Origin of the sequence: Kitasatospora sp. NPDC088346 (genome assembly GCF_044740765.1) — a bacterium.
Taxonomy (GTDB): Bacteria; Actinomycetota; Actinomycetes; order Streptomycetales; family Streptomycetaceae; genus Kitasatospora.
The window spans coordinates 1-50,134 of sequence record NZ_JBIURH010000051.1 but is presented as its reverse complement, the minus strand read 5'-3'; the positions used below and the strand labels follow the sequence as shown (position 1 = coordinate 50,134).

The window sequence follows — 50,134 nt, the reverse complement described above, 5'->3', positions numbered from 1 at the left end:
CGAGACCGTGCTCCTGCCGAGATCGGTCTGTTCCTCGGTCTTCGCGTCCCACGGTGGATCATCCGCCGGCGCCGTCATCTGCAGGAGCAGCACTTCAACTGTCGTTCGGGTCATGGGCGTTGAGGCAGTCATTATGCGGCCTACTCCGCCACGCCGTAGGTCAAGGATGGACTACGGCATGCGATTGGCACCGCGATGACGATCAACGACCGGCAAACCACCCGGACCACCAGTGCCCGGCCTGGACGGCCTCGGCTCCGGCGCGGCGAGGCTGGCGAGGAGGTGCTCATGGGGCAGGTGGCGGCTCAGCAGGAACGATCTCCCTACATATCAGGGCGCAGCCAGACTGCCCACTGAAAGTCGGCATGGCCATGTCGATCGTGGGGGAGTGATTACCCGCCAGTAATGCAGTCGCGAATCAGTTCCCTTCTGTAGCGCCGTTTTCACGATCATGCTTGGAGGGCCAGGGCTATGCCCTCCCGGCAGCCACACCTCGCCCCGTTCCGGTCCGCCCCCGGGGGCGGTTCTCTGTGGAGGTATGCCCGATGGGCCAGAGCACTGAGCAGTACGGCGACCGGCTGTTCACCCACGACAATGCGGAGGAGAGGGCCCGGCTCGACAGCCTGGCCCTGGCCGTCTCCGGCTTCACCTATCAGGCCCTCGCCTCGCTGGACGTCCCGACGGGCCGGCGACTGCTCGACGTGGGCGGCGGCACCGGCGTGGTCGCCGAACACCTGGCCGCCATGCACCCGGGGGCGGAGACCGTGTGCGTGGACCGCTCCACCGCGCTCATGCGCGACGGAGCCGGCTATACACCGCTGGAGGCCGATGTCTGCGACCTGGCCGTGTGGGACCGGCTCGGCACGTTCGGCCTGGTTCACTCCCGCAACCTGCTGATGCACCTGCGCCAGCGTGACGTCCTGTTCGATCGGATGGTGGACGCCGTCGCCCCTGGCGGCTGGCTGGTGGTCGCCGACCTGGTCGACGCTCCCGACCTGATGCGCTCGCTCGCCTACCGTGCGGTGTTCGCCCAGTTCCGCCGCTACATGGAAGGAGAGCTCGGCACCTCCATGACCTACGGCACCGGGCACGCGCAGCGCCTGCACGATGCCGGGCTGACCAGTATCGGGGTGTCCTACAACGCGCTGGTCGTGGGGCCCGGCGAGCACGGGGCGGGGTTCATGGCGCGCTCGCTGCGGCACCTGTGGCCGGACATGGTGGCCAAGGGCTACGCCCGGGCCGGCGGCGCGGACGAGGTGATCGCCTACCTGGAGGCCGGCCGCGACTGGGACACCGCGATGGGGTTCGTGACGGCATGGGGTCGCAAGGTGTAGCGGCGGCGCGACTGAGGCCACGCGCACCGACGGCCAGGCAATTCGGCCGCGCGCTACGCCGGCAGATCCCGGGTGCACCCGTTCGGCCTCATCCCGGCAGGTACGGCGATGAGACCGAGCCACCGCCCGAGCCACCACCGCCCCCTTCGACGGAAGGGGCGAGGCAACAGCAGCAACTGACCAGGGGGCCAGCAGTGGACGTGCAAGAGGACGTCACACAGCCCGACGAATACCGGCCCGCGACGGCCGAAGCAGATGATCACCCGGCCCAGCAGTCCGGCCGCAGCATCATGGTCCAGCGGCGCGTGGAGTGGTCCGACACCGATGCCTCCGGCCACTGGCACCACGGCGCGACGCTCCGGTGGCTGGAGGCAGCGGAATGCCTGCTGCTGGAACGGCTCGGCGTCCGGCACGCGATCTACCACCGCCTCGTACGAGTCCACCAGGAATTCGACTACCACCATGTGCTCCAGCACATGGACGTCGTCGACACCCACCTGCAAGTCGAGCGCGTCAGCACGACGTCGATCACCTACCGGCTCCGCGTCACGAACCAGGACCGGTGCTGCGTATCCGGACGGATGGTCTGCGTACTCCTGGACCCCGACACACAAAAGCCGACCCCATGGCCGGACGAGCTACGTCACCACCTGGAGGCCCCGGCCGCACTGCCACCCGAAACTCTCAGCAGCAACTGGCCTCAGACCGGAGAACCGTCGAACAAGCGATCAACAAACTGAACAACTCCCCGCCGTCGCGGACACGCCCTGCGAGGCGAGCTTGAACAGGTCGGCGAGGGGCGGCCCGGCGTGCGGGCCGCCCCCATGGGCGTTGGCGCTACTGGCCGGTGAGGGAGTGTCATGAATTCATGACACTCCCCGAGGACCACCTTCAGCACCGCTGATCGGGCCACGCCTTCGCGCGACGGGGCCCACGCTGATGCTCCTATGGGCTGTCAAGTGTCAGTGTTGGGATGGGTGCTTGGGCGGCTTCTACGACGCTGCGATCGGTTGTGGCAGATCAGAGCGTCGGCGAGGGCGGCGGTGACGCGGACGGCTTGATCCGGGAGGTGCTGGGCGATCCAGTTCGCCGCCAGTTGGTAGAAGTCGGTGAGGTCGCGTTCCGCGCCGGCGAGCAGGTGGCGGAGCTCGGCCACGGACAACTCGATCACGGGGCTGTCGCTCTGCTCGTGGTCGACGGTCAGCCGGATGGTGTCGCCGACGAGCTCGGCAAGAGCAACGGGGTTGTGGCCGAACATGGCAGCGCCACTGCCGTCGGCGGCACGGCGGTGTGGCCGGCGGGCCGCTGCTTGACTCCTTCGGGTGAATCCGGGCGGTCGGCCGCATGCAGAACCGATCCGCCTGGAGAACACCCTCCACAGGCGCCCAGGCCCCAGCCGGCCCGGTCCGGGTACACCACCGCCCCGCCGTCCGAGGAACCATCGAAGGGACCCCCATGCGCACCATGCGTGTCCGCACGACGCTCGCCGCCACCACCGTGGCTCTGACCGCGGTGCTCGCCGGTACGCCGGCCCAGGCCGCCCCGGGCACCGGAACGGCCCTCGCACAGCACCGGGACAAGATCGCGTGCCCCCGCGGGTTCGTGTGCATCTACCCCGACATCGACTTCGTCGGCCAGCCCTACGTCAAGCGGGCCGTCGACGGGAGCGTGCGACACCTGCCGGACTACATCCGGGGAGCGGGAAGCTCGGTGATCAACAACAGCGGCCGCACCGCGCGGGTCTACCAGAAGGACAACTACTTCGGCCGGCATGTGTGCGTGGGACGCGACGGCGGCTCCATCAACGACCTGCGCTCCTACCAGCTCAACGACGTCACACACTCATTGAAGATCAACGACACCCTCTGCGGCGCCTAGCCAGCCCACACGGGCCCGTACGACACCGTCGTCCCGTCCCGGCCGGCCGGGACGGGACGGGATGACGGACCACGCTCGCGGCGGGGCCAGTGACGGACCACGACAACTGAAGCTGCCGCAGCGGCGCCGGCGAGGGCGGTGTTGACGGGATCGGCGGCTGGCCCGGCGACACCGCGGAGCGCGACGCCTGCGATCTGCCGGGCCTGGAGGGCCGCCTCGCAAACGCGGTCGGCGACGCCCTGGCCGTGCTGCTCAGCGACCTGCAGGTGCTCTGCTGGGTCGTCACCGTCACACCTCGGAAGCCGGGCGTGCCGGGCGTGCCGGGCGTGCCGGGACGGAGGGCGGTCGAGTCGGGTCAGACGCCGGCCTGCTCGGCGGCAGCCAGCGCGTCCAGGAGCACGGTCTGCTGGACGCTGAGCTTCCCGTCGGCGCGGGCCCCCGCCTGCTTGCGCAGCCACGCACCCGGCCGGAAGGTCGGGTCCGCCTCGCCGCCGGTGCGGTTGGCCGGGCCGTCCAGGGTTCCGCCAGCGGCAAGGTAGGCGAGCAGACGCCGGTACGACCTGTTCCAGTCCGGCTCGATCCGCCACATCGCGTCCAGAGCGGTCAGCTTCGCGTCCTGGGCAGCCGTCAGCTTGGTGTTCTTGCGCTGCCGGCCCATCCAGCCGCCGACGCCGTGGCCGTGGCCGTGGCCGTGGCCGTCGAGCTTCTCGGCGGCCGGGATCGCCAGGTGCCCGTGGAGTGCGGCCCAGGCTCGGGCGTGAGCGAAGCCGCGCTCCCAGGAATGGGCGTGCTTGTCCCAGATCATGTCCAGCTGGTCGAGCTCGTTCACGCGGGCCGCGGCGAGCAGGCCGGCGCCCTTGAGGTAGCGCTGCCGGTCCAGCCAGCTCACCAGGTCGCCGTCGACAGCCTTGTCGGAGGCGTCGAGGTGGCCGTGCCGAGCACGGAACGCGGCCGCCAGCCGGTGCATGCGCTGCCACTCGGTGGCGCGCGGGTTGAACGCCCGCAGCTTCACCGTCTGGAGGATCTGCGCGGCGTGCTTGCGGGCGTTGATCCGCAGCCACTCCACCGGCGACTCCGACGCCGGCTGCCCGACGTCACCAGCCTCACCGGAGTCCTCGCCGGCCTCCGATACCGCAGTGGTGTCCTTCTCCCCCGCCCGCTTGGTGCGCAGCTCGGTGATGCGGCCCACCACCCGCGCGTCGTGGGCGGCGAGGGCCCGCAGGACGCGCCAGATGGTGCGGAAGGAGGACGCCTCGATCTCGTCGTCGGCCTCGGCCTTCACCGCGTCCGCGGCCTCGCGCACCTCGGCCGGGTCGGTGGTGGCGCTGTCGTCGCCGACCGCGGGGGTGGGCAGGTAGACGGGGATGATGACCCAGGAGACCTTGCCCTGCCGGTAGGACTGGCGCAGCGCCCAGCCGACGGCCTGGACGACGTCGATGACGCTCGACTTCGGGTCCGCGAAGACGATCGCGTCCACGGCGGCGACGTCGATGCCCTCGTTCAGCAGGCGGCTGTTGCAGATGATGCAGCACTCCTCGCCCTCCTCGCCGGGCCGCTCGCCGGTGGACGCGGTGAAGGTGGCGAACGCCGCGCGGTCCTTCAGCTTGTCGCTGCCGGCGACCGCGAGCGCGGTCACGCGCTCGGGCCGGTCCGCGGCGGGAAGCAGCTCGGCGGTGGCGGCCATGGTCGTGGCGAACTCGCGGGCGGCGGCGACGCGGGAGTGGAAGGTGATGACCCTGCGGAGCTCCAGGTCGGCGACGGCGCGCAGCACCGCGATCTGCAAAGCGAGGCGCAGCAGTTCCTCGTTGGTGTGCTCCCAGGCTGACAGAGCAACGGGAGTGCCCGCGCCGGTGTACGAGAGCTGGATCGGCCTTGGGGACGTCGGCGAACGGCACCAACGTTCCGCCGACCTCCGCGCTCGCCCAAGCTCAGTGCCGGGCCTGCGACGGCGGTCACACGAACAGCCCTGGCGCAGGGTCATCCACCGAACATTCGCCCCGCCCCGGCCGGAGACGACACCAGCGGAAGAGGTGCGCCGGCGGGCCCAGGAACTGTCCGCCTGCGGCTCCGACACCCGATCCGGCCGCGTACATGGTGACGCCACCGACAGGCCGACACCTCCCGAAACGAGGACAGTCGAAACGTCACTCGGGGCACGCCTCGGACCCAGCCGGCAGCGTCACCACGTTCATCATCACTGTCAGAGCAGCTTGATGGCCGTGATCCACGCCTTGTTGGCGGCGACGACCCCTGCGGTGCTGCCACTCCACTGCCGGGCGGGGGCCCCGTTGTCGGTACGCCAGTCGGCGATCTCCAGCAGTGACGCCGAGTTGAGGTTGGACAGCCCGAGCTCCTTGCGAGACCCGATCTGACCCACGTACAGCCAGCCCTGGTTCCAGCCCTCGGTGCACTCCCACTGGCGGGCGGGCGCGCCGTCGTCCCTGCGCCAGTCGGCGATCTCCAGGCACTAGCAGGCCCGCTGGAGCCACTGGTCGGGGTCAGGGTGCGCGGCCCGGGCCTGCGCGGCGATCTGGTCGCACCACCAGGCGACGGTGGCCCGGGCGTCGCCTGGCTCGGGGACCGGCATGACGAAGTCGGGATGCAGCTCCACCTCGGCCGAGTCGGCGGCCTCGGTGGTGTCGGTGGTGTCGGTGCCGTTGGTGGGGGTCGGTGGGGGTGATCGTGTCGGGCGCCGGGGGATCGTAGACGGCCCCGCCGACAATCGGCTGAGCGGCTCGCGGAGACTCTCCAAAGGTGGAGACGGTGGGTGGGGCCCTCGGGCAGGATGAGCGCATGGATCAGGGGGTGGCGGCCGTCGTGGCCGCAGCAGTGGCGGGCATCGTGGCCGTGACCGGCAGCTTCGTCGGCGTGTGGGTCGGGCGTCGGCAGGTGCAGGACCAGGCGAAGGTCGAACACGGGCAGTGGCTCCGTGGGCAGCGTCAGGAGGCGTTCGTCGACTTCCTCGCCGTCTGGGACGCGACGGTAGGCCAGCTGGCGGGGCGGATGCTGAACCTGTACGAGATCGAGCAGCTCGACAACGAGGACGGGTGGGACGCGGCCGGGGAGCTGAACGCCGAGGAGCTGCACCACGAGCGGCTTCCGGTCGCTCGGGCCGGCGAGCGTGTGGTCATGCTCGGTCCTGAGTCGGTGGCCGTCGCGGCGGCCGGGATGCTGGACGCCATCGACGCTCTCGCCGCAGGTGTGGGGGCCCAGTTCCGCGACCCCAGCGGACGCCCCGGACACGGGACGACCGACGGGTATCACCTGGCGAGCAACTCCGTTGCGGCCCGCCGGAAGGAGTTCGTAGAGCTGGCTGCCACCTTGCTCCAGACCGCCCCGGACGCGAAGTCGCGCTAGTTCTTCTCCCCGGCCGGTGGACGGAGCGGGCGGCGTGGCGTTCGGCTGGCGCCGCGGCGCCGGCCCCAATGGCCCGGACGAGCCGATGGGCTCCTACACCACCCCGACTTCACGAGTCGGCCCACACCGTGTGGGCGGCCCGGCGCTCGGCCTCCTCCAGCCGGCGCGACTCGGGGATGGATCACGGGCCGGGCCTGCCCGGGTTGAGGCGCAGCTCACCCGGGAGGCTTCATGAGTAGATCATCGACATATGATGATAATGGGCCTATGCTCGATGCATGACAGACCGTCAAGTGCAGGAGCCGACCCGGCTCGTACTCACCGCGCTGGCCGATGCCCCGCGGCACGGCTACGCGATCATCCAGGAGGTGCTGGCCATCTCCGAGGGCCGCACCCGGCTGCGGACCGGCACCCTCTACACCGCGCTCGACCGACTGCTCCAGCAGGGGCTGGTCCGGATCGACGGCGAGGAGGTGGTCGGCGGCCGCCTGCGCCGCACTTTCGCCCTCACCGAGCAGGGCAAGGACCTACTGACCGAGGAGACCAGGCGGCTGCGGCTCGCCGTCCTGGAGGCCGAACGGCGCCTGGGCGCCGCTCGGCTGCGCCCGAGCGGAGCGAACGCGTGAACGAGCAGCACATCCTGGAGCAGCGCACCCCGCAGGCCGGCCGGCTGCTGATCGGCCTCTACCCGGCCCGCTACCGCGACCTGCACAGCGAGGACATCGCCGCCACCTTCGCCGAGGCCACCGAAGGCCTGAACGGCCGCGCGCTGCTGCGCGAACACCTCGACCTCGCCTCCCACGCCCTGCGCCTACGGCTGCGGATAGCCTCCACCGACCCGGCCGGCCGGATGCTGGCGGGGACGGCCCCGGTCGCGCTCGCCCTCGCGGCGGGGGAGTGCCTCTCGGGGCTGCTCCCGTCCCTGACCGCGCTCGCCACCACCTCCCCGCAAGCCCGTCCTCGCCTGTTCGCCGTCGAGGTCGTCCTGGTCGCGCTGGTCTTCATCCCCTGGATCGTGGCGCTACTCCTCACGGCCACGGGTCGCTGGCGCCGGGCCCGCCCGGTGGCCGTGCTCGCGGCCCTGATCGACCTCGGCGTGGCACTGGTGGTCCTCGGCGCGTACGACCGGGCCCCGGGCGCACTGCTCCGGGCCTGCGCGCTGGCCGCCCTGGTGCTGCTCGCCCCGCCCGACCTGGTGGACACCGGCCGTCGGGGGCGCTGGGAGGCGGTCGCGGTCGCCCTCGCCACCGGGGTGCCGCTCGCGGTGCTGATGGATTCCCGGGTGACCCTGCTCGGATGGAGCTGGTACGAGGTGCCCGCGATGGTCGGCTTCTGGGCGCTGCTGGTCGTCTCGCTGCTGCTGCTGGTGCACCTCTCGGCCCGGCGGCCCGACCGGCTCCGCGCCTTGGGCATCGCGCTCGGGCCGGCGCCCTGGCTGCTGGAGTACGGAATTGGCGCGACACACTGGGTGGTGGCGTACTTCGTGGTCCTGATCGGCGGCGCGGTCGCCGTCGGCGGGGTGGTGCACCTGGTCCGCCGGATGCTGGGAGCCGAACCGGCCTGAGCCGCAGGCCCCCGAACGGTGGCGGCCGCCCGCCGGCCATCGGGGCCGGGCCACCGTCACCCAAGGACGGCAGCACCGTGGCGCGTCCGCGCCGGTCCACCCGAATCCGAACGCCCGGTGGCGCTCGGCGCGGACGCGCCACCGTGCTGTCCACCGAGCACCGCTGCGGCGGATCAGACAGGTTCGACGGCCAGGGCCGCCAGGCCGTGCAGAAGCCGGCCCTGCACCCGGGCCTCATCCAGTACGTCGCGGAACACCACCTTCCTGCGCGCCGCGCTCTCATCCGGATCGATGACCGGCAGTGTCGCCGGGGCCGCATCACGACGACCACCCCGCCGCGGCCCTCGGCCGCCGACAGCCACCCGGGCGACAGAGCCGCCGGCACGGCCGGCTCCCACGGCCGGCGACCCCCGACCAGAGTCAACCGCACCAAAGCACCGCCGCGGACGTGGACGGCAGCCGTCGTGGCCGGCGGCTCCCCCGCGGCCACCACGAACCCGCTGTCCACCGCGTCCCCCGCCAACTGCTCGTACAGCGGCGGGCCGACCTCCAGCAGCGCCTCCGCGAACGGCCGCCCGAAGGTGGCCTCACGCACCACGAACACCCACCGCACCGGCGCCGGCACCCCACGCCCACCCTTCGGATCGCTCACACCGGGCCCAACGACCGCCACGCCGACCGCGTACCGGCCACCCTGCCGCGGCGACCCGGCGCAGCGATGTCCGGCCGGGCGTGCGCCTGACCTGGGTCCGGTACGACTTCTCCCCCGCACGGGCGACCCCGCCGCCTGACGGGTTATCAAGATCACCCTTCGGCAGGTAGGAAGGTCCACGACAAGTCGCTGACGAACCAGGAGCGCCACCGTGCGGACCACCGCCATCGCCCGGGCAACCATCACCACCGCCGCAGCCCTGCTGCTCACCACCGCGGCCGCCGTACCCGCGAACGCCGCCGCCCTGCCCGCCGCCGGCACCGGCGCGCACCGGGAGGCCGGACAGAGCGTCACCCTGTCCCTGAACGAGGCGATCGACCGGCTCACCGTCGCCGACGAGGACCGCACCGGCTACGTCCGCACGGCCTTCAAGCACTGGGTCGACGCCGACAAGGACGGCTGCGACGCCCGCAAGGAGGTCATCAAGGCCGAGGCCCTCGAAGCACCGGCGCAGGGGCCGCGGTGCGCGCTGACCGGCGGGGTGTGGCTGTCGCTGTACGACGACGTGGTGGTCACCGACGCCGGCCGCCTGGACGTCGACCACCTCGTGCCCCTCGCCGAGGCCTGGGACTCCGGCGCCTCCGCCTGGACCGCCGCCGAGCGCCAGACCTACGCCAACGACCTGAATGAGCCTCGCGCGCTGATCGCCGTCACCGCCGCCTCCAACCGCTCCAAGGCCGACAAGGACCCCGCCCAGTGGCTCCCGCCGGCGGCCGCCTACCGCTGCACCTACCTGAACGACTGGGTCGCCATCAAGACCCGCTGGAACCTCACCATCGACACCACCGAGCACCAGTCGCTCACCGACATCGCAGCCGGCTGCCCCGACGAGGACATCACCGTGACCCTCGCCCGCTGACCTTCTTGGTTCCGATGGGGAGCGTGAGCGAGAAGTAGGGCGCAGGCCCGGTGGCTCCGCATCAGGGGAATGGACAGGGCGGCCGCCTGGGGCGGCCGCCCTTCGTGTGAGACCGGTCCGAGGACCGTCGTCTCGGGCCGACAGCGTCTGCACCGCTGGCCGGCCGGTGGCCCAGTTCGAGGTTCGTTGAAGGGGAACGGGCATTTCCACCTTGCCGCGCCCTGGCCGACGCGAGTGGGTTCCAGCCGTCGGACAGTGTGCATCATCGGCTTGCCCAGTGCGGATACGGGGCTCTGACCTTTGATTTTTCCCGCGACTGGGTGGGAAGACGCGGCGTGTGGGTTCGGACGGATTCGCAACAACTTGAAGCACACTGTCCCCGCGCGCAAAGTCCGGACGCACGTACCCCTCACCTACCAACACGGTGCGCACATGGTCGCTCACCTGCAGTGTCTCTTGGCTGCATGTCGGCAGTTGTCTCACCGGGCCCGACCCTTGAGGAGGTCGTGGTCATCAGCGGCGACGAGATGCTCAACACTTAAGCAGTGGAGATGAGTTCGGCGCGGCTGCACCCGCCCGGCTCGACGTTGACCGACCCTCTGTTGAAGGGGAACCATGCACAACCCGACGTCCACCGTCCCCACCAGCACCTTGCTGGACATGCGCACCGGACTACCGCTCGACGTGATCGTCATGCCGCGAAGTACGGCCTACCCGTCAGGGATCGGTCGTCTGCTCGCCACGCTGCCGACGCAGCGCCACCGCCGATAGGCGGGCGGCACGGTGGGAAGGCCGAGGAAGGACATTCCGGAAGGCTCCCCGGTCGGGGACCTGGCCGGCTTCCTGCGGAAGCTGAAGCAACGAGCCGGTCTGACGCATCGACAGATGTCCGAGCACGGGGCCGCGCAGGGACGCTCGCATTCGACCTGGGCGCGCGCCGACTCCGGCAACGGGTGTCCGCGCCTGGACACGGTCGAGGCGTACGTGCGGGTGTGCGGCGGTTGCGAGTCGGAGCTGCGCGAGGCCCGGCGGTTGTGGCGGGAGGCCAACAGGGGAAGCCAGAGCGGGCAGTGGTATGCGCCCGAGGAGCTCCGCGAGCGATCCCACCTGGGGCGGGTGATGCGGTTCCTGCGCTGCCAGATCGGGGATCCCTCGCTCCGGGAGATGCACGACTGGGCGCTGCAACGCGGGACGCCCCCGCTTCAGCGCAGCACCCTCGGTGATGCGCTGAAGGGCACCCACACTCCGACGAAGGCGGTCTTCATGGCGTTCATCCGCCTGACGGCGACGGTGCCGGGATGTCTCGCGGGAGACTATCCGCTGACTGCGTGGGCCAGCGGCGCGGACCGGGCGCTTGCCGGCGAGCGCCGGTCGGCGCGCAGAGCCGCCCTGCGGCCGCAGCGCGCCCGTCTGGCAGGTGATCGTGCGGTTCCCGTACGGGCGCGACGTCCTCCGGCGCGGCCCGTCAGGTTGCCGTGGACGCCGCCCGGGGCGGTGACGGCCTTCAAGGAGTACGTGTACTCGCTCTACCAGGACGCCGGCTACCCGCCGATGCAGGGGATCATCCGGCAACTGAAGATGGACGACAGCCTGGACGCGCTGCCGGGCCGCGCCGCCGTGACACGCTGCCTGGGGTCACCACAGCTGCCATCGAGCCAGAGCGAGGCCGAGACGATCGCCTCCGCGCTCGCCCGCCTGGCCGGGGCGGACACCGAAGCTGCCGCGCAGCGCGCCGGCGCGCTGTGGTCCGTCGCGAGTGCCACCCCGGTGCTGGGCCGTCCGATCCGCGAGATCGCTGACCCGTTCGCATTCGGCGTGCGCCCGCCGATCGTCCTGAACTCCACGGTCGTCCTGCCCGCCCTGGCCCCGTACGTGGACCGGGACCACGACACGATGCTGCGCAAAGTGGTCCGGCGAGCAGTAACCGGCCATACCTCCGCCGCCATCGTGCACGGAAGCCGGGCGAGCGGACGAGCCCGGTCATGCTGGGAGGCTCTGAATCTCGTTCCCGATGGTTGGCAGCTGTGGCAACCCTCCCGTGCCGGCGACATCGACGAGGTCCTCCACGCACTGGCCACAGCCGGACCGAGAACCGTGCTGTGGCTGAACCGAATCGGAAACCTTCTCGGCGGCGACCCCGCCGTCTCACAGCGACTGTGCTTCGAGATCAACGACCTCCTGCACAACCCGGACCGGGCCCCGGTCCTACTCCTCGCCACCCTCAGCCCACTCGCCGGGCTACTGGACCCCATCGGCGCCGACCCCCACCCCCTCGACCCGGCACGCGCCCTGATCGACACCTTCGGCATCCACGCCCCCTCCCACTTCACGGGCCACGAACGCGAAGGCCTCCACCGCCACGCCGACGCCGACCGGCGGCTCCAACTCGCCGTCGACTTCGCCGGCGAACGCGTCACCGAGTACCTCACCTCCAACCCCAGCGCCCACCCCGCCGTACGCACCCGCAGCTTCGACCACGCCATCCAAACCGGAGACACCTCCGCCCTCAACATCGGTGCCCTCTTCCTCGAAACCCAGGGCCGCATCGAAGAAGCAACCACCTGGTACCAGCAGGCGGCCGAGCAGGGCGACCACCTCTCAATGGAACTGGCCTCACACCTGCTCGGAAAATCCGGCATGTCCACCAAGGCCATCCCCTGGCTCCGCCGGAAAGCCGACCAAGGAGACGTCAACGCCGCCGTACAAGTGGCCCGTCAACTACGCCTCTCCGGCGACGAGGCCGGCGCCGCGCACTGGTACCAGCGAGCCGTGGAACTCGGCCCCGGCGACACAGACCCCCGCTCAGCCAACCTCCACCACGCCGCCGTCCACCACGCCGCCCAGCTCCTGCACCGCACCGGGCAGACCGACGAAGCCCTGGAATGGCTCGACCGCCGGGCGGAAGACGGCGACACCGAAGCACGCTGCGCCATGGCCGAACTCCTGTGGGAAACCGGCTGCACCGGCAAGGCCCTGGAATCCTTCAGCCGCGCCGCCGCCGAAGGCCACCCCAGCGCGCTCAGCATGGCCGGCGACCTCCTACGCCACGCCGACCGCCTCGACGAAGCCATCACCTACTACCACCGCGACGCCCAGGCCGGCGGCACCACCGGCCTGAGCCACATCGCCAACCTGCTCGGCCGCCTGCCCCGCGACCAAGCCCTCACCTGGTGCGAGAACACCGCCAACCAGCACGACAACCCAGACCCGCTGCGCACCCTCGCCATGCGCAAGGCCGCCCAGATCCTCGCCACCTCCGACACCGTCGAGGACGCCCTGCGGTGGGGCCAGCAAGCCGCACACCGTGGCGACGTGGAGGCGATGCGCATCGTCGCCGTCATCCACCACCGCATCCGCCGCGACCTCGACTCCGCCCTCACCTGGTACAGGCGGGCCGCCGACCACGGCAACGACGAGGCGGTGGACCACGCCCGATGGATCACCCAGCACATCCGCGACATCGAAGCCCGGCAGGAGACACCGCAAACCGACTAGAAAGCCAGACCACGCATGCCCCACAGGCATGACCCCCACCCCGGGGCCCGACCGGCTCGCCGTCCGACCTCTCCACCGCCATGGCCGACAAGGCCGACGGCCGCGCTTCCCGGCCGGTCACGGATCCGGTCGGACCACGCGCCACCAGCGGGCGCCCCATCCAGACGCGATGGGGTCACGTCACCGGCGGCACCGCCCGCAACACCAAACGCACGTACGAAACAGCGGGGCGAAAGCTCCGTAGCCGATCAGGAGGAGACACGAATGCCGGACCGACAGCAGCCGGAAATCGCGCGTCGCCGGGGCACCCCGGCCGATCAGCGGCGTGTGGAGCCTGAGCATCCCGTCCACGGCTGGAGTGCCGATCTTCGTCTCGCCGAATCACCCTCGACCTCCGACGACTTCCGCGTACCGCGCGCGTGGCTCCGCAGCGTGCCCACGGGCACCATCATTCTGAGCACCAGCACACTCGCATCGGCACTCAGTCACGGATCGCTGCCCACCGACTCCCCGCTCCTCTGGCCACTGGTGGCCCTGACCGTGGCCAGCATGGGCTACGACCTCGGACTGCGGGCACTGCGGCAACGACAGAAGCAGTAGCGATCACGCACCGGACCGCGTTCGCGCGGGGGCGGGTGGGCAGAGCGGGCGATGGCTCTCCTGCCAGTCGGTGGCGCACAGTACCTGCTCATCGTTCAGGCCGCTGATCGCGAGTACCCGCCAGGCCCGGCGTGCGCGGTGGCGTTGGGGTAGTCCGTGCCTCCGGTGGACACCCCCACTCCCGCCGAGCCCGACCTGGACGGGAATCGGCCGGGCCGCAGAGGGCCGCCCGTGCACCAGGCGCTGCTCGGGCCCCGGGTGGGCCCCGAAGCGCAGGCCCGGCCCGGCCGCCAGGGGGGAGGGCAGGCCGGACCGGGCTCAGCGACGGACCGAGGTGCCAACGCCGGTCTGCACCACCTGACGCTAGGACACGATTCGCCGGCCGGAAGGCAGCCACACCGGCGGCACGCGGACACCCCTCCGGTCTCAGTACGCCGCGGCCGCGAGCTCCCACCCAGCCCGGGCCCGGGCCCGCTCCCGCACCGGCACCTCATCAGCGTCCGCGATCGCGCGGACCCGGCCGTGCTCGTCCGGGAGCAGCACCTCGACCCGACGGCCGGTCCCCAGGCCGTTGCGCCCGGTGGAGGCGGCGGCGATCCGGCGTTCGCGCAGTTGTCCCCAGCCCTGGCCCAGGCCGGTCCAGGAGCTTGTCGTGACCTCGATCCGCACCGCGGAGCCGGGCCAGTAGGACGGCGTGAGGATCACGCACTGGTGCTGGCGCAGCCGGGCGGTGAGGCGTTGGGCAAGGTGCGGGGTGATGGCGGTCGGGGCGTTGAGCAGGATCAGCGGGACGGCGGGGATGAGGGCGGCGAGGACGTCGGTCCAGGTGTCGGTGCCGGGGTCGTCGACCAGCAGGACGCGATCGAGGTCGACGCCGTAGGAGTGGGCGGCTGCGAGTCCGAGGTCGGGCATCCCGACGACCGCCGCCCAGGTGCCGGCGCCGCCAGCCAGCGCCAGCAGCAGCCCGGCATCGGCCACCTCGACCGCGGTGCCCGGGCGCAGGCCTCCGTCGGGGAGCAGCGGCACCAGTTCCTGGTGGACCGGCAGGACGGGGGTGGTGGTGCCGGTGCGCAGCCGGGCGGTGGGGTCGGTGGCCTCGATGAGGGCGGCGAGGCGTTCGGCACGCGAGGGCCGCCCGTCGGCCGGCGCAGGGCCGGGTGTGGGGGCGGTCATGGCCGCGGGTTCGGTTCTTCGGGTGGGGTGGGGGCCATGCGGATGGTGGCGGCGTCGTAGAGGAACCAGCCCCAGTTCAGGTCCTCGCCCCAGCGGACGTGCGCGACCCACACGGCGCTGCCGGCGGGGCGGCACCAGACGGTGAGCAGACCGGATCGCCACCGGCCGCCGATGCGAATGTGGACCAGGCGCCAGGTGCGGTCCTCCCGGCGCTGCCCACCGGCGTCCAGCAGCTCCCGCGGCGCGCGCTCGGCGTCCCCCGGCCGGTGCTCGGGCCGGCGCGGACGGCCGTAGTACGTGGGGGCGGGGGTGGTACTCATACCCCGAGTATCGAACGCGTGTTCGTATTGGTGCAAGTCTCGATCAGCTGCCGCCGGTGACTGTCCGCGCAGGTCAGGACACATCCCTGCCGGGCATGAGCAGGGTGTGGCACCGTTCGAACTGCCCATCGACGTCGCGCTGGCCCGGCCCGTGGAGGACTTCCCGACCGGCCCGGGCCTGCTGCTGTCCCCGAAAGTGGACGGCTGGCGAGCCGTCCTGCGCACCGGGACGGGCGCAGCGTTGTTCTCCCGGCACGGCACCGATCTGTCCCGGACGTTCGCCGACCTCATCGCCGTTGCCGGTGAGCTGCCGGACGCCACTCTGGACGGTGAGGTGTTGGCGGTCCTGCCCGACGGCTCGCTGTCGTTCGCTCTGCTTCAGACCCGGGCCGGCGGTGGCCCGCGCCGTGGCGAGCCCTTCACCGTCCACTACGCCGCGTTCGACCTGCTCGGCCTCGACGACGACTGGCGCCCGCGCCCGCATGCCGAACGGCACGCCCGCCTGCTCCGGCTCCTGGACGACGGTCCCCGCGCGGTGCAGGCGCTGCCCGCCACCGAGGATCCCGACCAGGCCCGAGGCTGGATCGGCGGGCTCGGCGGCGGCGTCGAAGGCATCGTCGCCAAGCCCACCGACCGGCCCTACCTCCCCCGCTACAGCTCGAACTGGGCCAAGTGGCGCCGCAGGCACACCACCGACGCCGTCGTCGTCGGCATCACCGGCAGCAGCACCGCGCAGCAGGCCGCCGTCATCGCCCAGCCCGACGCCCACGGCCGACTCCGGCCGGTCGGCGTCACCCTCCCCCTCGGCACCCGACTGCGCACCGAGCTCGCCCCGCTGCTCCGCCCCGCCGGCGAGAGCCTCGCCGAGCTCCCCGGCACCGTCGCCGGCCTGCCCGGCCAGCCGTCCTTCCTGTATCAGCCGGTGCTGCCCGACGTCGTCCTGGAGATTCCTGGAGATCGAGGCCTTCCCGATCACGCTCCGAAGTGCACCACCACGCGCAAAGGTCCAGCCAGCCTTATGCCTGCGCGGTCGCGAGCGGAACCCACACAGCAGATTCAGAGTCAGGATAAGCAAGGTCTGACATCCTATCATCCCCACCCTCAAGTACTAGATTAAGAATATTCACCATTCCCATTTCGTGACGAGACCAACAATTCGGAAATTCACCCCTTCGCCAAATCAGTACAGGCCAGCGATTCGGATCGTCACTTTCGGTAAGCCAAAAACAGAGATCCCCATTATAGTTACCACCCCACAAAATAATACCACCAGGCTCCGGGTAAATCGGATAAGGGCAGAGGTCAATCGATCTTTGCCGCATTTCCCGAAACTCCGACCCGACGTCACTAGAGGTCCGCGCAAGCATTCGAGAGAACCCCTCCCAGCCAGCAGACTCTCCAGACTTCAACCAAGGTCCAATAATGGCCAGATCCCCCCTAACCTCGCCCCTCCCAAAAGTATCAATGAACTCCCGATAGTCTGCGGGGAAGTCAACCCCCACTAGATCTTTTGAAGCTTCCCAACGGATCGCCACACCCCCCGCGACGCCGACACACCCAGAAAGCTCAGAAAATCGCGCCACATCTTCTCGCATCTCCACCTCATCAGCCGCTACCATCGAGATAGTGGCCATCCTTTCTGTTCTGGACATCCCCATCGTGATAGTCCACGAGTTTTCCATCTACAGTTCGAATATCAACCTTATATTCATCCTCGGATGGTATCATGCCGCCTATATATATCTTGGAACAACCGACATCTCAACGACAAGCCTCTTGGTATCCAGGGCGCCTTGGGCAATTCCTTGAATTCTCGTCATGTCACCCACATTGACTGGAGTCGCCCAGCACGGTGAAAGATTTCCCTGAACCCCGCGACCACCCATGGCCTGGGGAATAAGGTGACAGCTATTGACGAGCACTCCATCGCGGTTGGGAAAAATGGAACTCGCAGTCTTCTTGGCTTCCTCCATTCCAGGACTGTTCGGATCAGCTCGCGAACCGCGCGACGTTTCCATGTACATGCAAGCTACGGCTCCTTGTGCCTGCTTGTTCGGACCCGTCTGATCGTAGTAGGTCCATCCACCCGATGAACCATTGTCTTCCGCTCCAAACGGCCTGCGATCGAGGCACGTTGAGCCACGGCCCTTATCTGTTCCAGTACCGCCGGCACCCGGATCTGTTCCCGGGGCTGGATGTATGGATTGGTCCTCGTCTGGCGTAAAGCTGGTGCCGCCGCCCGTAAGGTTCTGTACGAGGTCCCAGATACCGTAGATCCGGGTGATCGACTTGAGGAGCTCCTGGTAATCCGGGCGCTTCCACTCGGGCCCAGGCTTGGGGCGATTTACGTTCGGCTTGGCTTCGACACGCGGGGTTGAGCGCGGCTTGGTCAGCAGATTCCCCGCTGTCCTCCCATGCCGACCGTCATCGGTATCGTCGCCGCCTGCTGCCTTCGCGGCATTGTCTGCCGCCGCCGCTGCCGCTGCCGCCGCTGCAGCAGAACCGGGCCGGAACCTACATGCCCCGCGGCAGATGTCGAAATTCCACTCAGCTGAAGTGCTGGTGCTTGTGCCGGCCGCTGCCGCCGCGCTGTATGTGGCTCCAGCGATATACGGCTCGATAATCGTTCCACCGGTCGTGTGGTTGCCGATATGGGATGTCGACACGCCCCAGACGGCTTGCAGCTGCCTAGTTCTCTCGGAGAGTGCGCTGACGAAGTTCTGTCCCGGTTCCCGCGCGGCTCCACCCGACCGCTCACTCCCGGACGAACGGCCAGAACACCGCCCGCGTACCGGCCAGCTCGACGCTGACGGTCCGGGACCAGTACGACTTCTCCCCCGCACGGGCGACCCGCCACCTGACGGGTTATCAAGATCGCCCGGCGGCCGGTAGGAAGGTCCACGACAAGTCGCCGACGAAGCAGGAGCGCCACCGTGCGGACCACCGCCATCACCCGGGCAGCCATCACCACCGCAGCCGCGGCCTTGCTGATCGCCACTACGGCCACGACCGCGAGCGCCACCGGGCCCACCGCGGCCGGCGTGGCCGGCGCGGGCGCGCACCGGGAGGCCGGGCAGAGCATCACCCTGCCGCTGACCGAGGCGATCGACCAGCTCGCCGTCACCGACGAGGACCGCACCGGCTACGTCCGCACCGCTTTCAAGCACTGGGTCGACGCCGACAAGGACGGCTGCGACGCCCGCAAGGAAGTCATCAAGGCCGAGGCCCTCGAAGCCCCCGCGCAGGGACCGCGGTGCGCACTGACCGGCGGGCTGTGGCTGTCGCTGTACGACGACGTCCTCGTCACCGACGCCGGCCGCCTCGACGTCGACCATCTCGTCCCGCTCGCCGAGGCCTGGGACTCCGGCGCATCCACCTGGACCGCGGCCGAGCGCCAGACCTACGCCAACGACTTGAACGAGCCGCGCGCGTTGATCGCCGTCACTGCGGCCTCCAACCGCAGCAAGTCCGACAAGGACCCCGCACAGTGGCTCCCCCCGGCGGCCGCCTACCGCTGTACCTACCTGGACGACTGGGTGGCGATCAAGACCCGCTGGGGCCTGAGCGTCGACGCCCGCGAGCACCAGGCGCTCGCCGACCTCGCGGCCGGCTGCCCCAACGACGACGTCACGGTTTCCCTCGCCCGCTGAACCACCCCCGACCGCCGGGCGGGTGCGCGGTACGGCGGCGGGGACATCCTGATCGACGGGGAGGCGCGGGCGGCACCAGTAATGTCCATCATCGGGCAACGGCATGCGTGAGGTGGGCCAGGTGGCACGCCCTGGCGCCCGGCCTCGATCCGGGCGGGCGGCAAGCCTGCGCCCTGGCTTCGCGAGCGGCCCACGACCGGGCCGCCGACCAGGCGAAGGAGGCAGACGGCACAGGCACGGCCGCCCTGATCCGGTCCCTGCACGTCCCGTCATCTGGCCGCGAGGGCGGTCACCACGACTCCGCCGGCCGCGACCATCACGCCGAGTGCGGTCCACACGACCGCCGATCGGTGCCAGATCGGAGCCGACCGCACTGCCGGGTCCGCGGTGGTCGGGCCGGCCTGGTCGGTGGTGGTCTGGTCGAGGTGGATCGTGGAGTTCGCGCCGGCGGTGATGTGGATGACGGGCCCCTGCGGGTGTCCGGAAGGTCCGGCGGAGGAGGTGGAGTTGACGGGCTGCTGGTCGGGCATGGGGAATCGGCTCCTGGAAGAGGCGGTGCGGGACGCGGTAGCCCTCGGCGGGCCGACGGCGTGTGCGGTGGACAGCACGGGGCGTGGCAGGGCCGGGAGCGGCGGCGGTGGTGGCGCGCGCCGAAGGGGATCCGCGTGCGAGTTTCGCAGTGGTTTCGCGGGGGTGGGCCGAGGGGTCGGGGGGCACCGTCTTCCCGCCCGGTGGGCTGCCGGGCGGGAGGGTGCCGGGCGGGAGGTGTCAGTGGTGGCCGGCGAACGTTTCGGCGAGGCGGTGGTCGGTCGGGCGGCTGGCCAGGCCGTGGGGGCCGTTGTTGCGGGAGGTCCGGTCGATCAGGCGGTCGAGCTCTGCGGCGATGTCGTCGGCGGGGGGTTCGGCGGCGACCGAGCCGTCGGTGTAGGCGCGCTCGAGGGTGCGTACGACGGTGACGTAGTCGGGCCAGGGGGGCGAGGTGGGGCCGTCCTGGTGTCCAAGCGGGTCGTGGTTGGTGAGTGCCTGCTCGAACCACCAGTTCGCCTCGCCGACCTGACCTCGGCTGAAGGTGCTGCAGGTGCAGGCAGTACGCGGCGGTCTGATCTCCGGCGCCGGCGGCCAGGCGCCACCAGAAGCGGGCGCTCTCCGGGTGGCCAGCGAGGTAGAGGAGGCAGGCGAAGATCAGGGCGCCACGGATCTCGATCTCGACCTCGGCGGGCGCGATGGCGGCCTTCGGACCGTCGACGCGGTCCTGGACCTGGGCCCAGTGGTCGAGGCGGGCGGCGGCCTTCGGGTTGCCGACCACCCAGCGGGCGAGCGTGTCCAGGTCGCAGTTGGCGGTGATCGGCCGGGGGCGTGCGGCGCAGCTTCGCCCGTACGTCGAGGGTCTTGGGGCGTCCTCCAGCGGCACGACCCCGCCGCCGCGCCGTGAGGGTGCGGTGGCCACCGGGACGTCGCAGAGGTCGGGGGCCGGTCCGTAGCGCAGGCAGGTGCAGGTAGACGAGCATCTGGTCGAGTGCGGTTGCCAGCAGCGCCTGGTCGTCCTTGTCGGTCGGGGAGGCGGGGCGGGCGCTGGGGCTGTGCCCACCGTTGCCGTCGCTCGTGCCCGGACCGGCGGTCGGCGGGACGGGGACGTCGTGTGGGAAGACGCCGCGCAGAGTGCTGCCCAGGCTTTCCTCGGTGCGGGTCAGGTTGTGGGGAACGCAGTCGACCGGCACCGACCGGCTGCAAGGTGGTCGGGGAGCAGTGAGGGAGTGGGCGCAGCGGGCAGCGTGGGGGCGGTGCGCTCCGACACGGCGTCAAGACCACTGATTTCCCTTAGGATTCGGGGATGGTGAGTGCTGGAGCGTCTCCGTTTCGTGGCGTGATCTTCGACTTCTTCGGCGTCCTGACCTTCAATATGGTCGAGGTGATCACCGCCTTCGAGGACCGGGAGAAGCTCGCCCGGGGGGTGTTCCTTCGCGCCTGGGCAGATTCGCGGGGGCAGGAGTTGTTCCGGAAGCTGGAGCTCGGCCAAATCAACCAGGCCGAGTGGAACAGCGGGTTCGCTGCCCTGATCGGGGTTGACTCGGGGGACTTGATGGCCCGGTACCTGCACGATGCGTTCCCGGCCTTCCTGGTACTCCAGGTCGCCAGGGAGGCGCGCGCGGCCGGGGTCAGGACGGCGGTTCTCTCGAACAGCCTCGGAAGGGCTCCGTACGACCCCTATGCGGGGTTCGATCTCGCTGGCTCGTTCGATGCGGTGGTGCTGTCGGCCGATGTCGGTGTGCGCAAGCCTGATCCGGCGATCTTCCGCATCGTGCTTGACCGGCTCGGTGTGAGCGCGGACGAGTGCCTGTTCGTCGACGACAGCGAGACGAATCTGGAGGCCGCCGCGGCGCTCGGCCTCACCCCGCTTCTCGGGCTGGACGAAGACGTGGTGGCCAAGCGCCTGCGCGATCTACTGGGCCTACCCCGCTTCTAGGAAGTCGCGGACGGCGGGGTGCGCGGTGTGCGGGGCCAGTTTCTCGCACAGGCCCGTCAGCTCGGACGCCGACCGGGCGGAGTCGACTGCGCCCAGGCAGGTCGCCGCGTGCCGGGCGGTGGCGATCGCCGCGTCCAGGTCGTACAGCGCAAGGTGTGCCTCTGCAGCCCGGGCCAGGTAGATGGCGTGGCTGCGGGGGAAGTCCTCGTCGCCGGGGTACGCGTCCATGCCGGCTTCGAACCGCCGCAGGGCTTGCGCTGGGTATCCGAGGTCGAGGGCCGATGATCCGGCGATCATCTCGATCTCGCCGTAGGTCACCCAGTAGAGGAAGCCGGGGTCGTCGTCGCGGGGCCCCTTGTCCAGTGCGGCGCGCGCCAGGTCGAGGTGGCGGCGGGTGGCTGCTTCGGCGCCGGTCTTCGACAGGGCGCGGGCCGTGCGGGCGGCGAGCATGGCCTCCATCCGGGGAGTGCCGCGTCCCTTGATCTGGGTCCTGGCCGTGTCCAGGAGGTCCACCGCGCGGCCGGGCTGGCCGGTGGAGTAGCACTGGACGGCCGCGAAGGACATCGCGTAGGCGCCGCCGACGGCGTCGTTCGCCTCGGCGGAAGCGCGCAGGGACGCATCGAAGTACCGCTGCGCCGCGCCTGGGCGGCCTTGGTCGAAGGTGCACCACGCCACCTGCCGGGAGGCTTCGGAGGCGATCCGGTACAGGTGGTCCACGGCTGGTCCGCTGTACCGGCGGGCCTTGATCAGCTTCACCGCCAGGGACAGCTCGCCGCGCGCCTGCTTAAGCACCTCACCGCTGCCGAGTTCGTCGTCGACCCGGCGCAGGTAGTTCAGCCGCTCGTCCATGTGGGCGAGCAGGCCCGGGCTGCCGGGTTCGGCCACCGCCTCCGGCCGGCCGTCCGCGAGGGCCTTGGACCAGTTGCTCGCCGAAGCCGACAGCCTCAGGCCCGCTGTGATGAACCCCCTGCGATCCACGCTGCTCCCGTCTACCAGTTCAGTGAGTCCTGAACCGGGTGCTCGGCTTCAACCCGACCTCGGAGCACCTCGCCGCGTACCTGACCGGATGGACAGCCGACCAGGGGTTGCTGGACGCGCTGGGGCATCCGCTCACTGTCCGCGTGTCGGAGACCGAGAGCACCTGGGCGCAGTTCGAGGCCACCCCGTGAGCCCGGGGGCCAGGGCGACGGTGCTCCGCCTGCGGATCGCCGAGATGTTCCGGAATACGGTGCAGGGCGAAGGACCGTCGACGGGGCAGCGTGCCGCGTTCATCCGCCTGTGCGGCTGCAACCTGGATTGCGGTTGGTGCGACACCCCGTTCACGTGGGACGCCCGGCGCTATGACCTGTCCGCGGAGTCGCAGTGGTGGTCGGTCAACTCTCTCGTGGCCTGGGCTCTCGAAGGGACCGAGCCGATCATCGTGATCACCGGTGGCGAGCCACTGCTGCAGCCCGGTGTCGTGCCGCTCGCCCTGCAGCTGCTCGCCGCCGGTCGCAGGGTCGAGTTCGAGACCAACGGCACCATCGCACCGCCGCTGCCCCTGGCCGGTGCTGGCATCCAGTGGAACGTCTCGCCGAAGCTGTCCGGCTCCGGGGTCGTTGAGGACCGCAGGATTGTCCCCGCCGCTCTGGAGGCGTTCGCAGCGCTGGGCACCGCAGTGTTCAAGTTCGCCGTTTCGTCACCGGAAGAGCTCGCCGAGATCTCCGAGCTGGAGGCCAGGTTCGGCCTCACCCCGGTCTGGGTGATGCCGGTAGCGACCACCCGGGAGACGGTGCAGGCCGGCCTGCGTTTGCTCGCGGACCCGGTCGTCGCCCGCGGCTGGCACCTGGGCACTCGCCTGCACATCACCATCTGGGACACCGACCGTGGGAGGTAGCAAGTGACCGGCACCATCGACGAAGACACGAGCACGACCGCTCTGACGTGGAACATGATCGAGAAACATGCCGCACGCATCGCCGCTGCGGCCAGGGCAGGCGGCGTACCGCAGACCATCGTGGCCGTCGTCCGCGGCGGAATGGTCCCCGCCGTCGTGCTCGCCCACCAGCTCGGCGTCCGCGACGTGCGGGCGCTGGAGGTGACCCACAACGTCGACGACTCCACCAACGCGGCCAAGACCGCCCGGCCGCAGACCCGCAACGGCGACTCGCTGGGCGACGTCACCGGCTTGGACGTTCTGGTCGTCGACGACGTCGCCGGCACCGGCGAAACGCTCGCCACCGCAGTCCGCCTGGTCGAGCAGGCCGGCGCGGCAAGGGTTCGCAGCGCCGTTCTGGTGGTCAACGAGGCGAACTGGACCGGCGGCAGGCCGCCGGGCGAGAGCGTGACCTGTATCGGCGAGATGGTCCGGCGCTGGGTGATCTTCCCGTGGGAGACGTCCGCCCTGGTCGGACGGGAGGGAGTTTCGTGAGCACGATCGCGTTTGTCCTGATGTCGTACCGGACCAATCAGCCCTCGGGGATCGACCGCTCGATCGGCGCGCTGGTCAAGGGCCTGCGGCGGCTCGGACACACCCCGCTGGTCATGGCCGCCGGCCCCACGCCGCAGGACAGGTTGGAGCCGGGCCTGATCCGGCTGAGAAGCGTTATGCTGCCGCAGCCGGCGACCAACGCTGACGTGCTGGCCGCCCTCGCCGACCCCACCCCGGTGGTCGAGGAAGTGCGCCGCATCCTGGCCGAGCACCGGGTGGACGCCGTGTGCTGGGCCGACACCCTGTGGGGTCTGGGCTATCTCAATCCGGCACCGGACAGTGTCACCACGGCGCTGATGGTCCACAAGATCCGCCCCAGCAACGAAGAACGGTGGCGGCACGCTCTGGCGGCGGCTGACGTGATCTGCCCGGCCAGCGACTACCTCGCGGACGGCGGCACCGAGGCGGGCCTGGACACCAGCCGTTGGGTGACCGTCCCCAACGCCCTGCACACCCTTACTTCGCCCACTGCGGCCGGCGAGCGGGAGAAGCTCCGGGAGGCGGGGCCGGTGCGGATCGTTTCGCGCGCCGACCCGGCGAAGGGCCTGGCCGAACTCCTGGAGGCCCTGCCCACAGGCTGGGACAGGCCCGTCGAACTGGTCCTCGCCAAGGCCGGGTTCGAGCTCCAAAGCGGCGGGCAGTCGCGCACCCTGGCCGCCTGCCGGGCGGCGCGGGACCTGCGGCCCGACGTCGTGACGATCTGGCCGCCGCTCCGCTGGAGCGAGGTCCCCGTCTTCTTCGCCGGCGGCGCGGCCACCGTCATCTCCACCCGCGTCCCGGAGACGTTCTGTTTCACCGCCGCCGAGGCCCTGTCGGTCGGAACCCCCGTGGTCGGCTTCGACCTCGGCAACGTGCCGCGGCTGGCCGGGGAGGCCGGGCGCACCGTAGCCCTGGACACTGGCCCGCACGCCCTGTGGGCGGCGCTGGGCGAACTGCTGGCCGATCCGGACGGATACCGGCGAGCGAGCATGGCCGCGCCCGGCCGGGTCGCCCGTTTCACCCCGGAGCAGTCCGCTGGCTCTCTCCTGGCCGCGCTCGGCCTGTAGCCGCGCTCCGCCGCTTCGTCGCACGGGTGCACCGTGCGGCCCCGTCATCTCCTTCCCACGGAAAAGAGGAAGACCCCTTGACCGATACCCTGACCGCACTCGCCCCGCCCGCGGCCCCATCCGGTTCCGGTGCCCGCAGCCGGATCGACTCCCAGGCCGTCGAGGCCAGCGTGCGCGCCCTGCTGGTCGCGCTCGGCCAGGACCTCGGCCGGCCCGGGCTGGTGGACACCCCAGCCCGTGTCGCCCGCTACTGGAGCGAGTTCCTCGGCCATGAGCCCGGCACGATCGACACCGTCTTCGAGCACTCCGCCGAGGGCCAGGACTGCGTCGCCGTCGGCGGTATCCGCACCACGAGCCTGTGCGAGCACCACTTGCTGCCCTTCACCGTGGAGGTCCGCGTCGCCTACCGCCCCGAAGGCCAGGTGCTGGGCCTGTCCAAGGCGGTGCGGATCGTGGAGAAGTACGCCCACGCGCTGCAGCTGCAGGAACGCCTGACCGCCCAGGTCGCCGAGGAGATTGCCCGCTTGACGGGCAGCAAGGCCGTGGGCGTCTGGGCCGTCGGCGAGCACCTGTGCATGACGGGGCGCGGGGTCCGTGCTCATGGATCAAGGACCGCCACCGAGTACCTGCTGCCCACGCTCGCCGCCGACCCGGCGCTGGCGGAGCGGCTGCACCGGGTCGCGTCGATGACGGGCGGCGCCAGGTGAGCGCATGGGTGGCCCTGGAGGGGGTCAACGGTGTCGGCAAGAGCCATCTCGGTGCTCTGGCCGCCGACGTGCTCGGCGAGCTGTGCGTGCCGCTGGTCGAACTGCCCGACTCACCGCCCGAGGGCCTGGACGGGCAGGTGATCGCCGCGCTGTACGCCGGTGGTGACCGGTTCCTGCGAACCGGGCACCCGCGCACCGAGACGCTGCTGCTGGCCGCCCTGCAAGTCCACCGGCACGAGTCGCTGCCGCCGGCCGGAGCGGGCCGGGTCGTGCTGGAGGACCGCGGCCCCGTCTCGGTCGCCGTCTACCAGGCCGCCGTGCTCGCTGAGGCGAGCGGCGCCACCGACGCCTGGGCCTTTCAACAGACCCAGCACATCGAGAAGGTCATCGAGGCGTGGCGGCCGCCGCCGACAATCACCATGCTGCTCACCGACGACCCCGGTCGATGCCTTGCCCGGTTCGAGCGACGACCCCGGTCGATGCCTTGCCCGGTTCGAGCAGCGCACCGGCTGGCCGAGCAGCGCCGACGAGCGCGCGCTGATGGCCCGGGCCGCGCGCCTCTACCAGCTGCTCGCTGCCGACCGGCCCGACAAGTACCTGGTGCTCGACCGGCGCACCACCGGCGAGGCCGAGGCGGTCGAGTTCATCGCGAGGGCGTGCCGCACCGCCGCCGACCTGGAAGGGGTGACACCGTGAAGCCGACGAAGCCGATCAGCTTGCTGTGGGGACTGCGCTCGTTCTGCGCCTCCCACGGCTGCCTGTACTGCTACTTCGGGATGATCAGCGCGCACCGCGAGGAGATGCCGACCGGCCCCGGGGTGCTGTCCCACCTGTCGCCGAATGACCTGACCGCCGCCGATGTGCTGGCCTTCGCCAAGACGCTGGCCGACTCGCCGGTTGGCCGGGTCTTCCTCGCCGGCGGGGAGCCGCTGCTGTGGAAGCCGATCCTCACGCTGATCGAGGTCCTCAAGGCCGGCGGGGTCGAGGTCGTGGTGTGCACCAGCGGGGTCGCCCTGAACCGGCCGGACCTGTGCGAACCGCTGGTCGAGCTCGGCGTCGATGCGGTCTCCGTGTCGCTGGACTCCGCCGACCCGGTCCACAACGACAAGTGGCGGCCGCCGCACCGTGAGGGCGACGGCTGGGAGGCCGTCGTCTCCGGCATCAGCGCGCTGATCAAGGCTCGCGGCTCCGGGCCGAGGCCGAAGGTCGGCATCTACAGCGTCGTCACCCGCCGCAACCTCGCCGACATCGTCGCCGTGCCCGAGCTCGCTGCCGCGCTGGGTTGCGACTACGCCGTCCCGCAGCCGATCGCCCTCGATCCCGATCACCAGCTCGCCGCCGAGCTGTCCCTCACGCCCGACCTGCTGCCCGAGCTGACCGCCCGGTTCGAGGAGTTGTACGCCGCCGAGCTTCCGTTGGTGCTGCCAGCGCGCGCTTATGCCGGCCAGGTCGCCTCCGCCGTCCGGCGGCCGACCGACCTCGTTCCGGGCTGCTTCGGAGGCGACACGCTCCACTTCGTGCAGCCGGACGGGACGGTGTGGGACTGCCCGTCCGCCCTGCGGATCGCCGCCACCCCGCTGGAGCGCCACCGCACCATCAAGGGCGCCGCCGCGCGGGACCTGTTCCCCGACCCTACCGGCTGCGGCACGGACTGCTCCCTGTTCTCGGTGGACTGCGTGAACATGTGGCCGCTCACCTCTTTCCCCGTCCTCGCGCCGACCGGAACGGAGACCACCCGTGCCTGAGCACCCCGGCCACCGGGCCATGGCCGCGGCCGTCGCCCGCATGCCCGACCCCACGAGCTACCAGGAGGTCGCGCAGCTGGAGAACGATCTGGCCGCCGTGTTCGGAACCAGGCGGGCCGTTGCCGTCTCCTCCGGCACCGCGGCGATCACCACCGCACTGGCCGCCTGCGGCATCGGCGCCGGTGACGAGGTCCTGCTGCCCGCCGTCACCGTCGTCATGACGGTGGCCGCTGTCGTCGCCGCCGGGGCCCGCCCCGTCTTCGTCGAGGCCGCCGCTGACGGCCACGGCATGGATCTGGCCGACGTCGCGGGGAAGACCGGCCCGGACACCAAGGCCGTGATCGCCGTGCACCTGGGCGGCCGCACCGCCGGCATCCACGATCTGGCCGCCTACACCCGCACCGCGGGACTGCGGTTGGTCGAGGACGCCTGCCAGGCCCAGGGCACCACCGCCCGCGGCCACCTTGCCGGCACCATCGGCGACATCGGTGCGTTCTCTCTCAAGGACGGGAAGATCATCGCCTGCGGGGAGGGCGGCTACCTCCTCACCGACGACGACGCCCTCGCCGACCGGGCCGCCGCCCACCGCACCCACTGGCAGACCCCCGCCCCCGGGGCCCCGGCCGCCAGCTGCCTGGGCGTCAACCACCGCCTCGCCGAGCCGCTCGCAGCCCTCGCCCGCCATCAGCTCGCACACTTCCCCGGGGCACTGGCCCGGCGCCGTGAGCAGGCCGCCCTCCTCCACCAGGCCGTCGACCGCACGCCCGGCCTCGAGTGGATCGAGGCGGCCGAGGAGGAGCGGACCAACGGCTACAGCGCGCTGTGGCGGGTGCACCTGCCCGGGCCGAGGGCCTTCGCCTCCCGCCTGGCGCAGCTTGGCGTCCCCAATAGCGTCGGCACCCACCGCCTGACCGCCGCCCACCTCCACCCTGCCTGCGTCGGCTACGCGAGAGGTGATCTTCCCCGCGCGCGGGCTACGGTGGACACCCTGCTGGCCGTCCCGTTCACCGAGCATGACACCGAACAGGCGATCCAGCGATGGGCGCTGACGATCCGACAGGAGGCAGCCACGTGGACCGGTTGACACAGGACCCGCGCTGGCGCGACCTGACCCTCATCGTGATCGACTTCGAGGGGCTCACGCCGACGGGTCGCCCCGCCGAGCCGATCGAGGTCGCGGCGCTCGCGCTGCGCCCCGAGGGCGACCGGCTGGTGGAGGTCGGCCGGTTCGACTCTCTGATCCGTCCGCCGGCGGACGTGCCCGTCACCGAGATGGACACCCGCCAGACCGGCATCACCGCCCAGATGCTCGCCGGGCAGGCGCAGGCCGGCGAGGTGATGGCCCGCCTGGACGCGAACCTGACCGCCCAGCCGTACCGGCTCGTGGCCCATCACGCCTCCACCGAAGCGGGCATGATCGCCCGCCAGGCCGAGCACTGCCCGGTACTGGCCGCCACCTCGCTGCTGGACACCGTGCGCCTGGCCAGGGCCGTCCTTCCCTGGCTCGGCTCCTACCGGCTGGACAACCTGCTCGGCCACTACGGCATCCCCAAGCCCGCGGACCGGCACCGGGCGATGCCGGATGTCGAGGTGACCGCCAAGGTCCTGGGTCGGCTGCTGACCGAAGGGTGCGCCGCCGGCCGGTGGCGCACCCTCCTGGAGCTGGACGCGGCCGCCGGACTGCAGCCCAAGCGCCTGGCCATGGTGCCGGAGGCGGAGCAGAGCGCCCTGTTCTGACTCACGCCGCCAGGCGCAGCGACCCGTCGGCGATCATCGCGAAGAGCTGCTTCACCTGGAGGCGGGAGTCCTCCGAGAGGCCGTCAACCTCAGCGGCCTCCTGCTCGGTGAACCACCGCACCTCGTGCACCGCGCCCGCGTCGGCCGCGTCGTCGCGGACCTGGGCGACGTAGACGTGGTCGATGTGGCGGTGGGGCTCGCGGGTGTGGTTGTCGGCGCAGGCCTCCATTTCAACTACCCACCACGGTGCGACGGGCGCGGTGTGCGGGAATCCGGCCGGAAGGGACAGTGAAGGTCCGGCCAGCAGTTCGGCCCGCAGCCCCGTCTCCTCGTGGACCTCGCGCAGCGCGGCCTCGGCCGCACCCTCGTCCACCTCCACGTGCCCGCCGGCCGGAAGCCACAGCTCCAGCCGCGGGTGCCGCACCAGAGCCGTCCGGCACACCCCGTCCGCCCCGGTGCGGAAGACGAACGCACTGGCCGTCGATTCCTTGATCACTTCAACTCCTCGGCACTCGGCCACCCAGGCGCCGCCCGGCCTCTCCCCGGCGGCAGGGGCCCGAGCCTTTCACACTCCGCACCACCCACCTGACCAAACGTCACCAATCCGGCCGCCGTGCCGCCGACCCCCGACAAGGGAGCACCCGTGGAGCCCGTCTGGAAGGGCCTGCTCACCTGCGACTACGAGCACACCAGGCGCGGAAGCACCCGCCTGGAACTCGACCTGTACACCACCTCGCTCACCGCGTGGCCGGCCGTCTTCATGGACGACACCCGCCCGTACGGCCGGTTGCGCCGCGCGGGGATCGTCGACATCCCCGAGAGCGACCACGTCGCCCTCACCACCCGCTGGCACCACAGGCTCGCCGACCCCGCCTACGCCACCGCGATGGTCGCCTCCGCCGAGCAGCGCCGGCAGATCGCCGATGCCACCCTCCTCACCCTGGAGGAGCGGCTGGACAGCGGCGAGGCGGCCGGAGCCCAACTGGCGGACACCACCAAGGCGTTCCTCGGGGTGATGTCCGCACACATCGTGAACTGGCTGCTCCCAGACGAGGCGTGGGAAGCCTTCCTGGCCGGCCTGCTGGGCAGCGGCGCCGACGGCCGCGCGTGCCTGCTCGCCCTCACCACCCCGGATTCGACCGGGCACCTCCTGGACGCCCACCTGATCCTCCTCAACGGAGCCGCCGCTGTCCGCGACGGCGGGAACCTCGCCGCCGCTGCCGCCACGGTCTCGGCCCGCGCCGGAACGCTGTACGGGGACGGCTCACCGGCCGCCGCCGCGATGCCGCTCGAAGACCACGCCCGCGCCGCCGACCTGCTCACCACCACCGCCCGTACCGACACCGGCGCCCAGCTGGACGCCATCGGCCAAGCCCGACGGCGAGCCGTCGAGCTGCGCGACGCCTGGACGCTGGCCGCCCGCCTCGCCGCGGCCGGGAACCCCCGCGCCACCGCGCGGGTGGAGGCGCTGACCGAGGCATGCCGGTGGGCGGCTGGAAGCGAGGAGAGCCGCAAGATCCAGCGGCACCGCTACCTCGCCGCCGCCCGCCGCTGGTGCGAGCAGACCACCACCGACCCCCTCGACCTCACCATCGCCGATCTCCTCGGCCCGGGAGCCGTCCGATGACCAGCACCGCCCTTCCCACCCTCGACCAGGCACTCCAGACCGCGAGAGCCGGGGCCAAGGCCACCGCCCTCTCCCGCCTCACCGCCGCCCGCCTGCCCGTCCCCGACGGCCTGGTGATCCCCGTCGACCACCCCGACCACCTCATGGCCGGCGCCGTCACCGAGATCCTCGCCCGCTGCCCCGCACCGTACGGACTGATCGCCCGCTCCTCCGCCGTCGCCGAAGACGGGGACACCGCCTCCTTCGCCGGCCTCTACACCTCCCGGTTCGCCCCGGCCGAGCCCGCAGCGCTACTGGACGCCGTCCGCGCCGTGCGCGCCTCCACCCACAACCCGGCGATCGCCGCATACAGCCACGCCCTCGGCACCACCGCCCTGCCTCAGATGGCCGTTCTCGTCCAGGCCGCCCTGCGCCCGGCCTGCTCGGGCGTCTTGGCCGCCCATGTCGCCGGCGGCCGGTGCATCCGCTGGCGGATCGAGGCCGTCCGCGGTCTGGCCGCACCGCTCGTGGACGGCAGCCAGGCGGGCGAGATCCATACCCGGACCCCGGCCGGCCCGGCCAGTGTTTACACGAACGGCCAACCGGTCTTTCAACTGCCCGGCACACCAGCCGAGTTGACGATGCCGCCGGGTGAGTGGGTGCCGCTCGGACTGGGCTGTGTCACCCGGGCGAAGATCCAGACCTCCGACGCCGGTGTCCTCCACCTCCACACTCCCGCCGCCCTGGCCGACGCCCCGGTCCTCAACCGCGAGCAGTGCGAGGAACTGCTCGCGACCGCCGCCTGGGCCGCCGACGCCCTCGGCCTGGAGAACATCGACGTCGAGTGGGCGATCACCTTCGACGGCCGCCTCCACCTTGTCCAGGCCCGCCCGCTCACCGCCCCGCTCGCCGACGACCCCGCCCCCCGAGGTCCGGTGCTCGCCAACGGGCAACTCCTGTCCGGCATCGCGGCCTCCCCGGGTACCGGCAGCGGAGCAGTCGTTCCCGACGCCGACACCGATATCGCAGGACGCGTCCTGGTCTGCGACGCCCTCGGCCCTGAAGCCGTCTCCGCTTTGCTGAGTGGCCCGGCCGCTGTGGTGGCCACCACCGGTGGGCAGCTCTCCCACACCGCGATCATCACCCGCGAACTGGGCATCCCCTGCGTCACCAACGTCGCTGACGCCCGAACGGCTATCGCTCCCGGGGACATGGTAGAGGTCGACGGCGGCGCCGGGACCGTGCGCCTCGCCCCCTCCGTCCCCGCCCAGCGCACCGCCCCGGCCCGCTCGCTCGCGGCCACCGCGGTCCTCACCCGCGCCCTGGATCGGGGCGGCCCCGCCAACGGTCGCGCGGCCACCATCCTCTGGCACGACCCGCATTCCCAGGCTGGCCCTACTGACTTCGGCACCGGCGGCGTGCACCCCGTCGGGGTGCTGATCCCCGCCAGCCTCCAGGACCCGGTCACCGTGCCGCCCGGCCACCGGGCGATCCCCCTGCCTGGCCTTGGCACGCTGTTGTGGCCGTATGATGCCCCGCCCCCGCCCGGGAGCATCGCCGTTCTCGGCCCCGACGGCCAGGTCCTCCATCAACGGGCGGTGCCCCGGTGACCGATCCCCACGGCCTGCTCGGCGACGCGCAGGCGGTCATCGTGGACTGGGACGGCACCGTCGTCGACAACACCGCCGCCCGCCTCGCCGCCCTGCGAGCAGCCCTCGAACCGCACGACCTCGCCGTCCCCGTCGACCGCTACCGGCAACTGGCGGGGCTGCCCGTGCGTGATGTCATCGCCGCACTCGCCACCGACGTCAGCCTCACCATTCCTGCGCTGGAAGAGGTGGTAGCGCGCAGCCGGGCCGCTCTGCTCACCGGCCCGGACCCCGACCCGATCCCGTGCACCCTCGACCTCCTCCACGCTGCCCTCGGCGTCGGCATCCCAGTGGCCGTCGCCTCAAGCGCCGCCGCGGTGCTTGTTCACCACGGAATCCACCGGCTGGGCCTGACCGAGGTACTGCCCGTCGTCGTCACCCTCGACGACGTGGCCCAGGGCAAGCCCGCGCCGGACGCCTACCTAGAGGCCGCCAGGCGGCTCGGCGCCCACCCGGCCCGGTGTCTGGCCGTCGACGACGCCGACGACGGGATCACCGCCGCGCTCGCCGCCGGCATACGCACCCTCACCATCCACGACGGCCGCCTCGTCCCGGCCAGCCCCGCCACCATTGAAAGCACCGGAGGCCCGCGTGCCGCGCAACCCTGACGACCAGCTGTCCGGACCGCAGTCCGTGCTCGCCGTGCTCGCCCACCCCGACGACGCCGAACTCTGGGCCGGCGGCACCCTCGCCCTCCACGCCCGGCACGCGCCCGGCCACATCTCAGTCCCCTCCCACGACCCGGTCCGCGACGCCGAAGCCCGGGCCGGAGCCGCCGTCCTCGGCGCCACCCTCCACCAGCCGCAGCACCTCGACGCCTCAACCATCCGGGAGCTGCTGGTCGACCTGCGGCCGTTCGTCGTCATCACCCATCCCGTACAGGACACCCACGCCGACCACCGCAGGATCAGCGAAGCCGTCCTCGAGGCCCTGCCCAACGCGAAGATCGAAACCGGCCGGCCGCGCCGCCTCTACACCTGCGACACGTACAACTCCCTCACCGCCACCGGCCTCGTCACCCCCACCGTGATGGTCGACGTCAGCGACACCTTCGACACCAAGCTGCAGGCCCTGCGCTGCCACAAGTCCCAGCCGATCGACGACCACTTCGGACCGATGGCGGAGGACATGGGACGCATGTGGGGCAGGCGCAGCGGCGCCACCTACGCCGAAGCGTTCACCGCCCTACCCGTGCTCGGCCGCCTGCCCAGCGCCTCCCACCTGTAACGCCAGGTAGCACAGTATCCGTCAGCCGCCGCACCACCTGCTGCGCCGCCCCTGTACCAGATGGGACGTAAGACCCACACACGGTGTCAGCGCCCGCTCCAGCGCGCCGACAACATCCACTGCCGGTCCCACACTTGCGGCTCCGGGCGAAAGGTCGAGGGCGCCGCCGGGCAGGTCCTCGAAGGACAACACCAGCCAGCTCCCGGCCTCGACCGACCACAGCAGCGCCGGGCCACCGACTCGGGCGCAGCGCGCCGACCGCGGCTTCAGCCCGGTACATGCCCGCGGTGCCGTCACCGGTCGGGATGCCCTTGAGGAACGCGCGGGTGCCGTCGGCGAATACGGCGCGGGCCGCGAGGCCGGGCGTGAACCCTCCAGGTGGCCGGCGCCCAGGATTCCTCCGGAGCATTCGACGACGAGCACACGCTCTGCTGGGCGCTTTGGGTGGCCTGCCGCGTACCAGGCTGTGGTGCTCCCGCTGAACCCGCGCCTTCGCAGAGAGGACCGGCCCATCGCGTCGATGAACCATCCGGAGGCCGCTGACCCCGCGCGAGGGGCAGCCGCTCGCGCGGCGATGGCCTGTACGGCCGCCACAGGCTCGGGACAGGGAAATTGTCCCGCCCCGAGCCGTGTGCCCTCAGGGTGACGCCGTGCCGAGCAGCGCTGCCAAAGCCTCACTGGCCTCCTTCAGCTGCTGCGCCTCCGCTTGACGGTGCGTCGTCTCCTGGTGGCAGGCCGGACAGCGGCCGTCGCTGCGTATCGCCGGGCGTCCGCAGCCGTCCACGCACCGGGGCAGAGCGGCATCCAGGTCATCCTGGACGCACGCCTGGCACCGGCCGTCCAGGCGTGCGGGCTCCGCCGGACCGCGCCCGCAAGCTGCTGAGCACGGCTTTCGGCAGGCGGAGCACAGGGCGCCCTCGACCGGCACTTGGCGTCCGCAGAACCCGTCCCGGCCCTGGCACTCGTGCTGGGCCCGGTTCTGGATCTCCTGCTGGACACTCCGCGGTCGTGGTACCGCCACTGCCGGAGCGGTCGCCCCGGCAGCGCCGTGCCCGGGCGGAATGCCTGGGGCCTCGGGCAGGGTGGAGATCCGGTAGGCGAGCACCGCGGCGGCGTTGCGGATCGGCTCGTTCTTCGGATTCGCCGTCACAGCAGTCCGCAGGTGGTCCGGCGCCCAGCCGTTGGCGAGCCGCCGGTCCAAGGCGGCGCCTTGGTCGATCAGCGCCAGCCCGGACACCGCCAGCTCCGGGTGCGCGGCCCCGATCTCCAGCAACAGCATCACGCCGGCCGACGCTGCTGTCGCCGTCGACGCCTTGACCCGGTCGACCGGCGTACCGGTGTCCCGGATCATCTGCTGTCCGGCCTCGCCGCCATCCGTCCGTCCATCCGTTCTACTCAACTCGCGCGCGTCAGGTTCAGGTAGGGACGGAGGGACGGGAGGGACCGCCGGTTCAGTAGTTGGGTTGGAGGTACTGGTTTGGGGGTCTGCAAGTTCCCCCGTGGGCGACTCGTAGTTCCCCCGCCGGCGACTCGTAGTTCCCCCGTGGTGCGGTCCGGAGGTCCCGCGACGAGGGGTCTGTGAGTTCCCCCGCTCCGGAGCCCCCTGGTCGGCGGGTTTGTGCTTCGGCCGGGAGGCGCCCTTGTCCGTCCGCTCCTTCCTGGGCTCAGGAGCGGCGATCGGTGGACGGTTCCGAGGGGTAAGTGGCTCGCGGCCGAGCCGGGCTCGTTCGGTGTTCGTCCGCTCGATGTTGCTGAACCACTCGTAGGGGATGAGCAGGTCATAGACCACGGGGCGCCGGTCGGCGCGGTAGTGCTTGACCAGTGACTGATCCCCCTTGGCGATCAGCCCCCGGCGCAGCAGGTTTCGCCAGCACCGCTTCACGGTCTCCTCGGACACCTTGACGCGATGGGCGATGGTCTCCTTCGACTGCCAGGTGCCGCAGCCGTCACGGTCGGCCGTCTCGGCCATGCAACCGAGGATGGCGTACTCGTTCACGTCGGCGACCGGCGCGTCACCGCTGAGCGCCCACACCATCGGTTCCAGGCTCACCGGATCACCGCCAGATCGGCAGGGGCGGCCCCCAGGCGAATGCCGGCAAGGACGGCAGTCGACGGGTGGACGGGCCGGGCCCGATGTGAAAGGCCGACAGGGGCTGAGGGTCCTGGGTCCCTATGTCCCTGGGCTGTACGACGGGCAGGATGGCGTTGCGGGCGATCGATGGCACCCGGGCAGGGTGAAGTGGCGGCGGCCGGAGTGACGCCGGCAGGCCGCAGTGCGGCTGTGCTCAACGGGGTTGCTCTCTTTCCCGCCGCCGCAAGCCCGCCGGCACCGCGCGTGTCCCCAGCTATGCGACCAGGTCGGTGTCTCTCGCGCCTTGCGGGGTGCAGCTGGTACCGTCGGATCGACGACAGCTCAATAGGTTGTCTGGTTGACGAGAGCGGCCCGGATCTTGGCGGATACATGGGGCCGCTTTCGTGTTTTCAGGACCAGGTGGTGCGGCGCGCCACGAGGGATCCGGCCAGTACCTAGCCCTGCGGCAGGCCGGGTGAGCCTGGCGCTATGAGCGTGTGGTGGCTGTCCTGTGAATCGAGTTCGGCACTTCGCGGGAGGCTGAGCTCAGGACGTCAGCCCTCCTCACCGAGGTAGACGAAGTCGGGCTTCGGGTGCATCAGGAAGTCATGGTGCGAGATGTTCCACCCGTAGGCGCCCGTCATCGCGAAGGCGACGACATCTCCCACCTGGATTCGGGCGGTCGGTACCTGGCGCGCGAACACGTCCTTGGGAGTACACAGCTGCCCCACATAGGTCACCGGTTCGCCTTCCACGGAAGGGCCCGCGGCGTCCGGCATCGGCACGACGACGCTGGGCTGGTTGTGCTGCTTCGTGACCGGCGTGCGCAGCTGCATGGTTCCGCCTCGCAGGACGGCGTACCACTGGCCGTGGGCTTTCTTCACGTCGAGGACCTGGGTGACGTACCAGCCGGCGTAGACGCTGACGGCTCGTCCGGGCTCGATCCGCAGTACTTCGCCGGGGGCGGCGAGGGCGGCGATCTGTTTGCCGTAGCTCGCCCAGTCGAAGACGTTCTGCGGGTCGGTGTAGTCGACGGCCATGCCGCCGCCGAGGTTGAACTCCGGGGCGCCGGCGACCCCTGTCTCGGCGAGCCACGGGCGCGCCCATGCCAGGATCTCGGCGGACTGCCGGACCATCGCGTCCGCGTTGAGGCCGGACGCGAGGTGGGCGTGGATTCCGCGGAGCTTCACCTGCGGGGTGGATGCCAGGATGCTGCGGCATGCCTGGATGAGGTCGGGGTCCATGCCGAACGGACCCGACATCGCGAGTGCGGCGCCGGACCGGTCGCCCGCGAGGTTGAGGCGGAGCATGATGTCAACGTCGCGGCCGCTCGCCTGCGCGAGCTGGGCGAGACGGGTCAGCTCGTGGGGGCTTTCCACGTGGATGCGTTCCACGCCCGCCTCCATCGCCAGGCTCAGCTCCTGGTCCGTCTTGCCCGGGCCGCCGAACGCGAGGCGCGCGTGCGGGAGGACGCTGCGGACATGCTGGAGTTCGCCGCCGGACGCCACCTCGATCCCGTCCACGAAGGGCGCGAGGGTTCGCAGGATCGGGGCGTCGGGGTTGGCCTTCGCGGCGTAGAAGACCTCCGGGGTGCCCGGGGTGAGCGCTTCCTTGATGGCTGCGGCGTGTGTACGCAAGGCGTCCAGGTCGTAGACGAACGCGGGCAGCCGCCCCTCCGTAGCCAAGGACACGGAGCGGGCGGCGACGGTCTCGTTGATCACGTGATGCCTCTTCAGGTGAGCGGGAAGTCGTGCTCGATGACCAGGTAGTGGGCGGGGGCGAGCGTGGTGGTCACCTCGACGACCCGGCCGTCCTCCAGGAGGCCGGTGTGGACGATGTCCGTGACCGAGCGCTCCGGGCTGATCTCCAGCAGGGCGGCTTCGGCCTCGCTGGGCAGCCGGCTGGGGATGATTCGCTCCCTCGCGGTCTTCTGGGGGTAGCCGAGCTGTGCCAGCGCGCTCTTGACGCCGCCGTTGATGGCGGCTGTCGGCTCCTCCAGTACCGTGTCGCGGGCGATGTCCAGCGGGAACCAGCTGGCGCTGATGCGGACGGGGATCCCACTGGCCCGCAGGCGACGGCGGCGCACCACGCAGTTGACCTCCCCGCGAGCGACCCCAAGTGCGTCGGCGATCTCCGCCGGCGGCTCGGCGCGCTCAACGGTGATCTCGTGCTGTGGCACCAGGCCCAGCGCCTTCACCTCGCTGTCGAAGGCGCCCAGCGCTCCGTCGCGCTCTCGCGTGGCCTGCGAGTAGCGGGCGGAGGAGTGGACCATGGGAGGCAGCCACGTCACGATGGTGCCCCGTCCCTGCTGCTGCCGCACGAGGCCCTCCGCGGCGAGGAGGCCGAGCGCACGGTTGGCCAGGCTGCGGGATGCGCCGTACTTCTGCGCGAGCTCGGACTCGGGTGGCAGCAGGCCGGCCGGCGGGTAGACACCGGCGAGGATTTCCTTTCGGATCGCGGCAGCGATCTCCCGGTAGCCCGTCTTCTGCGGCAGATGCACCAGGTCCCTCCTTCTTCAGCTGATCGGACGGTGTGGGCTCATCGTAGCCCAAGATGCCAAACGTTTGGCATCGCTTGACTTGGAGGGCGACTCTCGCCATATTGGAGATGCCAAACGTTTGGCATCTTGCTGAGGCGTCAGCCTCGGGCAAGAGCGTGGCTCCAGACGTCTTGCACACGCCTGGAGCCACTTCGAACCAGCACCTCAAGGCAATGAGGAGTTGATCCGCAATGTCCAGCATGGCCGATCGCGTCATGATGCCGAGCACCACCCCAGCGGAGCAGTTGACCCCGCAGGTCCAGTACGAGGGACGTGTCCTCTCGTTGGTTGTGCGGGACCTGGCGGCCGTCGAGCCGAAGGCCGGCGAGAGCGTCGTGATGACGCTCGTCGCCAAGGTCTGGGAGCTCGCCGAGCGCCACGCCTCCTACACCTCCACCCGGTGGGAGCACCTGTCCTGGTTCGCCCACCACGTCGTCGCCAGCCGGGCCGCCCAGCAGATGACGGGGTGCCGACGATGACGCAGCAGACCCCGGAGCAGGCGCGGGAGATCGCGTTGCGGGCGCAGGCCCTGCACCAGGCGATCCACGCCGCGCAGACCCCCGAGCAGATCCGGACCGTCTGCCAGAGCGCCGCCGCCGACTACACCGCCCGCAACGGCCAGGCCGGTCAGGAGGCGTCCCAGTGAACGCCTTCAAGAGTGGGATCGCCGAGCTCAACCGGCAGGCCGAGGCCAACATGCGGTCCGCCGCCGAGGCCAGCCGACTCGCGGACTGGGCCCGGGAGCAGGCCGAGCAGATCCGCCAGCAGCAGGCGGCGCAGCAGGCGGAGGCTCGGTGATGGGTATCCGCTCCTACCTGGGTATCGGCTCGAGCAGCTCCGGCCGTTCCAGCTCCTCCGGGTCCGGCACCAGCGGGTCGCCCGTCGGTGGCTGGTACCCCTATGACGCGGAGGCGGCTCGTCGTCAGCCACGGGAGGTGCACCCGGAACCGGCGAGCACCGACCAGTACGGCAACCGGGTGAACTCTGTCGACCCGTACAGCCGGGCCGACACCGAAAGCTTCCTCCGCCGCAACTTCGCCCGGTCGGACGGGGGTAAGTCGTGACCCCCGAGGAAGCGCAGCGCCAGCAGCAGGACGAGCAGCTCCGTTGGGCGCGCGAGGCGCTCGCCAGGGCCCAGGCCGCGAAGGCCGGCGGTTCCGGCTCCGGCAAGTAGTCCCCTTCCCTCCCTTCGCTCGCAGTTCGGCAGTCTCCCGCCGCCTGCCTCCCGGAACCGTCCTGGCATGCCCATGCAGGGATGGGTGCCGGAAGTGGTGCGGCGGGCCCGCCCAGGCCCACCACCAGCCACATCCCCCTGCACCACCCGATCAGAAGGTACCGCCATGTCCCGCACGCTTACCGGCCGCCGCCAGGCCGAGCAGGTCGCCCAGCTCACTGCCGCCTGGGCCTGGGTGGCCGAGGCGTCCGGTGGGGAGCGCACCCCCCGTGCCACCGTTCGGCGAATCGCCAAGCTGACCGGCACCGAGCCGATCCGCTAGGACGGCGAGATCAGCGACGCGGACTGGACGGTCGCCTGTCGGCCGGCGTGGACGCGCTGCTCGCCCACGGCGCCGACGAGGCGGCGGGCTTCGCGTCCGACCTGGTCGCCGCCGCCGAGGAGATCACCGCTGAGGCCGCCGCCGCGACCGACACCGTCCTCAAGCGCACCACCCTGCTGCCCGCCGACCCGGAGCCGGTCCCCGGCCGGCACGTCACCCAGGCCGCCTCCAACCCCGGCCAAACCACGTGGGAGCAGGACCAGGTCAAGGCGTGGTCGCCGTGGCGCAACGGCCTGCGCTGGAGCGAGACCCGCCGGGCTGTCTCCGGCCCCCGCCCGGTCCGGGACTAGCCGCCCGACGCACGGCTGGCTCCACCCGTCGCCCATCCGGGTCCCACACCACCGCAGCCCCGTGGCTGCCCTGATCCCCCGCCCGCCCGTCCGGCCCGCTCCAACGCGGTGCTGGCACGCAGTTCGGGGGCGAGAGGGGAGCTCCGGGACCACTCAGGTCCCCTCCGCCCGCATGAAGGAGAACCGCCATGCGCAAGACCACCACCGCTGTTGCCGTCCGTGCTGCCGTCGCCTCGGTCGCCCTGGCTGCCGCCGTCACCCTGGCCGCCTCCCCGGCCGCCGCCGCGCCGCGCACCACCTCGCTGAGCGTCGGCGTCCGCTCCTCGGCCGTCGCCGACCTCCAGCGCCAGCTCAACGCCCAGCTCGGCGAGATCCCGAAGCTGGAGACGGACGGTCAGTTCGGCCCGCTCACCCGCGACGCCGTCACCTGGTACCAGACCTGCACCGGCATCGACGTCGACGGCGTCGTCGGCCCGCAGACCCGCGCCGCGCTGGCCGCCAACACCGGCCGCAAGGTCGACACCGTCTGCATCCGCAACGCCTGACCCGCCGCCAGCACCGCTCCGCACGACCGGCCCGCCGCCGACCGCACCCCGGTCGGCGGCGGCCGGAGCCGCCCCGTGGCTGCCCAGGTCACCCGGACCGAACGCCCCGAGAAGCCGGCGACGCGATCGGCCTGCCTGGGGAGTTCCGGGTCGCACCTCCTCCGCTGCTCCGCCCGTCCGAAAGGCCGCGCACATGCCGCTCGACACCCTCTTCTTCGCGTTCTTCGCCACCAGCGCTGCCACGTCCTTCTGGCTGCTGCTGGCGATAGGCGCCGAGACCTACCTCATCCCGCCCTACCTCGACCGGCTGGAGGCCGCCGATGTCTGACACCACTGCCCCGGCCCACGGACACAAGGTGACATCGTGACCGTCACCCCGGAGGTCCCACCGCGCCCCCCGTACGACCCCACCGCCCCGGAGCAGCCCGAGGTTCCGGAGGTGCTGGACGACTTCTGGACCAGGCCCGCCCCCGCACACGACGGAGACGGGCTGGCGGACCTGGCGCAAGAGCTGCGGCAGGCCCGCCTGGACGCCGCGATCCCGCTCAAGGCCGACGACGCGGACCACCTGATCGACTGGCCGCGCGTGCGCCGCGCCACCGCCCGCCTCAAGAACGCGGTACAGGCCTGGCCGAACACCGGCGCCGTCGGCGCCGCGCTGCTCGGCCCGGCCTGGCTGTGGCGCGGCGTCGTCGCCAGTTGCTCGACGGCGGTCGCCCCGGCTGCCGACGTCGCCGACCCGGGCCTGTGCCTCGGGCTGATGACGCTCGCCGGGGTCCTGGTCGTCGGCCGCCGGGTACGCGGCGTCCGCGTCCTGCGCCCGATCGTGCGGCTGGCGGCCTGGTCGGTCGTGATCGGCACCCTCTCCTACGCACCGGCCCGCGCCTGGGCCTTCGCGCTGCTGTCCGCCACCTTCACGGGGGTCTTCCAGTGAGCCTGACCAGCATCGAGATCACCCACACCGTCACCCGCGCTGGCAGCGCGATCGGCTTCGCCGCCTTCGTCGCCACCTGGGCGTTCCTGTTCTTCAAGCACAAGCGGAAGTTCACGGCGCTGAGGAAGAAGAAGTACCTGGTGCCGTACTTCCTCGGCCTGGGCGTGATGGTCCTGGCCTCCGCGTGCCAGGGCGGCCTGCTCGGCCTGGTATCCGGGTTCAGCACCGGCGGCGGCAACCAGGCCGGCGACCTGGCGAGCCGCGGCATGGTCGGCGGCGATGGCGCCGTCGCCGTCGCCCAGCAGGGCCAGCTCACCTTCAGCGGCAGCTGGATCGCGCTGATCCTCTTCGGCCTGGCCGTCGCGTTCTGCTGGTACGCCAAGAACATGGGCGAGCGCGCCCTGATGATCTCCGGCGCGTTCTCCGGCGCCACCTGGGGCCTGTCCATCTCCCTCGGCGGCGTCGCCGCGTTCACCGGCGTCCCGCTGTCCAACTGGCTCGGCGACCTGATCATCGGCTGACTCCGGCCCGTGACGATCGCCCCGGCCCCGCCCGCCCCGCACACCCGAAGGCGCGGCCGGTTCCGGGACGGCCACCCCAGCCCGGACCCACCAACCCGCCTCATCCCCACTACCTGCGACCGGAGCCCGGAGGCCCCTGTGAGCACCGAGACCGACCCCGCCGCGGCGCCCTTCGAAAGCGCCGCCGTACCCCACCAGACGACCGCCCCACCCGATGAGAACAGCGGCTCCGACACCAGCGCCAAGCCGGACATGACCGGCGAGAGGAAGCCGAACCCCGTCGCCGCCTGGGCCGGCGCCCAGGCCCGGCGTACCAGCGACGGCGCCCGCTCCCTTGGCCAGTGGGTCGGCCACTGGGCATCGACTGCCGACCAGTCCGGCGAGGAGATCCGCCGGCGCCTGGTCGCCGCCCAACTGGAAGGCCACACCGAGCGCCGGACCGAACTCGCCCAGGCTCTGGCCAAGGCCACCAAGAAGGTCGTGCGCCTGGAGGAGGAAGCCGCCGACGGCGGCCTCACCCAGGCGCAGCGCGGCGACCTGACGCTGACCCGGGAGACCGCGCGGCGCCTGGAGAAGACACTGCGCGACATGGCCAAGGTGCCGTTCCGGGGGGTGCAGCCCACCGAGCGGCAGATCGCCCGCGCCCGCAGCCTGGGCAGGCTGCGCCGGGGTGCGGCGCTGCTCGGCGCCGCGACCGCGACGGTGATGCTCCTCGTCCACCAGCCGCAGATCGGACTGCTCGCCCTGCTCGCCGCCACGGGGCTCGCCTGGTGGACCGGCGGCCACCCGCCGCGCCTGACCCACCGCCCGGTGCCAGCCGACCTGCTGCTGCCGGAACTCGATGCGCCCGCCAAGCTGCTCACCACCGAGCCCCTGCCAGCCGAAGCCGCCGCCGAGGCCAACCTTGAGCTGTTCCCCGGCGACACCGGCAAGCCGTTCCCGATCCGCACCGCGGGCGACGACCCCGCGATGGCCGGCGCGAGCATCCTGCGTGCGCTGGTCGACGAGGGCCTGGCCGTTGGCGCCGTCACCGACGTCACCCGCGAGAAGTGGGGCTGGAAGGCGACCGCGCACCTGACCAAGGGCAAGCCCTCCGGCCTGGTCCTGCGGCTGCCGGAGCTCGACGTCGCGCTCGGTGTCCGCACCGGCGGTGTGATGGCCCAGCCGCAGGCGGCCGCAGCCGGCTCCGTGGTGCTGCGCATCCTGCTCAGCGACCCGTTCGACCCGATGCCGCCCCACCCGGTCCACGCTCCCCGGTCGAACAGCATCCTCAAGCCGGTCAACCTCGGCCCGTCCCTGGACGGCACGCCCACCCAGATCACCCTGGCCGGGCAGAACATCATGGTCATCGCGGTCTCCGGCGGTGGCAAGTCCCAGATCGTCCGCAACCTCGTCGACTACATCACCAGCTGCACCGACGCCATCGCCCTCGACATCGACCCCACCGGCCGCGGCTTCGGCCCGCTGCGCCGCCTCGCCGCGATCCGCGCCTACAAGGAGGAGGAGATCGACGAGGCGCTCAACTGGGCGATCCGCGAAGCGGAACTGCGCACCGAGCGGATGGGCGACGACGTCGACAACTGGCAGGTCACTGCCGACGCCCCGGCCGTGTTCGCCATCGTCGACGAGCACCCGCAGCTGACGCCGAAGCAGAAGCAGAAGGTCATCAAGCTGAGCCGGATCGGCCGCAAGGCCCGGGTCACGGTGGTCCTGCTGTCCCAGGACGCCACCAGCGACGTCGTCGGCGACGCCATCGCCGACACCTTCGGCATCCGGATCATGCTGCCCTCCCGCAAGGCCGACGTCCCGCTCGTGGTCGGCTCCGACACCGCGGTCTCCGAGGGCTGGATGCCGCACCGCCTCAGCCCCAGCCCCGGCGACTGGGACCCGGCCGACGCCGGCTGCTTCTACATCATCGCCCCCGGCCTGCGCGACCCGATCCTGCGCAAGGCCACCCACCTCGACGCCCCGATCGCCACGCTCCGTACCGATGAGCGGCTCGCCGCCGGGCCCGCCGTCTTCGCTCCGGCAACCGCCGGCGAGGACGAGGAGGAGGGAAAGGAGCCCGACCTTCCCGAGATCCTCACTGCCCTGCTCGAGGTCTTCGCCACCGAGGACACCGCGCTGCTCACCCTCGACCAGCTCCACCCACACCTGATCGAGCATGACCCGGCGCGGTGGGACCGCTGGCACGACAAGACGGAGAAGCACCGGCTGCTGGAAATCGGCAAGGCCTTCGGCGCGCAGTTCCGCCGGGACGGGATCGAGCTGTCCACCGAGCGCCTGGACGAGCTCGACGGCAGGCCCCGCGGCATCCGCCGGGACGACCTGCTGGCCGCGATCCGTCACTATCAGCAACCGACCACCAGCGGCGACTGATCGGCCGGCCATCGGCCCGCGATCGGCCACCCATTAGCCACGGGTCAAAGCCCGGCCAATGGGGGCCGATCGCAGGCCAATCAGAAAACCAATGCTGACCTGCGAAGACCAATCAGGCCAATCAGACCGCCCCACCCCCCGGAGACGGCTGGCAGGTCCCGAACCCACCCGGGAGGGGCCCATCGGCCGTCATTGACCGACCGGCCCGCACCACCCCGCCCACCGACACTCACCGTGACCGAGCCATCAGGAGACCCGGCCATGACCCCGGCCCGCACCACCACCCCACGCCGCCCCCGCGCCGCCAAGACGACCACCACCAAGGCCCCCGCCAACCGCACCGAGGCTCCCGCCGCCACCCCGCCGTCGACCCCGGCCCAGGCTCCCGCCGCCACCCCTGTCCGGCCGTCGGCCGACCCACCGATCCTGGCCGATGCCGCCGACCGCGCCGCCGACGTCCTGGCCCTCGCCGAGGACCAGGCGCTCGCCGTTCTCGCGCTCGCCGCCGAGACCGCCGGCCACGAGCTGGCGACCGCTGGGCAGTGGGCGGCGGAGGCCGAGCAGCTGCGCGCGGACGTCGAGGCCGAGGCCGAATCGCTCACTCAGCGTGCCGACCGGGCGGTCCGACAGATCCTCGACACGGCCAACGACCAGGCCGACCTGATCCGCCAGGACGCCGTCCAGCACGCCCGGGAGCAGCGCGAGGAGGGCGACGCGGACGCCCACGCGGCGGCGGACCGGCTGCTGGAGGAGGCCACCGAGCGGGCCGAGGCGCTGGTGGCCGACGCCGAGCAGCGCGCCGCCGCCGTCCCCACCGAGGCCAGGCAGGAGGCGGCCCGGATCGTCTCCGACGCCGAGGAGCAGGCCCGGGCGGCGATGGCCTGCATCACCGCCACCGCCGAGGAGCAGGCCGCCCGGGTGCTCGGGGAGGCCGAGCGCGAAGCCACCGCGGTGCGCCGCCGGGCCGCCGCCGACCTCGCCGACGTCCAGGACCAGGTCGCCGAGGCCCGCCAGGAGCTGGAGCACGCCCGGGACCGGGCCGCCGGCCGCCGCGCTCAGGCCGAGCACGAGCTGACCGGCGCGCGGGAGCTCGCCACGACCATCCAGCGCGACGCCGCCGCTGCGGCCGACCGCACCCTGGCGGCTGCCGCGGTCGGGGCCGAGGAGATCCGCACCCAGGCCACCGCCTGCGCCCGCCGGCTCACCCAGGCGGCGGCGCAGCAGGCCGAGCAGACCCGTACAGAGGCCGAGCAGGCCCGCCGGGAGGCCGAGGAGGCGGCCGAGCGCCTGACCGAGGACGACGAGCAGGCGAGGGCCACCGCCGCCGGCCGGGCCCGGGAGATCCTGGAGAAGGCCGAGGCCCAGGCCCAGGAGACGCGCAGGGAGGCCGAGGAGCTGCGGGCCCGCCTGGAGGAGTCGGCCCGCACCGATGCCGACGCCATCCGCGAGGACGCCCAGAGCGAGGCGCAGCGCCGTCTGGAGGAGGCCGAGGGTGAGGCGGTGGAGCTGCGTGAGGAGGGTGCCCGGCAGGCTGCGGCGGCTCGTCAGCGCGGTCAGGACGCGGTGGATTCGCTGCGCGGTGAGGCGGAGCGGCTGGTCGCGGAGGAGGGCCGCAAGGCCGCGGCGGCGCGGGGGCGGGCGCAGGCCGAGGCGGAGCGGCTGGTGAACACGGCGACCGCTTCGGCGGAGCGGGTCACCGCCGAGGCCGAGGCCGAGGCCGACCGGGTGCGGGAGGCGGTGGAGCGGCTGCGGGCGGAGCAGCTGCGGCTGGAGGCGGCCGCCGCGGCCCGGCGCAGCGGCTGGTACCCGACGGCCCGGCGCCGCCTGGACGCGGTGATCACCTGGCTGCTGCCGAGGGCCGCGCTCGGCGCCGGCGTCTGGCTGACCGCGTCCGGCGAGCACGACCTCGCGGTGATGGCCGGCTTCGATTCGACCGCTGCCTGGCTGCTGCCGGTGACGATCGATGTGTGGGTGGTCGCCGCGATCCGCGCCCGCCTGCGCAAGGAGATCGTCACCTCCCTGTCGGTCATGGTGTTCGCCCAGATCGCCTACCACCTCGCCAAGCTCCACCTGCTCGGCGTCCAGCAGGACGCTCACGGACAGTGGCAGACGAAGTGGTGGCTGATCATCCCGCTCGTGTGCATCGCGCCGATCGTCATCTGGCGCTCCCACGCGCTCAGGCCCGGCCACGGCGACGCCCACCCCGCGCCGGGCGACGCACACGACCCGCAGACGACGCTCACCGGTGAACGCGACGACGCCCCCGAGCAGGGCGGCCCGCGCCCGCCGGACGGCGGCGGGATCCACCCCGGCGCTCACGACGCCCTGCTCCCCGCGCAGGGCGCCCACGGCGAGCGCTCTCATGAGCGCGAGATCACCGCAGGTGGGGGGACAGACGGCGCTCACCCCGCGCTGCCGCCCGCCCAGGGCCGGGCGCTGTCCGCTCACGACCTCGACACCATGAGCGCCGAAGCGCTCAGCCTGCTACGCCAGGCGTTCATCCGCCCGCTCTACGACGCGCTCGGCACCCGGCCGACGGTCGCGCAGATCCACGCGGCGCTCATGGGCAAGGGACTCGCCGACCAGAGCACCTCACGCTCCACCCTCCAGCGCGTTCGCGACGCTCTGGAGACCCGCGAGCCGCACCTCGCCAAGGTCCGCTCCGTTCGCTCCGCGTAACCGACACGAAGTGGCCCCCGGATGAACGAAGCACCCGGGGGCCTGGCACCAGAGGTGCCCGCGGGGCCGGCCTCGCCGCCGGCCCCGCCCCGTCCTCCCGCACCCCGAACCACCACCGACACCCGCCCGGAAGGAAGCCCATCTCCCGTGTTCGCGATAGAGCGTGGCGCCCAGCTCGCAGCCCTGCGCGAGCTCCACCAGACCCGCAGCAACACCCTCACCAACATGCCGCCCGGCTCGCGCTCCCACACCCGGCTGCTGGAGGAGTGCGAGGCGATCAGCGACGAGATCGAATCTGTTCTTTGTCAGCCGAGCCCGCGTACAGGAACGGCCTGAGCTGTTCGGCAAGGTCGGGGAGGAAGCCGTACGACGGCTGGACTACCGGGCCTTGCCGGATCGTCTGCCGGTGTTCGTGGACGACGAGATACGGCCGGTCGAACCGGCCTGTTCCTGGTTCCGTCACCTCGCCTACCTGGGCCGGGACCCGGAGGACACGCTGCGGCACTACGCCTACATCGTGCTGCGGATGATGGAGTTCCTGGCGGAACGGGGCCGGGATCTGGGCACGGCAGCGGAATCCGATCTGGTGGCCTACCGGCGGTCGCGGATCGAGTTGCAGGACGTGCCGGTGGGCGGGACGGTCTGGGCCGCGAGGCGTCGGTGATCAACACGCTGCTGGACTGGATGGTCGGGCAGGGCCTGCGCCGGTCCTCCCCGTTGCGGGCGGTCGGCACGACGAACCCGCTGGCCCCGGGGCGGGGTGTCACAGGTCGATCATCATCCGCAGGTAGGTGCGGATCTCGTCGGCTTCCTTGTCGGTGACGGTGCCAAGAGGCCGGCTGCCGATGAGGCGCTGCTCGGAGATGGTGCGCACGTCATCGGTGCGGGCCCAGCTGGGCCGGTTGAGGCCGGAGCGGGGGGAGATGACGGGGACGTGGTGGGGCAGGCCGCGGTCCTGGGTGGTGAGGGGAACCACGATGGCCATGGCGGTCGGGAAGGCGGCGAACAGCGGACTGGAGACGACCACGACGGGTCGCCGGCCTGCCTGCTCGAAACCGATGACCGGGGAGAGATCGGCCGTCCAGACCTGCCAGGGGGCGGACTTGCGGCTCACGCCTCACCGCCCAGGCCGTCGCCGGCCGCGGCGTCCCACTCGGTCAGTTCCGCCTCGTACTCGGCCCACGCCGCCGGGTCGGCCTCCAGGCGGGCGTAGGCGGCCAGGATCTGGGCCTTGCGGTGCTCCGTCAGTAGGTGTTCCAGGGCGGCGTTCAGCGTGACCCCGCCGAGGTCGTCGGCCGCCAGGCGCGCGAGCTCGTCGCGCACCTCGGCCTGCACCTTTATCGTCGTCATCGTCATATCCAGTAGAATATACCCAGCGGTATACGATTTGGCATACCGGCGGCGTCACCTGCCGTCCGGCCGGGGGTGCAACGCGGGGGTGCAACGCGGGGGTGCAACACGGGCCGTGAGCCCCCTGAAGGGCTATTTCCGCAGGCCAGGGGTGCAACGCTGTCGTTGTGTTGCACCCCGCGTTGCAGTGTCGGCCCCGCCTGGCCGCGCCCCGGGCCGACTTCATCAGTAGCGCTTGAGGACTTCCTGGCGCAGCCACCGGTCCTCTCGCGCGAGCGGGCGATCACTCACTCCTGCTCGGTCAGGTCGGGCCAGCGGGCCTTGTCCCGGATCTCCTGGGCGGCCATGTACGCGCGGGTGCTGTAGCTGGGCAGCCGCAGGGCCAGCTCCTGGAGGCCGCGACCGGGTCGCCGGTCTCGGTCTCCTCCAGGAAGCGGGTGAGCCTGCGGCGCAGCGCGTCGGCCAGGCCGAGCAGGTGCCGGCCGTCCTCGCCCCAGCGGTCATCGTCGGCGGCGGCGGGTGCAGCGGGCGTCGTTGTTCCGCGAGCCGGAGGACGTCAGGGCGGGCGGCTGGTGGTGGGACTACCGTGAGCAGGAGGGTCTAGGGACCGTGCCACTGGAGTCTGGTGGTGGTGATCGTGGCGGCCGGTCGTACGGGGCTGGCGTTCGTCGGCCGCCGGCAGGAAATGCGGGCGCTGGCAGCGGCGCTGGGGGCGGGCCCGGCGGTCGTCCTCGTGGAGGGCGAGGCCGGGATCGGCAAGTCCCGCCTGGTCAGCGAGGCGCTCGCCGCGCTGCACCACGACAGCGGCACCCCGGTGCTGAAGGGCTGGTGCCACCCACTGCGCGAGCCGTCACCATTCGGCCCGGTCGTCGACGCGCTGCGTGACGGACTGGCCCACCTCCCACCCGACCTGGAACTGGGCCCCGCGACCGCGATCCTCGCCCCCCACCTGCCCGAACACACCCACCGCTTTCCTCCCCAGCCGACCGACGCAGCCGAGGACACCGGCGGACAGCGACTGATGCGGGCGATCCACGAGGTGCTGGCCGCGATCGGCCCGGTGGTGCTGGTGGTCGAGGACGTCCACTGGGCGGACGACGCCACCCGCGAACTGCTCCTCCTGCTGGCCCGCAACCCACCCCCACACCTGCGCCTGCTCATCACCTACCGCCGCAGCGACCTCCCCACCCACACCGCCCCACTCGGCTCCCCCTACCGCCGCCCCGCAGGCGTCGGCGGCCACGACATCACCCTGCACCCCCTCGACCAGACACAGATCCAGCAGCTCGCGGCCGGCGTCCTCGGCAAACCCGCCGCACACGCCCTGGCACACCAGCTGTTCGAACGCAGCGCGGGCCTGCCCCTGGTCGCCGAGGAAGACCTCCTCGCCCTCACCGCCACCGGCCGCCACCCGACCGAGCCCGCACCCCGCCCCAGTTCCCTGGAGGACCTCCCCGCGCCCCGGGCCCTGAAGGAAGCGGTCAGCGCCCGCCTCGCGGAACTCGACGTGGTCGCCGTCGCGACCGTGCACGCCGCCGCCGCCCTCTCCGTCCCCGCGACGGAGGAGCTGCTTGCCACGGTGTGAAGTTCCCCCACTGAGCTGGACAGCCTGATACTGGGACGGTTGAGTCCCGGAGGAAGCAGTCCAGGTAGTGAGTGGCAAGAGCAACATGAGCA

Annotated in this window: 54 protein-coding genes; 40 read left to right on the top strand and 14 right to left on the bottom strand. The window is 71.7% G+C overall.

Annotated elements, in window-relative coordinates:
- Positions 1–545: 545 nt before the first annotated feature.
- Both ACIOFR_RS35820 and ACIOFR_RS35815 read left to right on the top strand, forming a co-directional pair.
- Positions 546–1,334 carry a class I SAM-dependent methyltransferase gene (locus ACIOFR_RS35820; RefSeq protein ID WP_401003981.1) on the top strand — a complete coding sequence of 263 codons (789 nt, stop codon included), beginning with the start codon at positions 546–548 and terminating at the stop codon, positions 1,332–1,334.
- Between the two features lie 194 nt (positions 1,335–1,528).
- Positions 1,529–2,074, top strand: coding sequence for an acyl-CoA thioesterase (locus ACIOFR_RS35815; RefSeq protein WP_401003979.1), 546 nt, complete (start codon positions 1,529–1,531; stop codon positions 2,072–2,074).
- 215 nt (positions 2,075–2,289) lie between these two features.
- Here the strand turns inward: ACIOFR_RS35815 and ACIOFR_RS35810 are convergent, their stop codons facing one another.
- Positions 2,290–2,592 carry a hypothetical protein gene (locus tag ACIOFR_RS35810; RefSeq protein WP_401003977.1) on the bottom strand — a complete coding sequence of 101 codons (303 nt, stop codon included), beginning with the start codon at positions 2,590–2,592 and terminating at the stop codon, positions 2,290–2,292.
- Between the two features lie 197 nt (positions 2,593–2,789).
- Here ACIOFR_RS35810 and ACIOFR_RS35805 point away from each other — a divergent pair, with 197 nt between their 5' ends.
- Positions 2,790–3,212 carry a peptidase inhibitor family I36 protein gene (locus tag ACIOFR_RS35805; RefSeq protein ID WP_401003976.1) on the top strand — a complete coding sequence of 141 codons (423 nt, stop codon included), beginning with the start codon at positions 2,790–2,792 and terminating at the stop codon, positions 3,210–3,212.
- Positions 3,213–3,567: 355 nt separating this feature from the next.
- Here the strand turns inward: ACIOFR_RS35805 and ACIOFR_RS35800 are convergent, their stop codons facing one another.
- From ACIOFR_RS35800 to ACIOFR_RS35790, 3 genes are all read right to left on the bottom strand, one after another.
- A complete protein-coding gene (locus ACIOFR_RS35800) occupies positions 3,568–4,995 on the bottom strand; it encodes a Helicase associated domain protein (protein ID WP_401003974.1) in 1,428 nt (475 codons plus the stop codon).
- Positions 4,996–5,412: 417 nt separating this feature from the next.
- Complete coding sequence (locus ACIOFR_RS35795; protein ID WP_401003983.1) at positions 5,413–5,670, bottom strand: RICIN domain-containing protein; 258 nt, start codon at positions 5,668–5,670, stop codon at positions 5,413–5,415.
- 9 nt (positions 5,671–5,679) lie between these two features.
- Positions 5,680–5,964, bottom strand: a complete 285-nt coding sequence (locus ACIOFR_RS35790) for a hypothetical protein (RefSeq protein ID WP_401003973.1) — start codon at positions 5,962–5,964, stop codon at positions 5,680–5,682.
- A 41-nt stretch (positions 5,965–6,005) separates the two neighbouring features.
- On the opposite strand from ACIOFR_RS35790, the gene ACIOFR_RS35785 reads away from it, so the two are divergent.
- From ACIOFR_RS35785 to ACIOFR_RS35755, 7 genes are all read left to right on the top strand, one after another.
- Complete coding sequence (locus tag ACIOFR_RS35785) at positions 6,006–6,569, top strand: hypothetical protein (RefSeq protein WP_401003971.1); 564 nt, start codon at positions 6,006–6,008, stop codon at positions 6,567–6,569.
- Positions 6,570–6,847: 278 nt separating this feature from the next.
- Positions 6,848–7,195 (top strand): PadR family transcriptional regulator, encoded by a 348-nt coding sequence (locus tag ACIOFR_RS35780; protein ID WP_401003969.1) that lies wholly within the window; start codon positions 6,848–6,850, stop codon positions 7,193–7,195.
- Positions 7,192–8,133 (top strand): hypothetical protein, encoded by a 942-nt coding sequence (locus ACIOFR_RS35775; protein WP_401003967.1) that lies wholly within the window; start codon positions 7,192–7,194, stop codon positions 8,131–8,133. The genes ACIOFR_RS35780 and ACIOFR_RS35775 overlap by 4 nt, the downstream gene beginning before the upstream one ends.
- Positions 8,134–8,996: 863 nt before the next feature.
- Positions 8,997–9,704, top strand: a complete 708-nt coding sequence (locus tag ACIOFR_RS35770) for an HNH endonuclease family protein (protein WP_401003966.1) — start codon at positions 8,997–8,999, stop codon at positions 9,702–9,704.
- Between the two features lie 615 nt (positions 9,705–10,319).
- The gene (locus tag ACIOFR_RS35765; protein ID WP_401003964.1) at positions 10,320–10,475 is read left to right on the top strand and encodes a hypothetical protein; all 156 of its coding nucleotides are present in this window, start codon (positions 10,320–10,322) and stop codon (positions 10,473–10,475) included.
- Between the two features lie 12 nt (positions 10,476–10,487).
- Positions 10,488–13,199, top strand: a complete 2,712-nt coding sequence (locus ACIOFR_RS35760; protein ID WP_401003963.1) for a helix-turn-helix domain-containing protein — start codon at positions 10,488–10,490, stop codon at positions 13,197–13,199.
- Between the two features lie 264 nt (positions 13,200–13,463).
- Positions 13,464–13,799: a hypothetical protein gene (locus ACIOFR_RS35755; RefSeq protein WP_401003961.1), complete on the top strand. Its 336-nt coding sequence runs from the start codon at positions 13,464–13,466 to the stop codon at positions 13,797–13,799.
- 426 nt (positions 13,800–14,225) lie between these two features.
- Here ACIOFR_RS35755 and ACIOFR_RS35750 read toward each other — a convergent pair whose 3' ends face one another.
- A complete protein-coding gene (locus tag ACIOFR_RS35750) occupies positions 14,226–14,972 on the bottom strand; it encodes a hypothetical protein (protein ID WP_401003959.1) in 747 nt (248 codons plus the stop codon).
- Positions 14,969–15,292: a hypothetical protein gene (locus ACIOFR_RS35745; RefSeq protein ID WP_401003957.1), complete on the bottom strand. Its 324-nt coding sequence runs from the start codon at positions 15,290–15,292 to the stop codon at positions 14,969–14,971. Before ACIOFR_RS35745 ends, ACIOFR_RS35750 begins: the two co-directional genes overlap by 4 nt.
- Positions 15,293–15,398: 106 nt before the next feature.
- On the opposite strand from ACIOFR_RS35745, the gene ACIOFR_RS35740 reads away from it, so the two are divergent.
- Positions 15,399–16,409 (top strand): ATP-dependent DNA ligase, encoded by a 1,011-nt coding sequence (locus ACIOFR_RS35740; RefSeq protein ID WP_401003955.1) that lies wholly within the window; start codon positions 15,399–15,401, stop codon positions 16,407–16,409.
- Between the two features lie 1,816 nt (positions 16,410–18,225).
- A complete protein-coding gene (locus ACIOFR_RS35735) occupies positions 18,226–18,942 on the top strand; it encodes an HNH endonuclease family protein (protein WP_401003953.1) in 717 nt (238 codons plus the stop codon).
- 269 nt (positions 18,943–19,211) lie between these two features.
- Here ACIOFR_RS35735 and ACIOFR_RS35730 read toward each other — a convergent pair whose 3' ends face one another.
- Positions 19,212–19,472, bottom strand: a complete 261-nt coding sequence (locus ACIOFR_RS35730) for a hypothetical protein (protein ID WP_401003951.1) — start codon at positions 19,470–19,472, stop codon at positions 19,212–19,214.
- Positions 19,473–20,806: 1,334 nt separating this feature from the next.
- Here ACIOFR_RS35730 and ACIOFR_RS35725 point away from each other — a divergent pair.
- The gene (locus ACIOFR_RS35725) at positions 20,807–21,406 is read left to right on the top strand and encodes an HAD-IA family hydrolase (RefSeq protein ID WP_401003950.1); all 600 of its coding nucleotides are present in this window, start codon (positions 20,807–20,809) and stop codon (positions 21,404–21,406) included.
- On the opposite strand, the gene ACIOFR_RS35720 is transcribed toward ACIOFR_RS35725, so the two are convergent.
- Positions 21,392–22,384 carry a transcriptional regulator gene (locus tag ACIOFR_RS35720; protein WP_401003948.1) on the bottom strand — a complete coding sequence of 331 codons (993 nt, stop codon included), beginning with the start codon at positions 22,382–22,384 and terminating at the stop codon, positions 21,392–21,394. The two genes, ACIOFR_RS35725 and ACIOFR_RS35720, sit on opposite strands and share 15 nt — an antisense overlap.
- Before the next feature lie 38 nt (positions 22,385–22,422).
- Between ACIOFR_RS35720 and ACIOFR_RS35715 the strand changes: the two genes are divergently transcribed.
- The 9 genes from ACIOFR_RS35715 (at position 22,423) to ACIOFR_RS35675 (ending at position 29,111) form a co-directional block, all read left to right on the top strand.
- Positions 22,423–22,575: a hypothetical protein gene (locus ACIOFR_RS35715; protein WP_401003946.1), complete on the top strand. Its 153-nt coding sequence runs from the start codon at positions 22,423–22,425 to the stop codon at positions 22,573–22,575.
- Positions 22,576–22,595: 20 nt separating this feature from the next.
- Positions 22,596–23,282 (top strand): 7-carboxy-7-deazaguanine synthase QueE, encoded by a 687-nt coding sequence (locus tag ACIOFR_RS35710; RefSeq protein WP_401003944.1) that lies wholly within the window; start codon positions 22,596–22,598, stop codon positions 23,280–23,282.
- 3 nt (positions 23,283–23,285) lie between these two features.
- Complete coding sequence (locus ACIOFR_RS35705; protein WP_401003943.1) at positions 23,286–23,816, top strand: phosphoribosyltransferase; 531 nt, start codon at positions 23,286–23,288, stop codon at positions 23,814–23,816.
- Positions 23,813–24,922, top strand: coding sequence for a glycosyltransferase family 4 protein (locus ACIOFR_RS35700; RefSeq protein ID WP_401003941.1), 1,110 nt, complete (start codon positions 23,813–23,815; stop codon positions 24,920–24,922). Before ACIOFR_RS35705 ends, ACIOFR_RS35700 begins: the two co-directional genes overlap by 4 nt.
- Before the next feature lie 77 nt (positions 24,923–24,999).
- Positions 25,000–25,629 (top strand): GTP cyclohydrolase I, encoded by a 630-nt coding sequence (folE, locus tag ACIOFR_RS35695; RefSeq protein WP_401003939.1) that lies wholly within the window; start codon positions 25,000–25,002, stop codon positions 25,627–25,629.
- A gap of 450 nt (positions 25,630–26,079) precedes the next feature.
- Entirely contained in the window at positions 26,080–26,325 is a 246-nt protein-coding gene (locus ACIOFR_RS35690; RefSeq protein WP_401003937.1) for a hypothetical protein, read from the top strand.
- Positions 26,322–27,374 carry a radical SAM protein gene (locus tag ACIOFR_RS35685; protein WP_401003935.1) on the top strand — a complete coding sequence of 351 codons (1,053 nt, stop codon included), beginning with the start codon at positions 26,322–26,324 and terminating at the stop codon, positions 27,372–27,374. Before ACIOFR_RS35690 ends, ACIOFR_RS35685 begins: the two co-directional genes overlap by 4 nt.
- The gene (locus ACIOFR_RS35680; protein WP_401003933.1) at positions 27,367–28,458 is read left to right on the top strand and encodes a DegT/DnrJ/EryC1/StrS family aminotransferase; all 1,092 of its coding nucleotides are present in this window, start codon (positions 27,367–27,369) and stop codon (positions 28,456–28,458) included. The genes ACIOFR_RS35685 and ACIOFR_RS35680 overlap by 8 nt, the downstream gene beginning before the upstream one ends.
- On the top strand, positions 28,446–29,111 hold the full coding sequence (locus ACIOFR_RS35675; RefSeq protein WP_401003931.1) for a PolC-type DNA polymerase III: 666 nt from the start codon (positions 28,446–28,448) through the stop codon (positions 29,109–29,111). The genes ACIOFR_RS35680 and ACIOFR_RS35675 overlap by 13 nt, the downstream gene beginning before the upstream one ends.
- Position 29,112: 1 nt before the next feature.
- On the opposite strand, the gene ACIOFR_RS35670 is transcribed toward ACIOFR_RS35675, so the two are convergent.
- Positions 29,113–29,607, bottom strand: coding sequence for an NUDIX domain-containing protein (locus tag ACIOFR_RS35670; RefSeq protein WP_401003929.1), 495 nt, complete (start codon positions 29,605–29,607; stop codon positions 29,113–29,115).
- A 147-nt stretch (positions 29,608–29,754) separates the two neighbouring features.
- Between ACIOFR_RS35670 and ACIOFR_RS35665 the strand changes: the two genes are divergently transcribed.
- Genes ACIOFR_RS35665 through ACIOFR_RS35650 form a run of 4 tightly spaced genes read left to right on the top strand, consistent with a single transcriptional unit; the run spans position 29,755 to position 33,593 of the window.
- On the top strand, positions 29,755–30,738 hold the full coding sequence (locus tag ACIOFR_RS35665) for a hypothetical protein (RefSeq protein WP_401003927.1): 984 nt from the start codon (positions 29,755–29,757) through the stop codon (positions 30,736–30,738).
- Positions 30,735–32,327, top strand: coding sequence for a PEP/pyruvate-binding domain-containing protein (locus ACIOFR_RS35660; protein ID WP_401003925.1), 1,593 nt, complete (start codon positions 30,735–30,737; stop codon positions 32,325–32,327). The genes ACIOFR_RS35665 and ACIOFR_RS35660 overlap by 4 nt, the downstream gene beginning before the upstream one ends.
- Entirely contained in the window at positions 32,324–32,974 is a 651-nt protein-coding gene (locus tag ACIOFR_RS35655; protein ID WP_401003924.1) for an HAD family hydrolase, read from the top strand. The genes ACIOFR_RS35660 and ACIOFR_RS35655 overlap by 4 nt, the downstream gene beginning before the upstream one ends.
- A complete protein-coding gene (locus ACIOFR_RS35650) occupies positions 32,958–33,593 on the top strand; it encodes a PIG-L deacetylase family protein (RefSeq protein WP_401003922.1) in 636 nt (211 codons plus the stop codon). The genes ACIOFR_RS35655 and ACIOFR_RS35650 overlap by 17 nt, the downstream gene beginning before the upstream one ends.
- A gap of 637 nt (positions 33,594–34,230) precedes the next feature.
- On the opposite strand, the gene ACIOFR_RS35645 is transcribed toward ACIOFR_RS35650, so the two are convergent.
- The 3 genes from ACIOFR_RS35645 to ACIOFR_RS35635 all read right to left on the bottom strand — a co-directional run bounded on the left by ACIOFR_RS35645 (position 34,231) and on the right by ACIOFR_RS35635 (position 38,164).
- Entirely contained in the window at positions 34,231–35,643 is a 1,413-nt protein-coding gene (locus tag ACIOFR_RS35645) for a hypothetical protein (protein WP_401003920.1), read from the bottom strand.
- Between the two features lie 575 nt (positions 35,644–36,218).
- Positions 36,219–37,385 (bottom strand): type III PLP-dependent enzyme, encoded by a 1,167-nt coding sequence (locus ACIOFR_RS35640; protein WP_401003918.1) that lies wholly within the window; start codon positions 37,383–37,385, stop codon positions 36,219–36,221.
- Positions 37,386–37,396: 11 nt separating this feature from the next.
- Positions 37,397–38,164 (bottom strand): GntR family transcriptional regulator, encoded by a 768-nt coding sequence (locus ACIOFR_RS35635; RefSeq protein WP_401003916.1) that lies wholly within the window; start codon positions 38,162–38,164, stop codon positions 37,397–37,399.
- Between the two features lie 239 nt (positions 38,165–38,403).
- Here ACIOFR_RS35635 and ACIOFR_RS35630 point away from each other — a divergent pair, with 239 nt between their 5' ends.
- From ACIOFR_RS35630 to ACIOFR_RS35570, 13 genes are all read left to right on the top strand, one after another.
- A complete protein-coding gene (locus tag ACIOFR_RS35630; RefSeq protein WP_401003914.1) occupies positions 38,404–38,682 on the top strand; it encodes a hypothetical protein in 279 nt (92 codons plus the stop codon).
- The gene (locus ACIOFR_RS35625) at positions 38,679–38,849 is read left to right on the top strand and encodes a hypothetical protein (protein ID WP_401003912.1); all 171 of its coding nucleotides are present in this window, start codon (positions 38,679–38,681) and stop codon (positions 38,847–38,849) included. Before ACIOFR_RS35630 ends, ACIOFR_RS35625 begins: the two co-directional genes overlap by 4 nt.
- Positions 38,846–39,001 carry a hypothetical protein gene (locus ACIOFR_RS35620; protein ID WP_401003911.1) on the top strand — a complete coding sequence of 52 codons (156 nt, stop codon included), beginning with the start codon at positions 38,846–38,848 and terminating at the stop codon, positions 38,999–39,001. The genes ACIOFR_RS35625 and ACIOFR_RS35620 overlap by 4 nt, the downstream gene beginning before the upstream one ends.
- 542 nt (positions 39,002–39,543) lie before the next feature.
- Positions 39,544–39,699 (top strand): hypothetical protein, encoded by a 156-nt coding sequence (locus ACIOFR_RS35615; RefSeq protein ID WP_401003909.1) that lies wholly within the window; start codon positions 39,544–39,546, stop codon positions 39,697–39,699.
- Positions 39,700–39,746: 47 nt separating this feature from the next.
- Complete coding sequence (locus tag ACIOFR_RS35610; protein ID WP_401003907.1) at positions 39,747–40,049, top strand: hypothetical protein; 303 nt, start codon at positions 39,747–39,749, stop codon at positions 40,047–40,049.
- 188 nt (positions 40,050–40,237) lie between these two features.
- Positions 40,238–40,594 carry a peptidoglycan-binding protein gene (locus ACIOFR_RS35605; RefSeq protein WP_401003905.1) on the top strand — a complete coding sequence of 119 codons (357 nt, stop codon included), beginning with the start codon at positions 40,238–40,240 and terminating at the stop codon, positions 40,592–40,594.
- Positions 40,595–40,787: 193 nt separating this feature from the next.
- Entirely contained in the window at positions 40,788–40,922 is a 135-nt protein-coding gene (locus ACIOFR_RS35600) for a hypothetical protein (RefSeq protein WP_401003903.1), read from the top strand.
- Positions 40,923–40,958: 36 nt separating this feature from the next.
- Positions 40,959–41,528: a hypothetical protein gene (locus ACIOFR_RS35595; protein WP_401003902.1), complete on the top strand. Its 570-nt coding sequence runs from the start codon at positions 40,959–40,961 to the stop codon at positions 41,526–41,528.
- The gene (locus ACIOFR_RS35590) at positions 41,525–42,049 is read left to right on the top strand and encodes a hypothetical protein (RefSeq protein ID WP_401003900.1); all 525 of its coding nucleotides are present in this window, start codon (positions 41,525–41,527) and stop codon (positions 42,047–42,049) included. Before ACIOFR_RS35595 ends, ACIOFR_RS35590 begins: the two co-directional genes overlap by 4 nt.
- Before the next feature lie 138 nt (positions 42,050–42,187).
- Positions 42,188–44,428 (top strand): hypothetical protein, encoded by a 2,241-nt coding sequence (locus tag ACIOFR_RS35585; protein WP_401003898.1) that lies wholly within the window; start codon positions 42,188–42,190, stop codon positions 44,426–44,428.
- A 261-nt stretch (positions 44,429–44,689) separates the two neighbouring features.
- Entirely contained in the window at positions 44,690–47,107 is a 2,418-nt protein-coding gene (locus ACIOFR_RS35580) for a hypothetical protein (RefSeq protein ID WP_401003896.1), read from the top strand.
- Positions 47,108–47,254: 147 nt separating this feature from the next.
- On the top strand, positions 47,255–47,443 hold the full coding sequence (locus tag ACIOFR_RS35575) for a hypothetical protein (protein ID WP_401003895.1): 189 nt from the start codon (positions 47,255–47,257) through the stop codon (positions 47,441–47,443).
- Positions 47,444–47,495: 52 nt separating this feature from the next.
- The gene (locus ACIOFR_RS35570; RefSeq protein WP_401003893.1) at positions 47,496–47,771 is read left to right on the top strand and encodes a hypothetical protein; all 276 of its coding nucleotides are present in this window, start codon (positions 47,496–47,498) and stop codon (positions 47,769–47,771) included.
- Positions 47,772–47,870: 99 nt separating this feature from the next.
- Here ACIOFR_RS35570 and ACIOFR_RS35565 read toward each other — a convergent pair whose 3' ends face one another.
- Together ACIOFR_RS35565 and ACIOFR_RS35560 are read right to left on the bottom strand one after the other, a co-directional pair.
- Entirely contained in the window at positions 47,871–48,221 is a 351-nt protein-coding gene (locus ACIOFR_RS35565) for a type II toxin-antitoxin system PemK/MazF family toxin (protein ID WP_401003892.1), read from the bottom strand.
- Positions 48,218–48,463, bottom strand: a complete 246-nt coding sequence (locus ACIOFR_RS35560; RefSeq protein ID WP_401003890.1) for a hypothetical protein — start codon at positions 48,461–48,463, stop codon at positions 48,218–48,220. Before ACIOFR_RS35560 ends, ACIOFR_RS35565 begins: the two co-directional genes overlap by 4 nt.
- Positions 48,464–49,082: 619 nt before the next feature.
- Here ACIOFR_RS35560 and ACIOFR_RS35555 point away from each other — a divergent pair.
- Positions 49,083–50,042: an AAA family ATPase gene (locus tag ACIOFR_RS35555; protein ID WP_401003889.1), complete on the top strand. Its 960-nt coding sequence runs from the start codon at positions 49,083–49,085 to the stop codon at positions 50,040–50,042.
- Positions 50,043–50,134 lie beyond the last annotated feature (92 nt).

What these genes read in the sequence shown, in the direction of transcription:
- ACIOFR_RS35820 (WP_401003981.1), top strand. Translation starts at nt 546, where the DNA reads ATGGGCCAGAGCACTGAGCAGTACGGCGACCGGCTGTTCACCCACGAC.
- ACIOFR_RS35810 (WP_401003977.1), bottom strand. Translation starts at nt 2,592, where the DNA reads ATGTTCGGCCACAACCCCGTTGCTCTTGCCGAGCTCGTCGGCGACACC.
- ACIOFR_RS35805 (WP_401003976.1), top strand. Translation starts at nt 2,790, where the DNA reads ATGCGCACCATGCGTGTCCGCACGACGCTCGCCGCCACCACCGTGGCT.
- ACIOFR_RS35785 (WP_401003971.1), top strand. Translation starts at nt 6,006, where the DNA reads ATGGATCAGGGGGTGGCGGCCGTCGTGGCCGCAGCAGTGGCGGGCATC.
- ACIOFR_RS35780 (WP_401003969.1), top strand. Translation starts at nt 6,848, where the DNA reads ATGACAGACCGTCAAGTGCAGGAGCCGACCCGGCTCGTACTCACCGCG.
- ACIOFR_RS35765 (WP_401003964.1), top strand. Translation starts at nt 10,320, where the DNA reads ATGCACAACCCGACGTCCACCGTCCCCACCAGCACCTTGCTGGACATG.
- ACIOFR_RS35755 (WP_401003961.1), top strand. Translation starts at nt 13,464, where the DNA reads ATGCCGGACCGACAGCAGCCGGAAATCGCGCGTCGCCGGGGCACCCCG.
- ACIOFR_RS35750 (WP_401003959.1), bottom strand. Translation starts at nt 14,972, where the DNA reads ATGACCGCCCCCACACCCGGCCCTGCGCCGGCCGACGGGCGGCCCTCG.
- ACIOFR_RS35745 (WP_401003957.1), bottom strand. Translation starts at nt 15,292, where the DNA reads ATGAGTACCACCCCCGCCCCCACGTACTACGGCCGTCCGCGCCGGCCC.
- ACIOFR_RS35730 (WP_401003951.1), bottom strand. Translation starts at nt 19,472, where the DNA reads ATGCCCGACCAGCAGCCCGTCAACTCCACCTCCTCCGCCGGACCTTCC.
- ACIOFR_RS35660 (WP_401003925.1), top strand. Translation starts at nt 30,735, where the DNA reads ATGACCAGCACCGCCCTTCCCACCCTCGACCAGGCACTCCAGACCGCG.
- ACIOFR_RS35630 (WP_401003914.1), top strand. Translation starts at nt 38,404, where the DNA reads ATGGCCGATCGCGTCATGATGCCGAGCACCACCCCAGCGGAGCAGTTG.
- ACIOFR_RS35625 (WP_401003912.1), top strand. Translation starts at nt 38,679, where the DNA reads ATGACGCAGCAGACCCCGGAGCAGGCGCGGGAGATCGCGTTGCGGGCG.
- ACIOFR_RS35615 (WP_401003909.1), top strand. Translation starts at nt 39,544, where the DNA reads ATGTCCCGCACGCTTACCGGCCGCCGCCAGGCCGAGCAGGTCGCCCAG.
- ACIOFR_RS35605 (WP_401003905.1), top strand. Translation starts at nt 40,238, where the DNA reads ATGCGCAAGACCACCACCGCTGTTGCCGTCCGTGCTGCCGTCGCCTCG.
- ACIOFR_RS35600 (WP_401003903.1), top strand. Translation starts at nt 40,788, where the DNA reads ATGCCGCTCGACACCCTCTTCTTCGCGTTCTTCGCCACCAGCGCTGCC.
- ACIOFR_RS35580 (WP_401003896.1), top strand. Translation starts at nt 44,690, where the DNA reads ATGACCCCGGCCCGCACCACCACCCCACGCCGCCCCCGCGCCGCCAAG.
- ACIOFR_RS35560 (WP_401003890.1), bottom strand. Translation starts at nt 48,463, where the DNA reads ATGACGATGACGACGATAAAGGTGCAGGCCGAGGTGCGCGACGAGCTC.